General features: G+C 62.0%; 59 protein-coding genes (2 of these 59 only partly in view). 32 read left to right on the plus strand and 27 right to left on the minus strand.

The genetic code is table 11. The features are described 5' to 3' along the window. The 3 genes from ACBG85_RS26235 to ACBG85_RS26245 all read left to right on the plus strand — a co-directional run. Positions 1 to 347 carry the 3' portion of a QsdR family transcriptional regulator gene (locus tag ACBG85_RS26235; RefSeq protein WP_003943195.1) on the plus strand. 214 nt of this gene lie to the left of the window's left edge, so 347 of the gene's 561 nt are visible here — the last part of the coding sequence; the start codon falls outside the window, past its left edge; it ends in the stop codon at positions 345 to 347. A gap of 102 nt (positions 348 to 449) precedes the next feature. After that, complete coding sequence (locus ACBG85_RS26240) at positions 450 to 1,154, plus strand: FadR/GntR family transcriptional regulator (protein ID WP_003943086.1); 705 nt, start codon at positions 450 to 452, stop codon at positions 1,152 to 1,154. Between the two features lie 15 nt (positions 1,155 to 1,169). Further along, positions 1,170 to 1,976: an ABC transporter ATP-binding protein gene (locus ACBG85_RS26245; RefSeq protein WP_003943111.1), complete on the plus strand. Its 807-nt coding sequence runs from the start codon at positions 1,170 to 1,172 to the stop codon at positions 1,974 to 1,976. A gap of 12 nt (positions 1,977 to 1,988) precedes the next feature. Here ACBG85_RS26245 and soxR read toward each other — a convergent pair whose 3' ends face one another. Further along, complete coding sequence (gene soxR / locus ACBG85_RS26250; RefSeq protein ID WP_003943238.1) at positions 1,989 to 2,429, minus strand: redox-sensitive transcriptional activator SoxR; 441 nt, start codon at positions 2,427 to 2,429, stop codon at positions 1,989 to 1,991. A gap of 63 nt (positions 2,430 to 2,492) precedes the next feature. On the opposite strand from soxR, the gene ACBG85_RS26255 reads away from it, so the two are divergent. Continuing rightward, positions 2,493 to 3,923: an MFS transporter gene (locus ACBG85_RS26255; protein ID WP_050656772.1), complete on the plus strand. Its 1,431-nt coding sequence runs from the start codon at positions 2,493 to 2,495 to the stop codon at positions 3,921 to 3,923. Between the two features lie 32 nt (positions 3,924 to 3,955). Then, on the plus strand, positions 3,956 to 4,168 hold the full coding sequence (locus ACBG85_RS26260; RefSeq protein WP_007730800.1) for a hypothetical protein: 213 nt from the start codon (positions 3,956 to 3,958) through the stop codon (positions 4,166 to 4,168). 9 nt (positions 4,169 to 4,177) lie between these two features. Here the strand turns inward: ACBG85_RS26260 and ACBG85_RS26265 are convergent, their stop codons facing one another. The 3 genes from ACBG85_RS26265 to ACBG85_RS26275 form a co-directional block, all read right to left on the minus strand. After that, entirely contained in the window at positions 4,178 to 5,272 is a 1,095-nt protein-coding gene (locus ACBG85_RS26265; protein ID WP_083056378.1) for a GGDEF domain-containing protein, read from the minus strand. 147 nt (positions 5,273 to 5,419) lie between these two features. Next, entirely contained in the window at positions 5,420 to 6,559 is a 1,140-nt protein-coding gene (locus ACBG85_RS26270) for a serine hydrolase domain-containing protein (protein WP_372025410.1), read from the minus strand. 104 nt (positions 6,560 to 6,663) lie between these two features. Then, positions 6,664 to 7,533 carry an oxygenase MpaB family protein gene (locus ACBG85_RS26275; protein WP_047269413.1) on the minus strand — a complete coding sequence of 290 codons (870 nt, stop codon included), beginning with the start codon at positions 7,531 to 7,533 and terminating at the stop codon, positions 6,664 to 6,666. A gap of 116 nt (positions 7,534 to 7,649) precedes the next feature. Between ACBG85_RS26275 and ACBG85_RS26280 the strand changes: the two genes are divergently transcribed. Continuing rightward, positions 7,650 to 8,270 (plus strand): TetR/AcrR family transcriptional regulator, encoded by a 621-nt coding sequence (locus tag ACBG85_RS26280; RefSeq protein ID WP_007730794.1) that lies wholly within the window; start codon positions 7,650 to 7,652, stop codon positions 8,268 to 8,270. A gap of 9 nt (positions 8,271 to 8,279) precedes the next feature. On the opposite strand, the gene ACBG85_RS26285 is transcribed toward ACBG85_RS26280, so the two are convergent. Next, the gene (locus ACBG85_RS26285) at positions 8,280 to 8,972 is read right to left on the minus strand and encodes a GntR family transcriptional regulator (RefSeq protein WP_003942905.1); all 693 of its coding nucleotides are present in this window, start codon (positions 8,970 to 8,972) and stop codon (positions 8,280 to 8,282) included. A gap of 9 nt (positions 8,973 to 8,981) precedes the next feature. After that, positions 8,982 to 10,124, minus strand: a complete 1,143-nt coding sequence (locus ACBG85_RS26290; RefSeq protein ID WP_007730792.1) for an acyl-CoA dehydrogenase family protein — start codon at positions 10,122 to 10,124, stop codon at positions 8,982 to 8,984. Between the two features lie 127 nt (positions 10,125 to 10,251). On the opposite strand from ACBG85_RS26290, the gene ACBG85_RS26295 reads away from it, so the two are divergent. Then, positions 10,252 to 11,778: an aldehyde dehydrogenase family protein gene (locus tag ACBG85_RS26295; RefSeq protein ID WP_372025412.1), complete on the plus strand. Its 1,527-nt coding sequence runs from the start codon at positions 10,252 to 10,254 to the stop codon at positions 11,776 to 11,778. 12 nt (positions 11,779 to 11,790) lie between these two features. Here ACBG85_RS26295 and sfnG read toward each other — a convergent pair whose 3' ends face one another. Further along, positions 11,791 to 12,915, minus strand: a complete 1,125-nt coding sequence (sfnG, locus tag ACBG85_RS26300; RefSeq protein ID WP_007730790.1) for a dimethylsulfone monooxygenase SfnG — start codon at positions 12,913 to 12,915, stop codon at positions 11,791 to 11,793. A gap of 98 nt (positions 12,916 to 13,013) precedes the next feature. Here sfnG and ACBG85_RS26305 point away from each other — a divergent pair, with 98 nt between their 5' ends. Beyond that, positions 13,014 to 14,234, plus strand: a complete 1,221-nt coding sequence (locus tag ACBG85_RS26305) for an SfnB family sulfur acquisition oxidoreductase (protein ID WP_372025414.1) — start codon at positions 13,014 to 13,016, stop codon at positions 14,232 to 14,234. 6 nt (positions 14,235 to 14,240) lie between these two features. On the opposite strand, the gene ACBG85_RS26310 is transcribed toward ACBG85_RS26305, so the two are convergent. After that, the gene (locus ACBG85_RS26310; protein ID WP_372025416.1) at positions 14,241 to 14,903 is read right to left on the minus strand and encodes a TetR/AcrR family transcriptional regulator; all 663 of its coding nucleotides are present in this window, start codon (positions 14,901 to 14,903) and stop codon (positions 14,241 to 14,243) included. A gap of 119 nt (positions 14,904 to 15,022) precedes the next feature. Between ACBG85_RS26310 and ACBG85_RS26315 the strand changes: the two genes are divergently transcribed. Beyond that, positions 15,023 to 16,417: an MFS transporter gene (locus ACBG85_RS26315; RefSeq protein WP_372025417.1), complete on the plus strand. Its 1,395-nt coding sequence runs from the start codon at positions 15,023 to 15,025 to the stop codon at positions 16,415 to 16,417. A gap of 6 nt (positions 16,418 to 16,423) precedes the next feature. Further along, on the plus strand, positions 16,424 to 17,419 hold the full coding sequence (locus ACBG85_RS26320) for an ABC transporter substrate-binding protein (protein ID WP_007730787.1): 996 nt from the start codon (positions 16,424 to 16,426) through the stop codon (positions 17,417 to 17,419). Here ACBG85_RS26320 and ACBG85_RS26325 read toward each other — a convergent pair. Next, on the minus strand, positions 17,406 to 18,233 hold the full coding sequence (locus ACBG85_RS26325; protein ID WP_030536057.1) for an AraC family transcriptional regulator: 828 nt from the start codon (positions 18,231 to 18,233) through the stop codon (positions 17,406 to 17,408). The two genes, ACBG85_RS26320 and ACBG85_RS26325, sit on opposite strands and share 14 nt — an antisense overlap. A 140-nt stretch (positions 18,234 to 18,373) precedes the next feature. On the opposite strand from ACBG85_RS26325, the gene ACBG85_RS26330 reads away from it, so the two are divergent. Both ACBG85_RS26330 and ACBG85_RS26335 read left to right on the plus strand, forming a co-directional pair. Next, positions 18,374 to 19,042: a DsbA family protein gene (locus tag ACBG85_RS26330; RefSeq protein ID WP_083056376.1), complete on the plus strand. Its 669-nt coding sequence runs from the start codon at positions 18,374 to 18,376 to the stop codon at positions 19,040 to 19,042. Positions 19,043 to 19,188: 146 nt separating this feature from the next. Continuing rightward, positions 19,189 to 19,620 carry a MarR family winged helix-turn-helix transcriptional regulator gene (locus ACBG85_RS26335; protein ID WP_003942924.1) on the plus strand — a complete coding sequence of 144 codons (432 nt, stop codon included), beginning with the start codon at positions 19,189 to 19,191 and terminating at the stop codon, positions 19,618 to 19,620. 54 nt (positions 19,621 to 19,674) lie between these two features. Here the strand turns inward: ACBG85_RS26335 and ACBG85_RS26340 are convergent, their stop codons facing one another. Continuing rightward, positions 19,675 to 20,367 (minus strand): alpha/beta hydrolase, encoded by a 693-nt coding sequence (locus ACBG85_RS26340; RefSeq protein WP_083056374.1) that lies wholly within the window; start codon positions 20,365 to 20,367, stop codon positions 19,675 to 19,677. A 175-nt stretch (positions 20,368 to 20,542) separates the two neighbouring features. On the opposite strand from ACBG85_RS26340, the gene ACBG85_RS26345 reads away from it, so the two are divergent. After that, a complete protein-coding gene (locus ACBG85_RS26345) occupies positions 20,543 to 21,451 on the plus strand; it encodes an AraC family transcriptional regulator (RefSeq protein WP_065351532.1) in 909 nt (302 codons plus the stop codon). 2 nt (positions 21,452 to 21,453) lie between these two features. Here the strand turns inward: ACBG85_RS26345 and ACBG85_RS26350 are convergent, their stop codons facing one another. From ACBG85_RS26350 to ACBG85_RS26360, 3 genes are read right to left on the minus strand one after another with little or no spacing between them, the layout of a single operon-like run. Beyond that, positions 21,454 to 22,182, minus strand: a complete 729-nt coding sequence (locus ACBG85_RS26350; protein WP_083056372.1) for a YdcF family protein — start codon at positions 22,180 to 22,182, stop codon at positions 21,454 to 21,456. A gap of 55 nt (positions 22,183 to 22,237) precedes the next feature. Then, positions 22,238 to 22,765, minus strand: a complete 528-nt coding sequence (locus ACBG85_RS26355) for a hypothetical protein (protein WP_372025421.1) — start codon at positions 22,763 to 22,765, stop codon at positions 22,238 to 22,240. Positions 22,766 to 22,825: 60 nt separating this feature from the next. Beyond that, a complete protein-coding gene (locus ACBG85_RS26360; protein WP_003943177.1) occupies positions 22,826 to 24,109 on the minus strand; it encodes a CdaR family transcriptional regulator in 1,284 nt (427 codons plus the stop codon). Between the two features lie 136 nt (positions 24,110 to 24,245). On the opposite strand from ACBG85_RS26360, the gene ACBG85_RS26365 reads away from it, so the two are divergent. Beyond that, positions 24,246 to 25,121: an SGNH/GDSL hydrolase family protein gene (locus tag ACBG85_RS26365; protein ID WP_042446375.1), complete on the plus strand. Its 876-nt coding sequence runs from the start codon at positions 24,246 to 24,248 to the stop codon at positions 25,119 to 25,121. 52 nt (positions 25,122 to 25,173) lie between these two features. Continuing rightward, a complete protein-coding gene (locus ACBG85_RS26370; protein ID WP_217017976.1) occupies positions 25,174 to 26,550 on the plus strand; it encodes an MFS transporter in 1,377 nt (458 codons plus the stop codon). 52 nt (positions 26,551 to 26,602) lie between these two features. Here the strand turns inward: ACBG85_RS26370 and ACBG85_RS26375 are convergent, their stop codons facing one another. Then, entirely contained in the window at positions 26,603 to 27,859 is a 1,257-nt protein-coding gene (locus ACBG85_RS26375) for a Tat pathway signal protein (protein WP_030536061.1), read from the minus strand. Then, positions 27,856 to 29,184, minus strand: coding sequence for a lipase family protein (locus tag ACBG85_RS26380; protein WP_372025424.1), 1,329 nt, complete (start codon positions 29,182 to 29,184; stop codon positions 27,856 to 27,858). Before ACBG85_RS26380 ends, ACBG85_RS26375 begins: the two co-directional genes overlap by 4 nt. 156 nt (positions 29,185 to 29,340) lie before the next feature. Here ACBG85_RS26380 and ACBG85_RS26385 point away from each other — a divergent pair, with 156 nt between their 5' ends. The 3 genes from ACBG85_RS26385 to ACBG85_RS26395 are packed head-to-tail and all read left to right on the plus strand — an operon-like array spanning position 29,341 to position 32,789. Next, positions 29,341 to 30,090, plus strand: coding sequence for a succinate dehydrogenase cytochrome b subunit (locus tag ACBG85_RS26385; protein WP_166502754.1), 750 nt, complete (start codon positions 29,341 to 29,343; stop codon positions 30,088 to 30,090). Continuing rightward, positions 30,091 to 32,043: a fumarate reductase/succinate dehydrogenase flavoprotein subunit gene (locus ACBG85_RS26390; protein WP_007730764.1), complete on the plus strand. Its 1,953-nt coding sequence runs from the start codon at positions 30,091 to 30,093 to the stop codon at positions 32,041 to 32,043. Next, entirely contained in the window at positions 32,040 to 32,789 is a 750-nt protein-coding gene (locus ACBG85_RS26395) for a succinate dehydrogenase/fumarate reductase iron-sulfur subunit (protein ID WP_372025426.1), read from the plus strand. The genes ACBG85_RS26390 and ACBG85_RS26395 overlap by 4 nt, the downstream gene beginning before the upstream one ends. Positions 32,790 to 32,792: 3 nt before the next feature. Here ACBG85_RS26395 and ACBG85_RS26400 read toward each other — a convergent pair whose 3' ends face one another. Continuing rightward, complete coding sequence (locus ACBG85_RS26400) at positions 32,793 to 34,274, minus strand: anion permease (RefSeq protein ID WP_042446385.1); 1,482 nt, start codon at positions 34,272 to 34,274, stop codon at positions 32,793 to 32,795. Positions 34,275 to 34,699: 425 nt separating this feature from the next. Between ACBG85_RS26400 and lepB the strand changes: the two genes are divergently transcribed. The 10 genes from lepB to ACBG85_RS26450 all read left to right on the plus strand — a co-directional run bounded on the left by lepB (position 34,700) and on the right by ACBG85_RS26450 (position 42,974). Beyond that, positions 34,700 to 35,443 (plus strand): signal peptidase I, encoded by a 744-nt coding sequence (lepB, locus tag ACBG85_RS26405; RefSeq protein WP_372025428.1) that lies wholly within the window; start codon positions 34,700 to 34,702, stop codon positions 35,441 to 35,443. Positions 35,444 to 35,549: 106 nt separating this feature from the next. Continuing rightward, entirely contained in the window at positions 35,550 to 35,903 is a 354-nt protein-coding gene (locus ACBG85_RS26410; protein WP_042446391.1) for a glyoxalase superfamily protein, read from the plus strand. Positions 35,904 to 35,958: 55 nt separating this feature from the next. Continuing rightward, positions 35,959 to 37,008: a saccharopine dehydrogenase family protein gene (locus ACBG85_RS26415; protein ID WP_372025430.1), complete on the plus strand. Its 1,050-nt coding sequence runs from the start codon at positions 35,959 to 35,961 to the stop codon at positions 37,006 to 37,008. Continuing rightward, positions 37,005 to 37,589, plus strand: a complete 585-nt coding sequence (locus tag ACBG85_RS26420; protein WP_003943180.1) for a TetR/AcrR family transcriptional regulator — start codon at positions 37,005 to 37,007, stop codon at positions 37,587 to 37,589. Before ACBG85_RS26415 ends, ACBG85_RS26420 begins: the two co-directional genes overlap by 4 nt. 21 nt (positions 37,590 to 37,610) lie before the next feature. Further along, complete coding sequence (locus ACBG85_RS26425; RefSeq protein WP_054187516.1) at positions 37,611 to 38,237, plus strand: SMI1/KNR4 family protein; 627 nt, start codon at positions 37,611 to 37,613, stop codon at positions 38,235 to 38,237. After that, positions 38,234 to 39,334: a galactose-1-phosphate uridylyltransferase gene (galT, locus tag ACBG85_RS26430; protein WP_158170387.1), complete on the plus strand. Its 1,101-nt coding sequence runs from the start codon at positions 38,234 to 38,236 to the stop codon at positions 39,332 to 39,334. The genes ACBG85_RS26425 and galT overlap by 4 nt, the downstream gene beginning before the upstream one ends. Continuing rightward, on the plus strand, positions 39,334 to 40,464 hold the full coding sequence (gene galK / locus ACBG85_RS26435; RefSeq protein WP_372025431.1) for a galactokinase: 1,131 nt from the start codon (positions 39,334 to 39,336) through the stop codon (positions 40,462 to 40,464). The genes galT and galK overlap by 1 nt, the downstream gene beginning before the upstream one ends. A 119-nt stretch (positions 40,465 to 40,583) precedes the next feature. After that, positions 40,584 to 41,033, plus strand: coding sequence for an Rrf2 family transcriptional regulator (locus ACBG85_RS26440; protein WP_054781011.1), 450 nt, complete (start codon positions 40,584 to 40,586; stop codon positions 41,031 to 41,033). Between the two features lie 31 nt (positions 41,034 to 41,064). Further along, positions 41,065 to 42,258: a globin domain-containing protein gene (locus ACBG85_RS26445; RefSeq protein ID WP_372025432.1), complete on the plus strand. Its 1,194-nt coding sequence runs from the start codon at positions 41,065 to 41,067 to the stop codon at positions 42,256 to 42,258. 92 nt (positions 42,259 to 42,350) lie between these two features. Next, the gene (locus ACBG85_RS26450) at positions 42,351 to 42,974 is read left to right on the plus strand and encodes a LysE family translocator (RefSeq protein ID WP_007730629.1); all 624 of its coding nucleotides are present in this window, start codon (positions 42,351 to 42,353) and stop codon (positions 42,972 to 42,974) included. Positions 42,975 to 42,976: 2 nt separating this feature from the next. On the opposite strand, the gene paaK is transcribed toward ACBG85_RS26450, so the two are convergent. The 9 genes from paaK to ACBG85_RS26495 form a co-directional block, all read right to left on the minus strand. After that, positions 42,977 to 44,278, minus strand: coding sequence for a phenylacetate--CoA ligase PaaK (paaK, locus tag ACBG85_RS26455; RefSeq protein ID WP_372025434.1), 1,302 nt, complete (start codon positions 44,276 to 44,278; stop codon positions 42,977 to 42,979). A gap of 41 nt (positions 44,279 to 44,319) precedes the next feature. Then, entirely contained in the window at positions 44,320 to 45,399 is a 1,080-nt protein-coding gene (paaE, locus tag ACBG85_RS26460; protein WP_064687859.1) for a 1,2-phenylacetyl-CoA epoxidase subunit PaaE, read from the minus strand. Between the two features lie 4 nt (positions 45,400 to 45,403). Continuing rightward, positions 45,404 to 45,910 carry a 1,2-phenylacetyl-CoA epoxidase subunit PaaD gene (gene paaD, locus ACBG85_RS26465; protein WP_217018930.1) on the minus strand — a complete coding sequence of 169 codons (507 nt, stop codon included), beginning with the start codon at positions 45,908 to 45,910 and terminating at the stop codon, positions 45,404 to 45,406. A 2-nt stretch (positions 45,911 to 45,912) separates the two neighbouring features. Then, positions 45,913 to 46,830 carry a 1,2-phenylacetyl-CoA epoxidase subunit PaaC gene (gene paaC / locus ACBG85_RS26470; protein WP_217017981.1) on the minus strand — a complete coding sequence of 306 codons (918 nt, stop codon included), beginning with the start codon at positions 46,828 to 46,830 and terminating at the stop codon, positions 45,913 to 45,915. A gap of 28 nt (positions 46,831 to 46,858) precedes the next feature. Continuing rightward, entirely contained in the window at positions 46,859 to 47,176 is a 318-nt protein-coding gene (gene paaB / locus ACBG85_RS26475; RefSeq protein ID WP_020909477.1) for a 1,2-phenylacetyl-CoA epoxidase subunit PaaB, read from the minus strand. Next, a complete protein-coding gene (gene paaA / locus ACBG85_RS26480) occupies positions 47,173 to 48,141 on the minus strand; it encodes a 1,2-phenylacetyl-CoA epoxidase subunit PaaA (protein WP_007730621.1) in 969 nt (322 codons plus the stop codon). Before paaA ends, paaB begins: the two co-directional genes overlap by 4 nt. A 92-nt stretch (positions 48,142 to 48,233) precedes the next feature. Continuing rightward, on the minus strand, positions 48,234 to 49,019 hold the full coding sequence (locus ACBG85_RS26485; RefSeq protein WP_029256503.1) for an enoyl-CoA hydratase-related protein: 786 nt from the start codon (positions 49,017 to 49,019) through the stop codon (positions 48,234 to 48,236). A gap of 27 nt (positions 49,020 to 49,046) precedes the next feature. After that, positions 49,047 to 49,904: a 3-hydroxyacyl-CoA dehydrogenase family protein gene (locus tag ACBG85_RS26490; protein ID WP_007730617.1), complete on the minus strand. Its 858-nt coding sequence runs from the start codon at positions 49,902 to 49,904 to the stop codon at positions 49,047 to 49,049. Further along, positions 49,901 to 50,629 carry an enoyl-CoA hydratase/isomerase family protein gene (locus tag ACBG85_RS26495; RefSeq protein WP_217017985.1) on the minus strand — a complete coding sequence of 243 codons (729 nt, stop codon included), beginning with the start codon at positions 50,627 to 50,629 and terminating at the stop codon, positions 49,901 to 49,903. The genes ACBG85_RS26490 and ACBG85_RS26495 overlap by 4 nt, the downstream gene beginning before the upstream one ends. A gap of 107 nt (positions 50,630 to 50,736) precedes the next feature. Between ACBG85_RS26495 and ACBG85_RS26500 the strand changes: the two genes are divergently transcribed. The 4 genes from ACBG85_RS26500 to paaI all read left to right on the plus strand — a co-directional run bounded on the left by ACBG85_RS26500 (position 50,737) and on the right by paaI (position 54,232). Then, positions 50,737 to 51,348 (plus strand): TetR/AcrR family transcriptional regulator, encoded by a 612-nt coding sequence (locus ACBG85_RS26500; protein WP_007730612.1) that lies wholly within the window; start codon positions 50,737 to 50,739, stop codon positions 51,346 to 51,348. Positions 51,349 to 51,436: 88 nt separating this feature from the next. Further along, positions 51,437 to 53,479, plus strand: coding sequence for a phenylacetic acid degradation bifunctional protein PaaZ (paaZ, locus tag ACBG85_RS26505; RefSeq protein WP_075834677.1), 2,043 nt, complete (start codon positions 51,437 to 51,439; stop codon positions 53,477 to 53,479). A 6-nt stretch (positions 53,480 to 53,485) separates the two neighbouring features. Continuing rightward, positions 53,486 to 53,797 (plus strand): EthD family reductase, encoded by a 312-nt coding sequence (locus ACBG85_RS26510; protein WP_058038343.1) that lies wholly within the window; start codon positions 53,486 to 53,488, stop codon positions 53,795 to 53,797. 66 nt (positions 53,798 to 53,863) lie between these two features. Then, positions 53,864 to 54,232: a hydroxyphenylacetyl-CoA thioesterase PaaI gene (paaI, locus tag ACBG85_RS26515; protein ID WP_047269444.1), complete on the plus strand. Its 369-nt coding sequence runs from the start codon at positions 53,864 to 53,866 to the stop codon at positions 54,230 to 54,232. A gap of 33 nt (positions 54,233 to 54,265) precedes the next feature. On the opposite strand, the gene ACBG85_RS26520 is transcribed toward paaI, so the two are convergent. Both ACBG85_RS26520 and ACBG85_RS26525 read right to left on the minus strand, forming a co-directional pair. After that, positions 54,266 to 56,056, minus strand: a complete 1,791-nt coding sequence (locus ACBG85_RS26520; RefSeq protein WP_372025438.1) for a CocE/NonD family hydrolase — start codon at positions 56,054 to 56,056, stop codon at positions 54,266 to 54,268. 81 nt (positions 56,057 to 56,137) lie between these two features. Continuing rightward, on the minus strand, positions 56,138 to 56,570 hold the 3' portion of the coding sequence (locus tag ACBG85_RS26525; protein ID WP_054187525.1) for a cupredoxin domain-containing protein. Its footprint extends 14 nt past the window's final position; only the last 433 of its 447 coding nucleotides appear in the window; its start codon lies off the right edge, out of view; the stop codon is at positions 56,138 to 56,140.

Here is a 56,570-nt window from a genome sequence, read left to right on the forward strand (position 1 = left end):
GGCAAGGTCCGGAGTACATTCTCGACGTCTTCGGCCGCGTTATGCGATCGGTGGAATCGTCGACAGAACTGCGCGCGCTGACCAAACGCGAACCGATGGTGTTCATCAAACTCGCGATGATGCCCGGCTCCATCGAATCGATCTCCGCCTCCATCACCGCCGAAATCTTGCAGTCCCAGGTCGACGCCGGCCAACTGACGATCACGCTCTCGCCGCAAGTGCTGGGCGAAGCCCTCGTTCGCATCTGCGACGTACACCTCTACGCCCCCCTGCTCGGCCGAGAAAAGGCCGAGATCGAGACGGCTCTCGACCTGATCGCACTGCTCCTCGGCGTCACCCGCAACTGACACGCTTCGACCGCGTGAACACTACGGCGACACACCGGCCACCCGAGTCCTCAGACGTCTGATGAGTTGTTACTCTTTCGGTACCCACCCGAGAGGCAAGCCGTGTCCGACGACCACACAGGATTCACACTTCGCAGTGGTCCGCTGGTACCGCAACTCGAACAGTTGCTGCGCGGGCGAATCATGCATGGAACGTGGGCGCCGTCCGAGCGCATACCGAGCGAGGCGGCCCTCGCCGTCGAACTCGGCGTCGGGCGTTCCTCGATTCGCGAGGCAATCCGCCTCCTCGCTCGCGACGGACTACTCGAAGTCCGACACGGCGTCGGAACCTTCGTGGCTGCCGCGTCCGAACTCGAGCACGTCGACGAATTCACCAAACTTCTTCGACGCTCGAGGATCCTCGAGGTCTTCGAAGTCCGTCGCGCACTCGAGATCGAGGCCGCCAGACTGGCCGCGGAGCGGGTACAACCTGAGGACCTCGACGGCCTGCGGCGTCGACTGACCATGCGACACAGTCATTTCGAGGGTGATGTCGAGAAGTTCGTCGACGTCGACCTCGACTTCCACACCGAAGTCGTTCGACTGTCAGGAAACGCAGTTCTGCTCTCGCTTTTCACGTCGGTGCGTCCACTCCTTCGTGAATCCCTCGTCGAGATGATGGCCCACGAGGCCGGCGTCCCCGACACCTCACATGCCCATGATCAGTTGGTCGAGGCCCTTCAAGACGCCGACCCAGAAGCCGCGGTAGCGGCAACTCGAGCAAACATCGACACCGTCCTACGACGACTGCGTGTGCTCGACGCCTAAGAGAGGTTAGTTCTCGTGCAACACCCCACCGGCACAGTTCTGTCGACCGAACACGTGGATCTCGTCCGCGACGGCCGATACTTGTTGAAAGACATCAACATTTCGATCGAACCCGGACAACACTGGGTCCTCCTCGGCGCGAACGGCGCGGGCAAGAGCACGCTTCTGAGCCTGCTCGGAGCAACCGCCCACCCGACTCGCGGTTCCGTTTACGTCCTCGGCCACAAGTTGGGCCGCGTCGACATGAGGGAACTGCGGATGGACATCGGGCACGTGAACCCTCGTCACACGATCGGAATTCCGATCACCGTCCGCAACGTCGTGATCACCGGCCTCACCAACACCACCGAGGTGATGCCGCGCTGGTCACCGACGCCGGAGCAAGAGGCTCACGCCGACGCACTGATCGATCTACTCGGAATGAGTCCGCGTTCGGACGCGCTGTGGCCCAACTTGTCCCAAGGCGAACGGGGACGAGCCCTGATCGCCCGCGCACTCATGGTCGAACCGCGCCTGCTTCTGCTCGACGAACCGGCGACCGGGCTCGATCTTGCTGCACGCGAACAACTCTTGACGGCACTGGACGACCTCCGCAATCAGAACCCGTCACTTGCCAGCATCCTCGTGACGCACCACATCGAGGAGATCCCCAGCACCACCACACATGCTCTTCTGATCAAGGACGGCGTCGTGACCGCCAGCGGCCTCGCCGAGGATGTGATCACCACCCAGAACATCAGCGAGTGCTTCTCGCATCCCATCGAGATCGAGCGTCGTGGTGGTCGGTGGAATGCTCAGTCGCGGCCACGCGAAAGAGTGTGACCGACAGTAGTTTCAGAGACGTCTGGCGCCGGGTCCCTCCCGGCCCAGTTCGTCTCCAGGGTTGAGCAGGTTGCATGTTTTCAGTGACAGACACCCGCAGCCGATACAGCCCGTCAGTTCGTCCTGCATCCGGTTGATGGCCTGCTTGCGATCCTCGAGGCGCTGATTCCACTCCGTGGAAATCTTGCGCCAGTCCTTCTTCGTCGGAGTTCGCCCCTGCGGCAACGATCCGAATACTTCGGCAACTTCGGCCAGGGGTATCCCGAATCTGACTGCCAACTGGATCAGCGACACCCGCCGGATCGAATGCCGCGGGAACTTCCTCATATTTCCTGCCGTCCGCTCCGCAGGAACCAGACCGAGTGTTTCGTAGTAGCGCACAGCCGACACGGCGACGCCAGTGCGCTCCGATACCTCGCCGATCGAGAGAAGTTCGTCACTCTTACGGATCATTCTGCCTCCCAATGGCTGCGCGACATTGACCTGAAGCGCACTTGAGATTCTACCTTCGACAACATGCACTCCCCCACCGATGCTCCCACCGGAACCTGGCGGCAGCTCCTGAGCGGTCGATACCTCGGCACCGCTACCGTCCTCGCAGGCGGCGTTGCGCTGTACGCGACCAACGTCTACCTGACGACCAGCCTGCTTCCGACTGCCATCGACGACATCGGCGGTCAGCAGTACTACGCCTGGACCGCGACGGTCTTCCTCATTGCTTCCGTCATCTCTTCGATGTTGGTCACCAACGTCCTCGCTGCCAGGGGACCGCGCGGGGCCTACCTGATCGGCCTCGCGATCTTCGCGCTCGGCACCGTTGTCTGTGCGGTCAGCCCGACGATGGAATTGCTGTTGGTCGGCCGCACGATCCAGGGTTCGGGCGGTGGCCTGCTGGCCGGTCTCGGTTACGCCGTCATCAATGCCGCGCTCCCCAGACATCTGTGGACTCGCGGGGCCGCGCTGGTTTCGGCGATGTGGGGAGTCGGCACCTTCGCCGGCCCTGCAATCGGCGGTGTCTTTGCTCAGTTCGGAGCCTGGCGATGGGCTTTCGGCGTCCTGGTCATCGCGACGATCGCAGTCGCCGCTCTCGTCCCCAGCGCGCTACCGGCACATGAACCGGGCAGCACCACCAGTAGCCCGGTGCCGGTCCTCTCGCTGGCATTGCTGACTGCGGCAGCTTTGCTGGTCAGCGTTGCCGGAATTCTGTCCAACCTCGCCGTGACCGCCGCAATGGTTCTCGCCGCTGTGCTGCTACTGATCGCTTTTGTCGCCGCTGACCGTCGCTCGCGCCACGGCGTACTACCGCCGTCGACGTTCAACGCGTCGTCCCTCAAATGGGTGTACCTGACCATCGTCGTCCTCGCTGTCGCGTCGACCGTCGAGACGTTCATTCCACTCTTCGGGCAACGACTTGCCGGCCTGGCGCCGCTCGCGGCCGGATTCCTCGGGGCCGCACTCGCTCTCGGCTGGACTCTCGGCGAAATCCCGAGCGCCTCGGCAACAGCCCCTCGTATCGTGCGACGAATCGTTGTCAGCGGTCCGATCCTCGTCGCGATCGGGTTGGGCATCATGGCAGCATTTCTCACCGAACACGCCGGCGCCGGTGCGGTGGTCGCGTGGGTGATCGGACTGCTGTTCGCCGGCGTCGGAATCGGCATCGCCTGGCCTCATCTTGCAGTCGGGGCGATGACCTCGGTCACCGATCCCGGAGAAGGTGCGCGTGCCTCCGCTGCCATCAACACCGTTCAGCTGATCGCCAATGCCTTCGGTGCAGCCCTGGCCGGAGTGCTGGTCAACATCGGCGAACCGTCGACGCTTCGTTCTGCGCAATTGCTTCTCTTCACCTTCGCCGCTGTCTCGATCATCGGCATTGCCGTGGCAGCTCGCGCACTTCCGCGAACGCCCGACAAAATCGGCAGCCCCGAAATCGTTCACGACGCTCGCTAAACTGTGAGAAACCCACACGGAGGAGTTGGCCAGTGACAGAACCGGATCCGGGCACAGTGGAAACCGACTTCCCGAAGACGGGAGCTCCCGCACAGCGCGCGCTGATCGCAGCGGGTTACACCCATCTCGCGCAGCTGACGTCCGTGTCCGAGAAGGAACTCGGCGCTTTGCACGGGATGGGACCGAAGGCCTTGAGGATTCTGCGCGAAGCACTCGCCGAACGTGGTCTGAGCTTCGCCGACTGAGCTCTCACATCAGACCAGGCTCGCCCGCACCTGGTTGCCACCTTCGCGCTTCGCTTCGTACATCACCGAGTCCGCGACGCGGAAGAGTTCGGCAAAAGCAGCGTCGACGGACTCACCCGGATTCCGGGGCGCGGTGCGGATCGCCATTCCGATGCTCGCGCTCGTCGGAGGGTCATCGTTCGCTCCGTCCATCGCGGAGCGGATCTGTCCTTCCAGCCTGGAGATCACGCTGACCGGTACCCGTTCGACCACGACGAACTCGTCACCGCCCATACGAGCAGTCAAGGCGGACTGGGTTGTCCACAAACGGATGCGCAGTGCAGTTCGCATGATCGTGCTGTCTCCTACGTCATGGCCGTGAACGTCGTTGATCGTCTTGAAGCGATCGAGGTCGATCACCACTACGAGCAGTGCATCCGCTTCGGTGACCGGAGCGCCCATCAAGTCGTTCACCCGACGCGCCAATCCGCGACGGTTGAGCAGTCCGGTCAACGGGTCGATGTCGGAGGTAGTGGCATCCGAACCCAGGACCGCCAGAACAATCTGTGACACAACAGGAATCACGATGATCGTAGCCAGCACAACCGAGATCTTCGCCAGTCCCAAGCCGACGTCCGCTGCTGGCCCGAACAACAAAGTCCACCCCGAAAGCACCGTGACGGTCGAGGCGAAGACCAAGTGACCGACTTGGAGTTTCGGATTGTGGAAGAACGCGATGTAGCCGCCGATCGACGCGAAAACGACGCACGCGATGAGTCGTCCCAGCGGTTCCGAGTCGGTTGCGGCCGCCGCCGCAATCGCGACGTCGGAACCCACGACAAAGGTGTACGACCACAGCGGCGTAGGCGGAAACAGCCACCAGATCAGGGCCGCGCCGAGGCACAGCGCGATGACCGCCAGATTGACCGCTCGCCAGAACGTACCTTGCGGACCGACGTCACTGAATCGCGCCGACAGCAACACCAGCCCCATCCAGAATGCTGTTCCGCCGACCAGCGCCCGGCAGGAAGTCAAGAACCCGCGGTCCTGGAGGTACCTGCTGAAACTGTGGAACTGGTCCGGCAACTGCCACCAGCGCATGACGACGTCGACCAAACCGTTCATCGCCGATCAGCCGATGCAGCTCCGCAACTTTTGGGCGTACTTCGACGAAACGGACTCGCTGATTTCCCCCCGGAGCACACTGGCATATCCGGCAGCATAGTCAGCGGCGACAGACAAAAACCGTTCTGCCGGATTTGAATCGGTCGATCAACTCAAAGCGTCGTAGGCCGCCGATACGTACTGCGCCGATCTCTCGGAACCGAGCAGACCCGGCCCCATCTTGTTCATCACGTACGAGAACGTCATGCGCTTCTCGGTGTCGATGATGATCTGCGAGCCACCCCAACCTCCCCAGAAGCAGATTCGCCCCTCCGGAATGAACGGGACGGACTCGGGCGTCGGCAATCCGAGTCCGACGCCGAAGCGGACCGGCACGCCGAGGACGAGGTCGACCCCGTACGACTGCTCCTCGAAGATCTTGTCGATCGTTTCCTCCGACAGCAAGCGAACGTCACCGACCTTGCCACCGCACGCGATCACCGATTGGATCCTTGCGAGTGCCCTCGCATTCGAATGACCGTTGGCCGCACCGATCTCGGCGGCGCGCCACCCGTCGGTCCACGAACCTGTAGCGTCAGCGGGCGGCGCGGTGAATGTCTTCACCATGATGTTGTCCATCCCGAGTGCCGCGATGTCGATCGGCAACGGCGGTGGCGCAATCACATTCGAGACTCGCCCGTATTCCGACTTCGGCAAGCCCAGGCGGAAATCAGCATCGAGTGGGCCGGCGATTTCCTCGTCGATGAAGCGGCCGAGGGTTCGTCCGTCGATGCGCCTGACGACCTCGCCGATCAGGTGGCCGTAGTTGAGGGCGTGGTATCCGGATGCCGTACCCGGTTCCCACCACGGAGCCTGCGTCGCCAACCGGGCGGTGGCATATTCGTCGTCGCAAATGTTCTCGAGGGTGAACGGTTGATCCCACCCCGACACACCCGAGGTGTGCGACAACAGTTGCCGGACCCGAATTCGGTCCTTGCCCGCTGCTGCGAATTCCGGCCAGTACTGCGCGACCGGGGCGTCGAGATCAAGCAACCCGCGGTCGACGAGCATGAGCGCGGCCAGTGCGGTCACGGTCTTGCTGCAGGACCAGACATTGGTAACGGTGTCGCGAGACCAAGGAGCAGTGTGCTCGACGTCGACCCAACCGCCCCACATGTCGACGACGGATTCGCCGTCGATCGTCAGTGCGATCGCTGCCCCGACGTCCTCGCCGGAATCGAGATTGCGTGCCAGCGCCTCCTTCAAGCCAGAGAATCGCTGGTCACATACGCCTTCGATGTTCGCCACTGACAGCCTCCACAGGAATGATGAAACTTGACGTCAACTTCAACTATGTCGAGTATGTGTCCGATTCACCTGTGGTGTCAATCACTTCAAGTGCCAGAGTCGGCTCAGACCAACGGGATTCCCTTGGCGATGCGCCGACGCAGATCCCAGAGATAGAAGTTGTAGGGAAACATCCGCAGAATCTTCGGACTGAACCGATTGACCAGCGCGGCGACGCGCATGGATCGGTCGAAGTTACGCTGCTGACGCACTGACCACGGGAGCCGCATTTCGTCACGAAAGGCTTGGGGCAGGAACCCGGTGGTGACAAATCGGTTGAGCGGACCGACCACGGGATGCAACAACTTCGGAGTGAAGGTCGCCGACGCGATCCCGTAGAGATGCTCACGAATCGTCTCGTCGATCGCCACCTTGTCGAGGTTCTCGTTCCAGTAGACCTCGAACGCATCCCGGTCCGCCGGCCACATGTCGCGTCGCATCTGAAGGGTTGTACCGAACGTGGCGCTGCGCTGATAGAACGCATCCCGGGTGACCGGATCGAGATCCCCGTACAAGATTTTGTAGACGTCCTCGAAGCCTCGGTACAGGCAGGCGGCTACCCACAACTGCAGTTCGGGATCGAACGCGTTGTATTCGACCGCGCTGTTCTCATCGGAGCGAACGTGCTTGTGAGAGCCGTTGACTGCGCGTCGGTACAGCTTCTTTTCTTCGTCCGTCGCCAGGCTTGCGACGGCGAGATACGTCAGCGTCGTCCGGGTTCGCTTCACCGGATGCCGATCCAACCGACCCGTCTCGACCTTGCTCTCATACACGCCGTACCCCACCGCCGGGCGCGCCAACTGCATGATGACGTTGGCGCCTGCAGCCAACAGTCCGAGCCCGGACATCGCCTTTTCAACCTCGGCGTCGATGTCGACCGCCTGGACGCCGACCGCTCCGATGCCGCCTGCCACCGCTTCCTCGCGCCCGTCCATCGAATCCCTACTCACCGTCACGGCAGAACCCCTTCGAGTCGATATCTGCGAACGCATGTTCTCAGATGAGTGAAACGCCGAAATGCCGAGATGTCAAGCAATCTCTGGATGCAAAGATGGTCTTCATGAATGACCAACCGCGTTCGTACGGTGGCGTCGACGGCGCGCTCCGCGTAGCCCAACGACGGGAGGCGCTGATCGAGGCCGGTCTGGAACTCATGGGCTCCGCCGAGCCCGAACTGACGGTCCGCGGAGTGTGCAAGAAGGCCGGTGTCGCGGCGCGGTACTTCTACGAGAGCTTCACCGATCGTGATGCTCTGATGTCGGCCGTCTACGACACCGTCATCACGGACATCGCCGTTTCAACCCAGGCTGCAGTGGACGCCGCCGAGACCGAACGCGGCAAGGCGCTCGCTGGAATCGCGAACATCGTCCGCACTATCGCGAACGATCCCCGTCGCGGACGTCTACTGTTCTCCAGCGCCCTGACGAGCCCTGTCCTGGCCGAGAAACGCCAAGCGTCGACGACGATATTCATCGGTCTCCTGGCCGCCAACGCGAAGACCTTCTACCGATTGAACGACAGCGGTCATCTGACCCTGACCGCCACGTTCCTGGTCGGCGGCCTGGCGCAGACCCTCAGTGCATGGCTCGACGGGTACATCGACGTGACGGAAGAAGAACTGGTCGCCGAATGTGCGGCGATCCTGCTCGCACCCGCCCTGCCGCCGTCTTGAGCTCCTGATTCAGTCCCAGATCCCGATGTTGTCGAGGTGAGCGAGAAGTCGAGCAGCGCCGTCGGAGAACTGCAGACTCATCTGCGCGTCCACCTGTTCTCGATCGTGCTTCTCGAACGCCGCGATCAAAGCATCGTGGCTCGATACCGCAAGCTCACCCCAGCCTGGATCCGTCGCGTAGAGACGAGCAGGGGTGTACCGAATCGCGCCGAACAGGAACCATGCCAACTTCGCACCACCCGCAGCGCGATTGATCAGGCGATGGAACTCGAATTCGCACTGCTCGATCGCAGCTGCATCCGAAGCGTCGACCGCCGCTCGCAAATCGGCATTGAGTTCCGTGAGTTCCGCGAGTTGATCAGCGGTGATGCTGTCCATCGCCCGCAACGCCAGCTTGACCGCGATCTGCCCCTGCAACCAGAAGATGTCTTCGATGTCCTGGCGACTGAGGGGCGAGACGAGATAGCCGCGATGCGGAACCAACTCGACCATCCCCTCGCCGCGTAATGCGACGAGGGCTTCTCGCACCGGCGTGACGCTGACCCCGAGGTCGGCCGCGGTTTCGTCCAGCCTGACGAACTCGCCCGGACGGACCGAGCCGGACATGATCAGGTTGCGAACGTGGTTGGCCACGTCCTCCGACAACTGTGGCCGTCTCCTCAGCTCAGATGTCGCTCTCCGAGTGCGTGCAGACGTTGCCACAACCGATCCTCACAGTCCGTACGTTTTGCCGATGATGTCTCGCTGAATCTCGTTGGTACCACCATAAATGGAGGACACAAGAGTCTTTCGCACATGGTGCTCCATGTCGAACTCAGTCGCGTAACCGTACCCACCCATCATCTGCATCCCCTCGAGCGCGACCTTCTTGGCGGTCTCGGTCAGCTTGAGCTTGGCCATCGACGCTTCCCGCGGGAACATCTTGGTCGGGTTGGCGTCGACCATCCTGGCCACGCTGTAGACCAGCAGACGGCCGCATTCGATCTCCGTGGCGAGATCCGCGATCCGATGGCGAAGCGCCTGAAACGATCCGACCGGACGGCCGAACTGCTTACGCGTGGTGACGAATTCGAGGGTGTCGTCGAAAGCGCGCTGCGCGGTCCCGAGCATCATCGCCGCGAGGATGAGGCGTTCGATGTTGAGTCCGGCCATGAGTTGACGCCAGCCGTTGCCGACTTCCCCAACCACCGCGTCCTCGGGCAGGAATGTGTCGGTGAAGTAGAGATCGTTGACCTCCTTGCCGCCCATGGTGTCGATTCCACTGATCTTCAATCCGGAGATGTCGGCCGGGACATGGAACATCGTCAGGCCCTCATGCTTGCCTTCACCTCGGGATGTGCGAGCCACCAGAAGGATGTTCTCGGCGAAGTGCGCGTTGGAGCACCACGTCTTCTGGCCGTTGATCAGCCACCCACCGTCGACCTTCTCGGCGCGGCAACTCAGATTTCCCACGTCGGAGCCCGCTTCGGGTTCGGACATCGAGATCGACTGAGACGCGCCACGGACGATCCCGCCGAGCACTGCCTCCTTCTGGGCCGGACTGCCGAACTTCTCGTATGCAGCCCCGGTGATGACGGTCGGGCCCAGTCCACCGATCGGCGCCATACCCTTGGCGGCTTCCTCCAGGAAGATGCACAGGTCGACCGTGCTTCCGGCGGATCCGCCGTATTCCTCCGGGACAGTCAGCCCGAGCCATCCCAATTCCGCCATCTTCTCGTAGAACGCCTGGTTGTGGTTATGGGCGCCATGATCGGTCAGCAGGTCTCGCTGCTCACGGGTACCACTTTCCTTCTTGCAGAACGACGCTACCGACTTGGCGAAATCAGACTGCTCCTGCGTGAAATCCATGTACATCGAAAACTCCCGAGTGAGATGAGGCTGGAGGCTTGTCGGAGCTCGGTCCGACGCATACTGTGACTACCAGCACAGTAAATCACATCACATATATGTGATGCACCGACATGTGGAGGATCTGAAGAACATGACAGAACAGCTCGGCCGCCAGAGCACGTCCACGTCGACAGATCCGAGATCGGACGATCACACTTTCGCGAGCCTCGACCCTCGCAACGATTCCGTGGTCGCGCAGCACCCCATTGCAGACCAGCGAGAGATCGAGAAAGCGGTCGCCGCAGCACGCACGGCGTCGAAGTGGTGGGATCAACTCGGATTCCAAGGCCGCCGGAAGGTGCTCGGCAATTTCCGCGCCGCGATCGCCACTCACGCCGAATCGATGGCGGCGATCATTTCCGCCGAGACCGGAAAACCCAGCGACGACGCACTACTCGAAGTCATGCTGGCCGTCGAACATCTCGACTGGGCGGCACGCAACGCACAGAAAGTGTTGCGCCGCAGACGCGTCGGTGCAGGACTGATCAGCGCCAACCAGTCTGCATCCGTTGGCTACCGGCCGATGGGCGTCGTCGGCGTGATCGGCCCCTGGAACTATCCGCTGTACACACCGATGGGGTCGATCGGCTACGCACTGGCCGCCGGTAACGCCGTCGTGTTCAAACCGAGCGAACTCTCACCAGGCGTCGGCGTCGAATTGGCCCGGCTGTGGGACATCGCGGCACCCGGACACCCTGTCCTGCAGACCATTACCGGCGACGGCAAAACCGGAGCACTTCTGTGTTCGTCCGGCGTCGACAAGATCGCATTCACCGGTTCGACCGCTACCGCAAAGCGCGTAATGGCCGCCTGTGCGGACACCCTCACTCCCCTGGTCGCCGAATGCGGCGGCAAGGACGCCATGCTGGTGGACTCCGATGCCAACCTCGATGCGGCCGTGAGCTTCGCGGCATTCGGGGCAGTGGGCAACGGCGGACAAACCTGTGCCGGCGTCGAACGAATCTACGTCGCAGCGCCCGTGTACGACGCCTTCCTGTCCAAGCTCACCGCCGCGCTACGAGACGCCCACGCCGGCGCCACCGACAGCTCGACCTACGGGCCGATGACGCTGGGAAAGCAGACTGGGATAGTCCGGGGCCAGATCGAAGACGCTCTCAGTCGCGGCGCGAAAGCTGTACTCGGCGGACTTGATTCGTTCAACGGTCCGTTCATCGATCCGATCATCCTGACGGATGTTCCGGAGGATTCCACGGCGATCACCGAGGAGACGTTCGGCCCGAGCGTCGTGGTGAACAAGGTCGCCGACATGAACGAGGGGATCGAACGCGCCAATGCGTCGAAGTACGGCTTGGGCGCCTCGGTGTTCACCAAGAGTTCGTCGAAGGGCCGAGCAATTGCCGAGAAGCTCGACTGCGGTGTCGTCACGGTCAATTCGGTTCTCGGTTTCGCCGGAATCGCCGCCCTGCCGTTCGGCGGGGTCGGCGATTCCGGATTCGGCCGTATCCACGGAGCCGATGGGCTGCGTGAGTTCAGCAGTGTGAAATCACTGGCCGTTCAGAAGTTCAGCGCTCCACTGGACCTGCTGACCATCGAGCGAAAAGCCAGGGACATGAAGATCTCACGTTGGATGCTGGCGAAACGCCACGCGAAGTCCTGAGAGATCAGGCGATCAGCCGGCGGTGACGAGCACCTGCTCGTCGCTGTCGGCTGCTTCGAGTTCACGAACCAGCGGAAGCACCTTGGCCCCGAAGTATTCGATCTCCTCCTGGAAATGCAGGAATCCGCCGAGAATCAGATCGACACCGCGACGGCGATATTCGACGATCCGATGCGCGATTTGTTCCGGCGTGCCGATCAGTTGTGAGCGGAAACCGTCGTTGTACTGAACCAAGTCCTCGAACGTCGAATCCGCCCACATCCCGTCCTTGGACGCGGTCGATGCGCCGGCCTGTTGGACTGCATTCTTGAATCCCTCGACCGCAGGGCGGTTGGCCTTGGCGATGATCTCGCGCAGTGTGTCCTTTGCTTCCGCCTCGGTGTCGCGGGCGATGATGAATCCGTTGAGCCCGAACTTGACCTCCCGATCGTTCTCACGAGCAACACGGCGAACGTCGACCAACTGTTCGGTGACGCCGTCGTAGTCCTTGCCGTTACTGAAGTACCAATCCGAATACCGGCCCGCGTTCTCACGGGCTGCCGCCGAGTTACCACCTTGGAACAGTTCGGGATTGGGGCGCTCCGGAGTGTTGAGAGGCTTCGGCTTCAACGTGAAGTCGTGGATGCGGTAGAAGTCGCCGCGGAAATCGACGTCGTCCTCCGTCCAGATCTTCCGAAGAACCTGAAGGAACTCGGCGCTACGCCGATAACGCTCGTCGTGCTCGAGCCACGGCTCGCCTAGATGTGTGAACTCATCCTTGAACCAACCACTGACGACGTTGACGGCAAAACGACCGTTCGACAAGTGATCGGCGGTAGCGCCCAGTTTCGCCAACACGGCCGGCTGCCAGAGTCCCGGATGCACCGCGGCGATCACCTTGAGCTTCTCGGTGGCCAGGAGAAGCGCAAGGCTGAAGCTCGTGGATTCGTGCTGGAATTCGGCCCCGTAGCTCGCCTCGTAACGTACCTGGCTCAGGGCGTACTCGAAGCCGTTGTTCTCGGCGGTCTGTGCCAGCTTCTTGTTGTACTCGTAGTCCCAGCTGGTCCGCTGCTCGATGTCGGAGGTGACCAGACCACCACTGACATTGGGCACCCAGTAGGCGAACTTGATCTCGTCGGCGATACGTTCAGTAGACATGAAACCCAGCAAACATGCAGTTCCCAGTGGTTTCCAGGGTAGCGATCACACAGGTTGTAAGTGTTGGGTGGGTGCTGCGACTGTGAAACGGTGGCAGCATGACTGCTGTGAACATTCAGGAGATCGCGCACCGCATCACCAGCGAGGACGAGGCGCTCTCGGTGGCGTCACAGCTGTCCGACGAGTTCGCGGCAGGTGCCGGAGTCCGCGATGCGCAGCGCCTCCTTCCCCACGACGAGGTTCGCACCCTGGCGCGGTCCGGCTTGCTCGGACTCTCGGTGCCGAAGGAGTTCGGTGGCATCGACGCAAGCACCGAGACGTTGGCCGAGGTCTTCCGCCTACTCGCCGAGGGCGATCCCAGCATCGCGCAGATTCCGCACAGCCACTTCACTTTCCTGGAAGCGCTCCGGTACCAGGGGTCTAACGAGCAGAAGCAGTTCTTCTACGCCGAAGCATTGTCGGGCAAGCAGTTCGCCAACGCCCAGAGCGAGCGCGGCAACCAGACCATCGACATCGACGGCACCACTCTCACCCCCGACGGGGAAGACTTTGTGCTCGAAGGTCGAAAATTCTATTGCACCGGAGCGCTTTTCGCAGATTGGATCGTGGTGCGTGCCGCCAATGCAGATCAATTCACCGAGACCGGCGCACAGGTGAAATCCGCGGTCTACCTACCCCGGAATACTCCCGGACTGTCGATCGTCGACGACTGGGACGGCATGGGACAGAAGACAACTGCAAGCGGAACCGTGACCCTGGAATCCGTTTCGGTACCGCAGTTCAATGTCGTACCCTTCACGTCGCTCTTCACTCACCCGACCACCTACGGAGCACAGGCCCAGATCCTGCACGCCGCGATCGACACCGGCATCGCGTCGGCTGCACTGCGTGAATCCGTGAAACTCGCGGCAAAGGCGCGTCCCTTCTTCGAGGCGAAAGTCGATACAGCGGTGGAGGATCCACTGCTCGTTCAACTCGCCGGCGAAGCGGCAATCGAGGTTCGCGCTGCCAGATCCCTCTTGGCGGAAGCAGCGCGATCGATCGACGTGGCGCGTCGTGATCCCACCGAGGACTCCACGGCCCGAGCATCCATCGACGCTGCAACTGCCAAAGTGGTCGGCGCCAGGGCGTCATTGGCGGCCACGAGCACGCTGTTCGAGATCGGTGGCACCAGAAGCGCAGGCGAATCGGCGAACCTCTCGCGGTTCTGGCGTGACGCGCGCACGCACACCCTGCACGATCCGACGAGGTGGAAGGTCCAGCACATCGGCCGGTGGACACTGTCCGGGACAATCCCACCGCGGCACGGGCTGCTGTGAACACACTCAGTCGGAGTTCATATATCCGCTGATCAAGACTTCCAGTCCTTCCAAGTAGCTCTCAGTCGTCGTCCCTCCCGGCCAGTCCTCGAGCACCTCACTGAGCACCGGCAGTTTCTCGGGCCCGATTTCTCGGATCTTGACCGCGAGAGGTGACACGCTGCCTTCCGGTCGCGTAGTGGTGTCGTAGATGTTGAGCAATGCGCCGAGTGTGTAGTTCCACAGCGCTCGATAGACCAACAGTGCGCGACGAGGTGACATACCGAGTTCGACACACGCGGCCATCGCCCGATCGACCAAGACCACAGCGCCGCTCCCACCACGGCCACCGCGCTGAAGCAACTCGATGATCCAGCGCTCCGACGCCAGCGTTTCGAAGATCGCGGTGAAGATCGTGCGAAGCCGTTCGACCTGATCCTGCGGCAGGACCAGCGCGCCGAGATCTTGTGAGTACACATCGAGCACCGCGCTGATCAGCTGTTCCTTGTCGCCCACGTGCCGGTACAGCGCCATCGGCGTGGTGCCGAGCGACTTCGCCAACGCTCGCATGCTCAACGCGTCGGCGCCGCCGGTCTGTAGCTGCCGTTTCGCCTCGTCGACTATCTGCTCCGACGTGATCGTCGGGGGACGTCCGAGCCGCGGTGATCTCGGTTCCATCTTTTCGGCCATCCGTCGATTGTGCGCGCCCCTGCTACGACGCTCTCGCCCGGGGAACCCCTTGCATCCCAGTCGCCAGCAAGGTAAACCTAACTACTTATGAGAACGCGTATACAAATTAGGTACCTGCAATGACAACAACAACTCGAGCGGTAGCCGCACCGGCTCTGGTCCTTACAGCCGCCGCGGCAGCGCAGTTCCTGGTGGCCTTCGGCATGTCGGTCATCAACGTCGCACTGCCCGACATTCAGGAATCGCTGAACTTTTCCGACGCCGGGTTGTCCTGGGTCGTCAACGCGTACGCCCTCGCCTTCGGCGGACTGCTGCTTCTCGGCGGTCGTCTGTGCGACGTGATGGGCACTCGTCGAGTTCTGGTTTCCGGGCTTCTGCTGTTCGCCCTCGTCAGCATCGTCGGCACCTTCTCCGTGTCCGCCGAAATGCTTGTCGGAGCTCGGGCGCTTCAAGGCGTCGGCGCTGCACTGATCGCGCCGGCCGGGCTCGCCGCCCTCAGTCAGGCCTTTCCCACCGGACGCGCCAGGGCCAAGGCATTCGGCATCGGCGCAATGTCGTCAGCACTGGGCGGCGCACTCGGTGTCGTCCTGAGCGGCATTTTGACCGAAGGGCTCAGTTGGCGATGGGTGATGTTCGCCGGCGCACCAGTGGCCCTGATCGCCGCAGTTGCCGGTGCCCGCGGCCTGCCGGCCGGCCAAGCCGCCAGAGGCGGCTCTCTCGATCTCCCCGGAGCCATCTTGGCGACGGCCGGAATCACCGCCCTTGTCGGCACAGTGATCGCCACGGAATCACATTCCTGGACTTCGGGTTACGTGCTGGGTGGATTCGCGCTCACGATCGCGCTGCTCACTGCTTTCGTTGTGGTCGAAAGCCGCTGCGCCACACCACTGGTACGACTGTCCACCCTGCTTCGACCCCGAATCGGACTGGCCAACGCCATCATGTGCCTGGTGTGCGCGGCACAGTTCAGCGCGTTCTTCTTCGTCTCACTCTTCCTGCAACGCGGGCTGGGCTATTCACCGACCACCACCGGTCTGGCTTTCCTGCCCTTCTGCTTCGGCCTGGTGATCGGCATCCTCGCGTCCACCAAACTCCTTCCGCGCTACGGAGTTCGACCGCTGCTCGTAGTCGGGACAGCAGTCGCCGCAATCGGAACTTTCATGTTTTCGACCATGAACCTCGACAGTCCCTTCTGGGCCGTCATCCTGGTGCCTTCGCTTCTGGCGAGCATCGGCATCGGTCTGTCGTTCATGCCGCTCAGTAACGTCGCCACCGCCGACGCTCCCCCCGAAGAAGTCGGCATGGCATCCGGGCTACTGAGTACATCGCGTCAGATCGGCGGTTCACTCGGACTAGCCGTTCTCGTGAGCGTCGCCGCTTCCTCGACGGCACGTTCGGACAGCGCGCCGACCGAAGCACTGGTTTCCGGATACTCCCAGGCCCTCTTCGTCTGCTCCGGCCTACTGCTGGCCGGTACCCTCCTGTCCTTCTTCTTCCCACGAATGGATCGTTGACCTCAGATGTTCACCACCCGAACCGCATTCGGCATCGTCTCGGCGCTTCTCCTGACCGTCGCCGGCGCAAGCGCGTGCAGCAGCTCCGCCGAGTCCGACACCGCCTCTGCAACTCGCTCCGTCACCCACGAACTCGGCACCGTCGAAGTTCCGGCCTCACCGCAGCGCATTCTCGCGCTCGACGAGTACGCGGGGTTGAGTGCACTCGCACTCGGCGTGAAGCCCACCGTCGTCTACAGCACCCTGCGATCGGACGTCGCCAAGTCGATTCTGCGCGAGCAGGGCGTCGAAGTTCTCGACAAGCCGACTTTCTTCGCCAACCCCGCCGTCGAGGAGATCGCGTCCGTCGAACCCGACGAGATCTTGATGAGCAATGCCGGTCCACTACCGAGCCTGTTCGCGCAGATCAATTCCGTGGCGCCAACCTTGGTCCTCCCGTACTCGGCGCCGTGGCGTGATGTGCTCGAACACGCTGGGGCACAGCTCGATCGAGGCAGCGAAGCTACCGCCATGATCGGAAAGCTGGAATCCGGCCTCGAAGGCGTCAAGTCCGCGGCTGCCGGCCAGAGCCTTGCGATCCTTCTCGGCTACAGCGGAAACCTGTTCACCGTGCCACCGACCACTCCCATCTCCACACTGGTCACCGAGGCCGGATTCACCAGGCCGGCATCGGAAGTCAACGCGACCAACAATCAAGACACCGGCACGATTTCCCCCGTCTCGCCGGAACTCCTACCCGAGCATGCGGCGCAGACCGTCGCCGTACTTTCCGGGCAGCAGTACGACGCATCCATCGTGCGAAACACTCCACTGTTCGACAACCTGACACCCGATCCGGCGCACGCTCTGGACGTCAGCGGTGATCTCTGGTTCGGCAGCCATCCTTTTGCCATCTACTGGATCATCCAGGATCTGGACGGCATCGCACATGGCAAGGGGCAGAACAGTATCGGAACCCTCGACAGCGCCGACGCGCGATGGGCGGCATTCAGCGCGCTCTGACGTCCTGACGGAAGGTCAGCGGAGAAACACCCACCCGGGTGGCGAAGAACTTCGTGAAGTTCGCAGAATCGTCGAACCCCAACTTCGACGCCACCTGGGTGACCGTGTCCGTGCCGAAAGACAGCAGACGTTTCGCTTCGAGAACCACACGCTGATCGATGTACTGCTTTGCCGTCATCCCGGCAGCGGCTCGGGTGGCCCGCAGCACAGTCTTCTCGGAGTACCCGATCTTGTTGGCGTACTCCGAAACCGAACGGACCGTGGCGAAGTCACGTTCGACAACGGCATGAAACCTTTCGAACACGTCATTGTGCGCCAGCACGGAACTCTGTTCCTGTCCACCGAGATGGGTCAGTTTCAACAGAATTGCTGTCAGCGTGTGCCGCAGAATGGCCGCGCGAACGACCGGCGCGGAAGTATCCGGGCAGCCGTAGTTCAGGTTCAGGTGTTTCATACCCGTGCTGATGGTCTCGAGGTTCTCGCCGGACAACTGCCACGCTGCCTGCCGACTGCGAGCGTTCCCGTCCAACAACTGCTGGCTGACGGCATCGAGCGACGAGGGTGTGAACAGAACAACCGTCGCCTCGAAGTCCTGGATTCGCCCCCACTGTTGCACCTGCCCCGGTCTGACCCAGAACACGGTCCCCGGGCTCACCGCGTAGTTCACGAAGTCGATGGTGTGTAGCGCCGAGCCCTCGGTCACCAGCGCGAGCAAGTGAAATTGCGGACGTTGGGGGCCGACGAACTCTGCGCTTCCCCCGTTGATGCGAATGGTGTCCAGGCTGAGTACTTCGATCTCGGTCGCGTCAGCCACCGACGATGCGTACCCGACGTCCCGGACGGGTACTTGTCTGTTTTTCACTAGTCCGGGACTCATCTTCACCGTGACCGAATACCCGAATGCGACATACCGTCAGGGTATCAATCAGTTCACGCTCGGATAGGAATCTTCCAGTGCAGACATCACGCTCGGAAACAGCAGGCAAGACGCAACTCACCTACGTCTTCGACGCCTATTGCGGGTGGTGTTTCGGCTTCGGCCCTGCGTTGACGGAGTTCGTCCGTCAAAATGCCGATTCCGTCGACTTGTCCGTGGTCAGCGGCGGACTGTTCACCGGTGAGCGCGTCGCGCCCATGTCTTCGGCTCCGTACCTGAAATCAGCCAACGCCACCATCGCCGCCCAGACCGGCGCTGTCTTCGGTGACGGATATTCACAACTGGTGACTGATGGGCGGTTCGTCATGGATTCGACGGATGCAGCGATCGGACTCGCCGCACTGCGCGCGCAAGATCCGACACGCGCCCTCGACATCGCGGAGGCCATGCAGATCGCGTTCTACCGAGACGGGCGCAGCCTTTCCGATCCCGAGACGTACCGATCCATCGCGGAATCCCTCCAACTCGACCCATCTGCCGCGGTGTCTTCCCTGTTCACCGACGCCTCGAAGGATGCCGCCCGCGCTGATTTCGTCCGAGCACGCAGGCTCGGCGCCACTTCGTTTCCGACGCTGTTGTTCCACGGGAGCGACGGGTCCGTCGTGAAATTCGGTTCTCCGACCAGTACCGCGGCCGATCTCACCCGCGACCTGAACACGTGCGTGCGGGCGTATGCGGTGGCTTGACCCACCCACCTTGCGAGCGAAAGGTACGCCCGGCGCCTTCAGTACGCCGAACATACCTTTCGCTCAGCGTGACTTCACCCAAATCACTTCGGCCCCCCTTCTGGTTTGATGAACACCGAACGAATCGCACCAAAGGGGAAACGACAGTGGTTTCAGATCCGATCACGGGCCTGGAGATGGAACTTGCCGACATGTGGCAACGAGGACGCGCCCAGGCGCGCACCTATGCGCGCGCAATTCATCCCAAACTCGATCCGGCGCTCTACCCGGTTCTGGTCATCCTGAACCGTTCGGATGCGGTGCGGATGTCCGACCTGATCTGCACCCTCGATATCGAGAAGTCCACCTTGACCAGGCAAATCGACGCCGCAGCTCGACTCGGCCTGGTGGAACGAATCCCCGATCCCGACGACGCTCGCGCCAAGTTGGTAGCTCTGACCCCTGAGGCGCGAACGAAGCTCACGACCATCCGCAATCACCAGATAGATCGCTGGCGCGCCCGACTCGCGAAATGGGATACGGACGACATCACCACGCTGACAGCGCTGCTTCACCGACTGGGCAGTTCCGAGGACTGACGACAAATTAGTCGTGATGGGCAGCCCACTCGAACAGCCGGACGATTTACGCCGTCACGACAAATCTGCAGCAGCACGCAGGATCAACTGGGTGACCTCGTGCGGGTGGGACGCCAAGGATGCATGGCCTGCGTCGAGTTCCTCGATCTCGCGGGCACCGATACGCTCTGCCATCCATCGCTCGGTTTCCGGCGGAATCATTCGGTCCTGCCCTGAAACCTGATACCAACTGGGCTTCCCACGCCATGCCGGCGGCCCTGACGGGTCCGAGAAGCACTGACCCGCAATGGGTTTCTGCGTCAGCGCCATGACCAATGCTTCCGTGTCGTCGAGATCCTGACTGAAACTCTCCTGAAACTTGTCCGGGGCGATCCACAAGAAGCCCTCGGCGTCCGGCGCGATGTTCGCCGCGCCCGCCGGCTGATCCGTGCGGGCGAAGATACTTCCCAGGCTGTCACCCTCGTCCGGCGCGAAGGCAGCGATATATACCAGTCCCACAATGTTTTCCGCATGACCCGCGCCTGTGATCACCGCGCCGCCGTACGAGTGTCCGACCAGCAGGGTCGGGCCGTCCATCGATTCGGCCAACTTCCTGGTCCGGTCCACGTCGTCGGCGAGCGAAGTAAGTGGATTCTGGACCGCAACCACTCGATGCCCGGCGTTGTGCAGGGTGGGTATGACGTGACGCCAATGAGAACCGTCTCCCCAGGCTCCATGCACCAGAACGATGTTTACCTTCTCTGCCATGACCAACTCCTCCAGATACGCAGTGCGACGAATAATCCGACGATCGGCAAGCCTTCGAAACCCAGACCTTGCCTGTTACCCACGTTAAGGGGATCCTGGATCAATAACCATGACCAGATTGCCAAGTTTTTGTGCAGAAACGCCGAATGCGCGAGACCATCGGAGTGATCGATCCATGAGGACAACATCATCACAGCGGTACGTACCCACCACCGACGAGACTCGAACCCGGGACACCCTCTCGCACGTTCTCGAAGTCGTCCACCTTCGCGGTGATCAGATTCATCGCTGCGTCCACGGCGAGAACTTCACCGTGGAGGTACCCACGGGGGTGCGAGCACTTCACATTGCCGAGCACGGTGACATCGTGATCAGAACGCAGGGCAAAGCCCCGATCGAACTCGGCCCCGGGGAACTCGTACTGTTACCCCATGGGCATGCTCATACGATCGAGAATGCGATGCCGATGCACCCGAAAAACGAAACATGTTGGCTTTTCGGTACTTTCACACTCGACGACGTCGCAGCGCAGCGACTGCTGTCCGTTCTGCCGGACTTCGTCGAACTGCGCGCGACACAAGGGACCCCGGTCGAGTGGCTCGAGGTGAGCAGCCGACTGTTGGGCGCCGAGGTGGACGATCCGAAACCTGGTTCCTCCGTGATGGTTTCCCGGATTCTCGACCTTCTCTTCGTCCAGATCCTCAGAGCGTGGGCTCGAGCGGACGGATCGAACGGCGGATGGTTGACCGCAGCAATGGATCCACGAATCGGGCAGGCCCTCGAGGCCGTCCACAACGACCCGTCACGCAACTGGACCATCGACGAACTGGCGACGCTGTCCACCCTGTCGAGATCGTCTTTTGCGGAGCGCTTCTCGCGACTGGTCGGCCAGACGCCCGGCGCTTACATCACCGAGCGCCGACTCGACCGTGCCGCCGAACTACTCGTGCAAACCACCGAGCCGGTCGGAACCATTGCGATAACTGTCGGCTACGAATCCGATGCCGCGTTCAGCCGCGCCTTCCGTCGACGATTCGACGCCTCGCCGTTGAACTGGCGAAAGTCCAACTCCCACAATCACTGACGTCAGGTTGCAGCGATTACGCCTGCGACCGGGATCCGGCCGAGAACTGCAACGCGGAAGTCCACCATCGCGCGCTCCACGTGATTGGCGCTCGAGACCACAACCACGCCGGTCGCGCCTCGATCGGCGAGAATCCGCGCAGAGTTGATCGCATTCTCGACTGTCGACCACGAAGTTCCCTCTTCGGTGATCCGGCCCGGGTTGACGCCGTTGGCAACGAGCCATTCGCGCATCGCCCTGGCTTCCGTTACTCCGGCCTTCGGAGCCCCACCGCTTGTGATGATCGGAGACTGCGGGTACTGACGGGCCAGCTGGAGCGCCGCCTGAAGCCGGTCGACCAACATCGGACGCATCGTGCCGTCGTCGAAGAGGCCGGCACCCAAGACGACGATGTTCGTGCCCACGGGGTTGAGGTCGAGCAGCACGGGCGACTGGCGTGTCAGCGTCTCAGCACTCGTGCACGTAAGAATGAGAGACCGCACCGGTGTTTGGCAGCCGCCCACCGTCGACAGGATGCCGTTGACGACCGTCGTCGGAGTGATGTCGGCACTCGCTGTCGCCGGCGACAATCCCACTCCGGCTGCGGCGATTACCGAAGCAGCAATCAATCCCTTCGTCAGAGACCTACGAACATTTGCCATGTAGCCGAACCCCCAGATTGTCGATTGTCCAGCCCACGGTAACGAACATTTCGTCGCGATTGCATCATTTGACTCAAATTTACTGTTCACTGACCGTCACACAGATTAAACATAAATATTGGGCAACAATTCGGGTTCGAAACCGTCATCTACCAGCATCTCGAATCGACGCGCCTGCCGCGTTACCGATCTGAGCTGCAGCATCCCCGAGCAGGTCGGCGACACTGAACGGCAACAATTCGTTGTTGCAGATCACGATGTTGCATCCGGGTGTTCCTGCTCGCCCCGTCCCGACCATCGTGTCGAAGATCAATTCGGGGTTCGCGAAGCCGACGAGCTGTGACGGATCGTCGATGAGCGGACCACCCGACCCATGCACGGGAGGCCCGACGTACGGCGCCGGTGGAACGTCCACGATCGAAGCGACGACGAGCCGCAAGAACTCCTGGAGATAGAGATCCCGAGGCGCGTTCTGCCACACCGGATGCGAAACATACTTGCTCACCGGCGCATTCACGGAGTAGAAGTCCTCGCCCGCGTTCACCCAGGTCAAGAAGCCGTACCCCCCATTGGACGGAGAGGGCGCGGACAACTCGTCGAGGTAGGCGGAGTCGATCAACGTCTGATCACGCCACGCGCCTCGTTGCACCATCAGCTGACCCAGTCTGGCCATGTCTCCCGGCCGGATTGCCAATCCGAGAATCAGACACGTTCACAGAGAACCACAGACGCATCACGTTTGGGAAGAGTCCGCCTCCATTCCGAGCGCGCGACGCGCTCCCAGCGCCATGGTGACCTGTACAAGATCTTTCGGTGACGACAGGTCAAGTCCCGTCAGGGAACTCGCTTTACGCAGGCGGTACACGACCGTGTTCGGGTGTACGTGCAACTGCCGAGCGGTGGTAGCTCGATCGAATCCGGAGTCGATGAAAGATTCGAGCGTCTCGAGCACGGCAGGATCGGACTCCAACCGCGACAACACATCTGCGAGGATCGGCAGCGCAGCGCTCGGGCGGGTCAGTTGATACTCGACTGCAAGATCCTCGAGACGCACGACCCCACTTGTACGGCCGTACTTTCGGGCAACGTTCAGCACCTCGCGCGCCTGCGACACCGCTGCGGGAATTGCCGGCGGTGCCGCGACATGTACGGCGGCAACCGTCGATGCACCGATGACCTTCTCGAGATCACCCAATCGTCGACACAATGAAAGATACTGCGGACTCGACGCCCAGTTCCCCTCAGCGGGTTCCGATTCCACAATAGGAATCAGTACGGCTCCGCCACTGCTCCCGAGCACCCCGAGCGCTTTGTCACGCCCCACCTGATCAAGCTCTCGTTGCAGGTGGCGCACCTTTCTCCGCTCGGCGACGGCAGTGTCCACCTCGGTCGAGGACTCGTCGTCATTCCGTTCGACGTGCAGCGCCACCACCCAGTACAGGCGCGCCAACCTGATGCCCACATCGTCGGAGACCCGATCAACATCGACACCCGTCGAAAGTGCTACGAACAATGACCTTCGCGCAGAATCCTCGTCCGTCTGGGTGGCGTGGTCGGAACCGTAGCCGGCAAGAACCGCCGACGCGGAGGCCGCGGTGTATGCATTCAAGAGTCGTCCGGTGCGGGCAAGTGCGACACCGTCTTCCGGGACCGCCCATTCGCTGATGGTCTCCCACCACAGCCCGGCAGCCAGGTGATATGCCCGCAGCACCTCACCGAGCGGAACCAATTCCTGAGCCCGTTGGCGAGCCGATTCGCTGATGTCGGCGAGCAACTCGGGCGCCAGATCGGCGCCGGTCCGCAGCATCGAAATGAACAGCTCCAGATTGCGCCTCACGATGGTGGTGACGTCGTTACGCAATGCCTCGTCAGGGAGCAACCGGTAGAAGGTGACGTCGCGGTGGACCAGATCGACTGTCTCAATGACCAGTGGATGGGTGCGTTGCGCCAGTCGGTCGGCCAGAGATCTGCCACCAACCAGGATCGGCTCGAACGGCAGATCTTTGTTTCCTGACACAAAACCCTCCACAGAATTGAATTGCCACCACAAGGCCGACCTGCCTTTTTCCTATCACTATGTAACCCACGCCACTCACGAATTCACAATCAGCGGCGTAACTGGAAGTCCCACCTTCGACCAAGAGGAGCCTCGAGTGACGTGGAAAACGCGCAGCGCAGCCATTCTGGCAGGCGTCGTGGCTGCCGGTTCGATCGCGGCTCTCGGGACCGGTGTGTCGAGTGCCGAGACACCGGTCAGCACTATCCAGTACGTCGCGCTCGGCGATTCCGCGGCGGCCGGCCCACTGGTCACCGCGCAGGACTCGTCGTCACCGGGCTGTCTACGATCACTCGACAACTACCCGTCCGTGGTGGCGCGAGAACTCGGCGCTCAACTCACGGATATGACCTGCTCGTCGGCGCGATCCGCCAACGTCACGGACACCGCACAATCGACGTTCTCCGGTCAAGTATCACCGCAGGCAACAGCATTGGGGCCTGATACCGACCTCGTCACCATCACCATCGGTGCCAACGACATCTCGTTGTTCCCGACAGTTCTGAGTTGCGTCAATCCACTCCCCGAACCCGCCGGAACGTCCTGCCGTGACAAGTTCACCTCCGGTGGCGTCGATCAACAGCGACAAATGATCGAAAATGCGTCCACAGGTTGGAGTTCCATGATCGAAGTCGCGCAGGATCGAGCACCTTCGGCGCGCATCGTCGTGGTCGGATACGGAACATACATCCGTGGTGGCGGCTGCCCCGGCACTCAGCCGTTCTGGCCGCGCGACGCCGACTATCTCCAGAGTGTGATCGACTACGGCAACACGGTCATGGCAGCAACTGCGGCCCGTCACGGCGTCGAGTACATCGACATCACCGAAACCACTGCCGGGCATGACATCTGCACGGACCCTGCCACTGCTTACTACACGGGAATCGTCCCTACCCAGCCGGCGGTTCCACTGCATCCCACTGCGGCCGGGATGCAGGCGATCGGGAAAACGGTCGCCGACGCTCTGTCCTGAGCTTCTCCCCCAGCACAATTCATTCAGCACTCGCGAAAAGGGTGGAACAATCATGTCAATTCAACGAGACGCTCCGCCGCTGCCGTCCGTCGACGGCGCCCCTGTCGGAACACGTGACAAACTTCTCGGCGGCACACTCGTCGCCCTGTTTCTCGCGAACATGCTCAACTTCTTCGACCGGGCGATCCCCTCGGTCGTTGCCGAGCCGATCAAGAACGAGTTTTCGCTCAGTGACTTGCAATTGGGATTGATCACCTCTGCATTCACCCTCGTCTACGCAGTCGCAGGACTGCCTCTGGGCCGGTTGGCCGACACGAAGAACCGTCCCAAGATCATCGGGATCGGACTCCTGGTGTGGAGCGGACTGACGGCAGCAACCGGTGCCGCCGGCAGCTACGTGCTGTTCATCCTCGCGCGTCTCGGCGTCGGTGTGGGCGAAGCGACCTTCACACCCGCAGCAAACTCGATGATCGGCGATATCTACCCGGCGGAACGACGCTCACGCGCACTTGGTGTCTTCATGCTCGGTTTGCCAGTTGGCCTCATGCTCGCCTACTTCACCGTCGGCAAGATCGCCGAGGCATTCGACAGCTGGCGTGCACCGTTCTTCCTCGCGGCGATTCCCGGTGTCCTGCTGGCAGTCGTGCTCTACCGCATGGCAGATCCGGTTCGTGGTGGTTCCGAAAGTCCGGAGGCCCGCGCAGCCGCTGTTTCACAGGCACCGATCACCCGCCCGATCCGTCGTCTGCTCGCAATTCCCACGCTTCGTTGGCTCATCCTTGCCGGGCTGACGTTCAACTTCGCCGCCTACGCAGTGAATTCGTTTGTCGTCCCACTGCTCATGCGCCAGTACCACCTGAAGCTGACTGCGGCGGCATCGGTCACGGGCATCATCGTCGGAATCACGGGCCTGATCGGATTGCTTCTCGGCGCTCGCTACGCGGACAAGGCCAGCGCACGCTCACCGCGCGCACGGTTGATGATCGGTGTCGGAACCTCGGCATTGGCGGCACCTTTGACGGCGCTGGCACTGTTGCAACACGGCGGAAACGTCGTGATGTTCACGCTCTTGTTCTCGGCCGGGTGGCTTCTGGCCTACGGCTTCTACATCAGCGTCTACCCTGCCATTCACGACGTCGTGGTTCCCAGGCTCCGCGGCACTGCGACTGCGTTGTTCTTCGCTGCCATGTACCTTCTCGGCGGATTCTCCGGACCGGTTGCCGTTGGAGCGATCTCGGACTGGTTCGCCAAGCGTGCGCTTGCAGATGCCGGTACCGGGAAGTTGGCTCAGTACGCCGGCGACGGGTTGAACTCGGCCATGTATCTCGTGCCGATCATGTTGGCACTCACCGCGGTATTCATCTACCTGGCTACCCGCACTGTCGGCAAGGACTCCGCGCGCATGCAAGCGGAGCTGAGCCAGGCCTGACCGACAAGTTCACGGGCGGTGGCGGGACCCTGAGGCCCCGCCACCGCCGAGTTCAGTTGACCGTAATCGCCAGAGTCGACAACATGGACCGCAACATGTCCGGCAAGCGAGCGATCATTCGCTGCTCGGTTATCCGAACGGAGACGGGCGCGGCCAGCGTCGCTCGCCACAGTTCCGGTTGATTCTTCATCAGGTTGTTGTAGACCGGGAGCAACTGATCGTTGATGTAGGTCCAACGACCATCCCGGTCCGCCCAGTTGAAGTCCGGAAGCGGCGTTTGCACAACAGCATTGCCCACCTCGAACGAGAGCGGGTTCGACTCGCGTGGCGGCACGACGCCAGGCATCGACGGTGATGCGGCGAAGGTGGTCAGGTAAGTCAACGAGCGACCAACGCTACCGCGGTAGGCCTTCGCCTCGTCCCACTGATCACCCACCGACTGGTACTGCTCCCTTCGCAGCAGACGCACATTGCCGTCGAAGACCGATTCCGGTGTCCCCGAGGCAATGTTGTTCCACGCGATACGGGCGTTCTCGTCGAGCAGCCCTGCGCGATCGAGTTCGGCGATGCCGTCGACACCGTCGTGAACCCACGCCATGTGCATGGGAATCAGGTCCGAGAAGATGTGTTTGCTCATTGCAATCACTTTCCCCTGGAACCACATCACGTCCTCGGGGCGAATCTCGTGGCCGACCTGGAGAAGTGCCGCAATGTCCTCGGGCGCTCCCATCGACGATGCAACCGGCGCCCCGATGCGGTCGATCTCTCGCCACACCAGTGCCATCGCCTCGCTGATCGCTTGGACTTCCAGCACAACCCGCCCGTAGTCCAAGTCGAGGAGTCCACCGGCGAAAGCGGGCCCGACCATTCCTCCCATACCTGCCCACTGCAGCTCTCGATGCTCGAGCTGGAGTCGCTCGTAGAATTGGAAAGTGTTGGTGAGGTTTCCGAGATTCGCGTGCACACCGTCGAACGGAGTCCACGAAGCGAGATCGATACCTGCCGACTCCGTCCCGACCGCGAGCCAGTACTGCTTGAGCAGTGTCTGATAGCGATGCGGATCCACTCCCGAGGCTCGGGCGGTATCCACCAAAGACCGCAGCGTCGCGGAATCCGATGGCAGAGAAGGATGCAGACCGCCCGTGGCTTCGGCGTTTGCGTTCACTGCTTCGAGGTCGAGGTACCTGTCGAGCTCACCAGTACCCGCGGACGCCCTGCCTCCCAGTACGACGGCACCGCCGATACCTGCCGAAGCAACGAGAACCGTGCGCGCAAAATCCCTGCGCGTCAGAGACTTCCGCAAGCTCATCGTCCCTCGGCTTCGTCGAACGTCTTTGCCAGCCAGGCGATGTCCTGCATACCCAGCTGATCGGTCACCGTCTTGTACAGGTTGGTCACGTAATCGAGCGGCCCGCACTGCGACGGGAGCAGGTCCACGTTGCCGCCGTCTGCTCGATATGTCTGCGCCAATTGCTCTGCCTCACTGAAGGGAACGAGAAAGTCGTCCTCACAGGAAGAAATCAGAAGCTTGGAAGCCGGCGCCTGCTTTCCCAACGTGTTGTCCGCGTACGCCGCGGCCAGCGCAGGGATCGTTCGGGGCGAAGGGTTGGTGAGTAGGACGTCGAACGGAACGAATGGGAGTCCGAGGTAGAGCGCCTGGCAGGACGCGCGGAAGGCTGCGGCGACGTTGTGACCGATCGGAGTCAGATGATCGTCGAGCCGAACGTCGGGGTAGCCCGCGTCGAATCCGAGAATGCTCGAGAAGACGAATCCGGAACCGATCCCACCGGCCGCTGTTTCCTCGAACGTTGCCGGGTCGATCATCATCGCCTGAATGGCACTGGCCTGGACGTTCAGTTCCGGCGCATAATCATGGGCCTGTTCCGCGGCAAAGCCCGCTGCGACACCGCCTCCGGCGACACCGTAGATGCCGACAGGGGTGTCTGATTCGAGGCCGCCTTCCGGAAGCGCGAGTGCTGCCCGAACGCCGTCGAGCGTTGCCTTCCCTGAGAACTGTCCGATCGAGAACGGATGGGGAGCAGTGTCGCCGTCGTTGCCGACGTCGCTCATCATCACTGCCCAGCCGTGGCCGAACATCTGAGCCACCGGGCCGAGCGCCGAGAACATCGCCGGGTCGCTCTGATTGCCGCCGGTCCACTGGTGACTTGGTGCGCAGTTCGCGCCGAGGCTGTCGTTCGCCTCGGCGTATCCGATGATCTTGCGATCACCTGGCACAGTTCCGTCCTCGGGAATCATCAGAATTCCGGTGCTGATCACCTGCCGACCGAAGTGATCAGTGGTGGTGTACATGAGTTGGTGAGCCGAGACCACGTCGGGGCGGACCTGGTAGACCTGCACGCTGACCGGACGCGCTTTGAGAAGTGTGCCGGGGGCGGTACCCGGCTCGATTTCGGGTTCGTCGAACCACGGATCATCGGACGAGAGCCCGAGTGGAGTCAATTCGGTGGAAATGTCAGCGCCTTGGAGTGCCTTCACGACCAACGGGTTGAACACGTCGGCCAGGTCGACGGTCTCCTGCGCACCAGCCGGCGACCCCACCGCAAACAAGGCCACTGCCAGGGCCGATGCCGTTCCGGCGCGCCATGACCACCGTCGCCACGTCGAGTCAAACATCGTTCACGAGTTCCTTACTTTCGGGTAATGAGCACCCCTACACTCCCATTCACCTGCATTAACAGACAAGTCGGGCACCCATCCGTTGGCCGAAAACCTCGATCGGGCTTAGGCTGACGGCACCTGTCCGGCAAGTCTGGCGTGGGAGGTTTGTCTGTGAGTGCTCCGACCCGTGTATCGCGAGCTACCGGCGATTCACTCCAAGCTCGACCGCGGCCGTCCAACATCACGTGCAAGATTCTGATGGCCGTGACAGGACTGATCTTCGCCGCTTTCGTTCTCGTCCACATGATCGGAAACCTGAAGGTCTACACCGGTGCCGATCACTTCGACGACTACGCACACTGGCTACGAACGGTGTTCGAACCCTTCCTGCCCTACGAGGGACTTCTGTGGATTCTTCGCATCGTCTTGCTCGCGTCATTGGTCGCACACGTCTGGTGTGCCTGGCTGCTCACCGTCCGCGGACGCCGAGCTCGAGGAAAATTTCGACGTAAAGGTCTGGGAATCAAGTCCTTTACAGCGCGCACGATGCCCGTCACCGGAGCTGTGCTGCTGCTGTTCGTCTTTTTCCACATACTCGACCTCACGACCGGAACCCGACCCATCGGCAGCAGCGAGTACGAAGCGGCCACGCGCACACAGAGTTACGCATACGACAATCTGATTGCCAGCTTCGAGCGTCCGCTGGTGGCAGCGTTCTACATCGTCGCGATGGCTCTGCTGGCAATGCACCTCGCGCACGGGCTCTGGAGCGCGGTCAACGATCTCGGCGTGACCGGCCAACGACTGCGCCAGATTGGCGTTGCACTCTCCGGAATCTTTGCGCTCGTCGTGATGGTCGGAAACATGTCGATCCCCATCGCGGTCATGACCGGCGCCATCTCGAAGACAGGAGCGTCATAAGTGAACAGCTTCGAACTCGACGATCTGCGCAGCATCGGGACACCGGTGGACGGTAAGGTCCCGGCCGGCGATCCGGCGACGGCCTGGCCCACTCGCAAACTCGACTACAAGCTCGTCAGCCCACTCAACCGGCGCAAGTTCACGGTCATCGTCGTCGGTACCGGCCTCGCCGGCGCGGCCTGCGCCGCCTCCCTCGGTGAACTGGGCTACCACGTCGAGTCCTTCACCTTCCACGATGCACCCCGCCGTGCACACAGTGTCGCCGCGCAAGGAGGCATCAACGCTGCTCGCGCTCGAAAAGTGGACAACGACAGTCTCGCCCGCTTCGTGAAGGACACCGTCAAGGGCGGTGATTTCCGGGGCCGTGAGGCCGACTGTTTCCGTCTCGCCGAAGAATCCGTACGCGTCATCGATCACATGAATGCCATCGGGGCACCGTTTGCTCGCGAGTACGGCGGCACTCTGGCCACCCGATCCTTCGGCGGCGTTCAGGTGTCGCGCACGTACTACACGCGCGGGCAGACAGGCCAGCAGTTGCAGATAGCGTCGTCGCAGGCACTGCAACGTCAGATCGCAGCCGGAACGGTCAACCTACACACCCGAACCGAGATGCTCGATCTCATCGTTTCGGACGGGCGAGCACAAGGGATAGTCACACGCGATCTCGTGACCGGTGAGATCGGCGCCACCACAGGCCATGCCGTCGTACTGGCATCCGGCGGCTACGGAACCGTATTCCACAAGTCCACACTTGCGAAGAATTCCAACGCCACGGCCGCCTGGCGAGCGCACCGACGCGGTGCGTTGATGGCTTCACCCTCGTTCATCCAATTCCATCCGACGGCACTTCCCGTCAACTCCGAGTGGCAGTCGAAAACCATTCTGATGAGCGAATCCCTGCGCAACGACGGCCGGATCTGGGTACCGGCCAAGCCCGGAGACGATCGTGAGCCCGGCGACATTCCCGAAAACGAACGCGACTACTACCTCGAGCGCAAATATCCGGCGTTCGGGAACCTCTCTCCCCGCGACGTCTCTTCACGGGCCGCCCGCGAGCAAATCGACTCCGGTCACGGCGTCGGCCCTCTGAAAAACAGTGTGTACCTGGATTTCCGCGATGCGTTGGCACGGCTCGGCCGCAAGACCATCGAGGAGCGATACGGAAATCTGTTCTCGATGTATCGCGACGCCACCAGCGAAGACCCCTATACGGTGCCGATGCGCATCGCCCCCGGAGCCCACTTCACCATGGGAGGACTGTGGAACGACTACGACCAGATGACCTCCATCCCCGGCTTGTTCGTCGGTGGTGAGGCAGGCTGGGGATACCACGGGGCCAACCGCCTCGGCGCCAATTCGTTGCTCTCGGCATGCGTCGACGGCTGGTTCACCCTCCCGTACGCGATTCCGAATTATCTTGCACCGCTACTCGGATCCACTCCACTCGAACTGTCCGATCCCGCTGTGACGTCGACGCTCACTGACGTGAGGGGTCGGGTGGACCTGCTGCTCTCGGTCGGCGGAACACACGGCCCCGACAGGTTCCATCGACAACTGGGCGAGATCCTCTATGCGGGTTGCGGTGTCACCCGAACGGCCGAGGGCTTGACCAAGGCGATCGCCGAAATCCGCGCACTGCGAACCGATTTCTGGTCGAACCTGCGAGTTGCCGGCAGCGGAAACCAGTTCAACCAGGAGTTGGAAAGGGCCGGCAGGGTAGCCGATTTCCTCGAGCTCGCCGAACTGATGTGCGTCGATGCTCTCGATCGTGACGAGTCCTGTGGAGCGCACTTTCGTGCCGAACATCAGACTCCCGACGGCGAAGCGCAGCGAAACGATCAGGACTGGTGCTTCGTCTCCGCGTGGGAAACCGCCCAGGACGGCAGACACGTTCGACACGACGAGCCGTTGTCCTTCACCGCTGTTCCACTGCAGACGAGGAACTACGTATGAAAATCACCGTGGACGTGTGGCGCCAATCCGGACCTGAGTCGTCCGGCGCATTCGACACCTACCAAATAGACGACGCGACGGAGGAGATGTCGCTGCTGGAGCTCCTCGACCGACTCAACGACCAACTCGTGGAGAGCGGCAACGAACCCATCGCCTTCGATTCCGACTGCCGAGAAGGGATCTGCGGGTCCTGCGGCATCACGGTCGACAATGTTCCCCATGGACCGGTTGCGAACACTCCCACGTGCCGTCAGCACCTGCGTAGCTTCTCCGACGGTGACCGAATCAAACTGGAGCCGTTCCGCTCCGCAGCCTTTCCAGTGGTCCGCGACCTCGTCGTCGATCGCTCTGCGCTCGACCGGGTGCTCGAAGCCGGTGGATACGTTTCGGTCAATGCAGGAACCGCGCCGGACGCAGACAGTCAGCCGCTCTCGCATCAAAGTGCCGAAGCTGCACTGGACTTCGCCGCGTGCATCGGCTGCGGCGCTTGCGTGGCAGCCTGCCCGAACGGTGCCGCGCACCTCTTCACCGGGTCCAAACTGACCCACCTGTCTCTCGTCACGCAGGGCCGCAACGAACGTGGCAAGCGGGCCCGAGCGATGTCGCACCAGATGGAGGCCGATTTCGGGCCGTGCTCGACCTACGGTGAATGTGCGCAGGTGTGTCCCGCGGAGATACCGCTGACCGCGATTGCCGCTGTCAACAAGGAATCGATGCGATTCGGATTGCGGCGCAAGGACAACTGATCGTCACCAGGCGCCGATCAGCTTCATCCACGCGCCGCCGATGATCGTCCAGATCAGGATGATCACGACGCTCATCACGAAACCGATTCGGAACCACTCCGAGGTCTTGATGTATCCGGAACCGTAGATCACTCCGGCCGGACCGGACGCGTAGTGCGAGATACCGCCGAACAGGCTGCCGATGAAGCCGAACACCAGGGCCGAGAACAGCGGCGGCGCACCGGTTGCCACCGCCGCGCCGAGAAACACCGCGTACATCGCGACGATCTGCGCGGTGTTCGACGCAAACAGATAGTGCGCGTAGAAGTACACCAAGGTCAGGATCGCAAAAGCCCAGATCCACGGCAAACCGTCGACGCTCGAGGAGACCTGGGTTCCGATCCACGAGATCACGCCGAGTTCTTCGAGATGGCTTGCCATACCGACCAGAACGGCAAAGAACACGAGCGTCTGCCACGCCCCGGTGTCGTGGACCAGGTTGTTCCACGTCAGCACCTTGGTCACCAACAGGATGCCGATTCCGACGAATGCTGTTGTAGTGGCATTGACGTTGAGCTGCGAGCCCAGGCACCAGAGCACCAGCAGCAGAACGAAGGTGGCGGCCATGATCTTCTCGTTGCGGCTGATCGGACCTGCCTTGCGCAGTTCCTCCCTGGCTTGCTCGGGTGCTTTCGGAGTCTTCAACATCGTGGGCGGGAAGATCTTCGACATCACCCACGGGATCGCGATGAGACTCGCAATTCCCGGAACCGATGCTGCCAGCGCCCATTTGCCCCACGAGATGTCGATGCCGATCTTGGCAGCCGCATCGACGGCGACGGGGTTACCCGCCATGGCGGTGATGAACATCGCGGAGGTCACGACGTTGACTTGCAGCGACGTGAGCAGCAGATATGCTCCGAGCTTCTTGCGAGAGTCCTCGGGCTCGGGATTGGAGTCCTCCAACTTGCTCAGTGAGACGATGATCGGATAGACGACGCCACCAGCGCGGGCGGTGTTCGACGGTGTCGCCGGAGCAAGTATCAAGTCCGTCAACGCCATTCCGTAGGACAATCCGAGACTCGACTTGCCGAGTTTGGTCACGAACATGAGCGCAACCCGTTTGCCGAGTCCAGTGACCAGAAAGCCCTCGGCAATGAAGAACGATGCGACAATCAGCCAGATCGTGGTGTTACTGAAGCCGGACAACGCTTCCGTCGGCGTCTCGGTCTGGGTGATCATGGCGATCGACAGGCCTACCAGCGCCACAGAACCCGTCGGCAGAGGCTGCAAGATCAACGCCACGATGGTGCCGACGAAGATTCCGAGCATGTGCATGCCCTTGGGATCCACACCGTCCGGAACAGGCATGAAATAGATGATCAAGCCGAGGACGACGGGCACCGCAGCCGGGTAGTACCGCCTGAGCACCGATTGTTTCGACGGCTCCGCCGGCGGTGTCGTCTCAGAAAAAGACTCAGTGCTTTCGGATTTGGCCTCGGACATTTGCATCTCCTCGACTTGTCGCCCCAGGTGATCGCCCCAGATGATTGTCCCCCAAACATCAGGTTTTCGTGCGGTCAATCCAAGTTCGAGAGAAAATGCCCGGAAGTACAGTCGTCCTCACGAGGCGCTGTCTCGCACCGACGCTTCAGTGGGAGAATGCCCATCTCGCAAAAGATTGTGCCAATCGATCAACAGAGGCGCGGGCGTGCTGCACGCTTGAATCTCGGAGAGTTGTTCAACCTGATTCTTCGAAAGGTATTCGTCGGCACGATGTTTGGGTCAGGACTGCGCGGATTGCCGACCTCGACCGGATCTTCGCGCGTGATGTGATCCAATTCCGAAGCATGTCAGCCGACAGACAGACCCACGAACCGAGAAGATTCGTATCGGGCCGACGAGTGGTTGCGCCATCTATTGTCGGGAGTGTGACGGAATCCGACGCCCACGAGGACTCGACCGACTCCACTGAATCGGCAGTGGCCGATCACCCGAGAAAACGTCCACTGTGGCGTGAGATTCTGATCCTCGTTGTCGTCGCACTTGTCCTGAGTGTTGTCATTCAGAACTTCGTCGGACGCATCTTTCTGATCCCGTCGGAGTCCATGGAACCGACACTTCACGGATGCACCGGCTGCACGGGAGACAAGATCCTCGTCGACAGAATCAGCTATCGATTCGGGGATCCGCAACCTGGGGATGTGGTCGTGTTCAAGGGACCCGAGTCCTGGAACGACGAGTACAAATCCATTCGATCCGACAATTCGATTGTTCGCACGTTTCAGGGACTCGGGTCCATCGTCGGCTTGGTCCCGCCGGACGAAAACGACCTCGTGAAGCGGGTAGTCGCGGTCGGTGGCCAAACCGTACAGTGCCTGTCCGAGGAAGAGGGGCTTCGGGTGAACGGCAAGCCGCTGACCGAGCCGTACATCGACAAGCGCATTCCGGGCAACGATACCTCTTGTCAAGGAAGGTATTTCGGGCCGGTCACGGTTCCCGACGGGAACCTGTGGGTGATGGGCGACAACCGCGCCCATTCGAAGGATTCACGTTTCCATCTCGATGACGAACACAGTGGAACGGTGCCGATCGACAATGTCATCGGCAAGGTTCAATTGATCGTCCTTCCCTTCTCACGGTGGGGAACTGTGAGCTCGTTCGATCCGCAGTGACAGATCGAATCAACCAGGCGGCCTGCATCTTCGGACGGCACAGTCGACATGGATCCGCTTTCGGACGATCATCGAGCGCATCTGTTGCCGAAGGTAGGAGAACCACATGCGCGCTCGACGCATCACCGCCAATCTCAAAGTCGCCGATGTCGGAACCGCCAAGAGCTTCTACTCCGACTTTCTCGGCCTGAGCACCGAAGAGTTCAACATGGGGTGGGTCGCTCGCTACACCTCTCCCGACACCGGCGCGAACGTACAGCTCGTCACGCACGACGCCACTGCGGCCGAGGACTCGGTCATCTCAGTCCACACGGATGACATCGACGGCGCCTACGAAGAGGCCCGCAGGCTCGGCTACGAAATCGTGCACCCCATAACGACCGAAGAGTGGGGTGTTCGCCGATTCCTCGTCCGGGCACCCGATGGCAACGTCGTCAACATCGTGCGACACCGGGACTGAGCAGCGGAAAGAACCCCATTCGACGTTTTAGGTCATTTGACCTAGAGTTAGGTGCATGACCGATTCATTGCAGTATTCAGCCGACGGCCCGATCCTCGTGGCCGGCGGATACGGAACCGTGGGCAGCGCCCTGACTGCGTTGCTCGCCCCCGACTTCCCACTACTCCTCACCGGACGCACCCCCGAGCGAGGCGACGAACTGGCCGGCCGTCACGGCGCTTCCGTCCGCCGCTGGGACCTCCTCGACCCGACACCCTTCGACGCGTCCGTACGCGCGGTCGTGTCGACGGTCAACGATCCCCACGATCGTGTCCTGTCCGCCGCCGTCGAGGCCGGCATTCCGTACGTGGACATCACCCGCTGGACAACCCGCGTCGCTCGCGCCGCCACTCTGGCGGGTCAGAAGTCGCCGAGCGCACCGGTGTACCTGTCGTCCGGATGGATGGGCGGAGTCACCAATATCGTCGCCGCAGCGCTGGCCGAGGAACTGGGTGGCGCGAGCACGATCGACGTCTCGATTCGCTACGACGTCAACGACATTGCCGGGCTGGACTCCGTCGACTTCATCGATCGGCTCGGGCAGGATTTCGAGGTGATGCAGCAAGGAAACCCGATCACCGTCAGCCCGTTGACGGATACGCGCTGGGTCGACTTCCCCGGATCGCGCACCAAGGTCGGAAGAATCGACACTCCGGAACAATTCACGTTCCCCATGACCTTGGGCGCCGAAACTGCCAGCACTCGAATAGGTTTCAGTTCGAATGCATCCACAACTGCGCTGCTCGCCGCCAAGAAGGTGGGTCTGTTCCGTTGGGGTCGCGGCGACCGCTTCACACCGCTACGACGCGGACTCCTGTACTCGCCGGGCAAGGGCGGGAGCGCGCAAGTACGCATCGATGTCACGGGCCCGAGCGGCACGACAAGCGCGACAATCGTCGACCGGCAGGGCCAGGCTCACCTCACCGCGGTGGGCGGCGCGCTGGCCGTCAGACGAGCCTTGGCCGACGATGCCCGGCCTGGAGTCACTTTCCCCGAATCGCTTCCGAACCCTCGCCGCACCGTCTCCGAGTTGGAGGGCTTCGGGGTGGCAGTATTGCGACCATGACCCTCTCCAAGGGCGCCGCCCGTGCGGCAGCACTTCTCGACGCAGCAGAACAGGTCCTCACTACTCAGGGCAATGCCAACTCGGCAATGCGCGATTTCGCAGCCGCGGCCGGAGTGCGGGTAGGACATCTGCAGCACTACTACCCCACCCGTGCAGATCTGATACGCGCAGTGATGTCACGTGCATTGACCCGCTCACTGGATCGCCTTGCCGTCGTCCCCGATACGGATCAGAGCCTCTCCCGCGAGGAATCCGAACACTTCATCGGAGTCCTGCTCGGAGAACAGGACGACCAGGCCACGGTGCGTCTGTACGTCGAAGTATGGGCCATTGCAGCGGCGGACCAAGAAGTCGCGGTCGTGCTTCGAGACTTCTACGCCCAGTACATCGCACACGTAGAGCGCGCAGTCGCGTGTGCACAACCGGAGCTGGATGCGGCGGAACTTGGCGCGACAGCGCAGACCATCGTGAGCCTGCTCGAGGGTTCCGCAATTCTCCGATCGGGAATCACCGGCCGAAAGTCCGAGGCTTCGGACCGAAAGCTCGTGGACACACTGCAGTACCTGATTCACGGGTCCTGACTCGGACGTATCGTAAAGCCCATGAGCGTTGCAAACGAATGGAGCCGAATCGAAGCGTGGTGCCGTACAAACGCACCGGTGACGGCTGCAGCGTTTCAACCAGGACTCGGTGACGCCGTTATCGAGGAATTCGAAGCCTCGACCGGCGTCACGTGGCCCCAGGAACTTCGCGACCTGTATCGGGTCCACAACGGCAGCCTGACCCACGACGACCGGACCGGCCTCTTTCTCGGCAGCGTGCTCCCGGACAAGTTCTTCTACCCCATAGACGTCGCAACCGAAGTTCGTCTCACTCTGCTCGAAACGTGGGACGAGACGATCTACGAGAATCCAGACCTCTACGCCGAGGACGAGATGGATCGACACGATCAACGCGACGCAGGCACTGCCGCAACCATGTTCATCCCCTCGTTCGTTCCCTTTGCCGGACTGGACGAGTACCACTACTTCGTGGACACCCGTAGCGGCGCACTCCACCATTGTGTGACCGAGTATGCCTCGGACGCCACTGACAACGGCGGTCCGATCTGGGCGTCCATCTCGGTAATGCTGGCCGCCCATGCCGTAGCGCTGGAAACAGGATCAACGATCGGAGTGTGGAAACCCGTTGTCAGCAAGGGTGTTCTGGAATGGGAAGTCGACGCATGACACCCAAGCAGGATCCGACCCGTCGCACCCTCGCCGACGGGCGTCAGATCTTCTACTTCGACGATGCCGGCAGTGCCCGCGCCCACTCTGCGCGAGATTCCCGCGAATTGCCGGCTCTCGACCACTCGTCTCGGATGAGATTCGACGTTCTCACCGGGGAGTGGATCACCATGGCTTCGCATCGCATGACACGGACACATCTCCCCTCCGCCGCCGAATGTCCATTGTGCCCGACCGACGAAACACGCACGCCCACAGAGATACCCGATGGAGACTACGACGTCGCGGTGTTCGAGAATCGGTTTCCGAGCTTTGCCGCGGCGCCTGAGGAAGCCATTGACAGTCCCGGAGACGGTGCGGGCGATCGCCCAGCGGCCGGTCATTGCGAAGTGATGTGCTTCTCGAGCGATCACACGGTGTCCGTCGCCGAGCTTCCACTCGAACGCATGCGGACGATTGTGAGTGCCTGGATTTCTCGGACCGAAGAGTTGTCGGCGGATCCGCTTGTGGAACAAGTGTTCTGCTTCGAGAACCGCGGCGAAGAAATCGGGGTGACACTCACCCATCCACACGGACAGATCTACGCATACCCGTATGTCACGCCACGCACCCGATCGATGCTGACGCAGGCGCACAAACACTTCGAGCGCACCGGTCGCTCACTACTCGCCGATGTTCTGGCGTTCGAGCGCGAGGACAAGGCCCGGTTGATCTACGACGGCGATCACTGGAGCGCCTACGTCCCGACCGCCGCACGATGGCCCATCGAGATTCACCTGGCACCGCACCGAGACGTCCCGGACCTTCCCTCGCTGAACGACCAAGAGCGCGAAGAGCTTGCGGTCGTCTACCAAGATCTCCTACGCCGTATCGATCGCTTCTATCCGGGCGTCGACCGGGTACCGTACATCGCGGCTTGGCACCAAGCTCCCGTCCGCATCAACCGACCTCTGGGCCGACTGCATCTTCAGCTGTTCTCGATCTTGCGCGCACCGGGCAAACTCAAATACCTCGCCGGGTCCGAGTCCGCCATGGGCGCCTGGGTGAACGACACCGTTCCCGAGGCAGTCGCGGCCCGCCTACGGGAGTTGAAATAGTGGATACGGTCTCGAACAATTCTGTGCTCCAACAGTTTCACGCCACCTACGGCTATCCGGCAACCGGAGTGTGGGTGGCACCCGGTCGAGTCAACCTGATCGGTGAACACACGGACTACAACGGTGGATTGTGCCTACCGGTCGCTCTCGAGCAGCGAACACTGGTTGCCGTCGCACTGCGCAGCGACGGGGTCGTCCGCGTGCACAGTCGGCAATCCGCCGAGACGTACACCGGGCCCGTCGACGACATCGCCACAGGGTGGGCCGCCTACCCCACAGCCGTTCTGTGGTCTCTTGCGCGCAGAGGCCTCCCGATCGGAGGAATCGATCTTGCCGTCGACTCGTCGGTACCGGTCGGGGCCGGACTGTCGAGTTCCGCTGCCCTCACCTGTTCGGTTGCGTTGGCCGTCAATGAACTTCATGATTCACCCTTCCCCCGCGATGAGCTGGTACAGGTGTGCATCCAGGCGGAGAACGACGGCGTCGGCGCACCGACCGGAGGAATGGATCAAACCATTGCCCTCTTTGCTCAGCCCTCGACTGCGCTCCTGCTGGACTGCCTGGACGGATCCACCGAACCCATACCTTTCGAACTCCACGGTGCAGGGTACGAACTGATCGTCATCGACACCCGGGTCAAACACTCGCTCGCAGACGGACAGTACGGAATGCGGCGCTCTCAATGCGTCGCTGCAGCAGCAGCTCTCGGCGTCGGCAGCTTGCGAGAGGCTACAGCAGACCAGGCCGAGACAGTGCGAGACCCGATCCTCCGGGCGCGGGCACGGCACGTCGTGACCGAGATCGAGAGGACGCGGAAGACCGCAGAACTTCTGCGCAGCAGCAGATTCAGTGACGTCGGCGAGCTGTTCGACAACTCGCACGCCTCGTTGCGCGACGACTTCGAGGTCTCGTGCGATGAACTCGACGTCGCCGTTGCCGCAGCACGACGCGGCGGCGCGATCGGTGCGCGGATGACCGGCGGCGGATTCGGAGGCTCAGCCATCGCGCTGGTTCCGGAAGGAAGCGGAGTGGAGGTCATCGCGTCGGTGAGCCGCGACTTTGCGGCGCGAGGTTGGCGAGCACCACACTTTCTCGGCGTCGTTGCCGGGGGTTCGGCCGCCCGTCTCTGAGCGAACGGCACGTTCAGCGCACTGGAGGCGCCGAACGTACCGTTCGCCCTGGTTGGGGCACCTCGAGATCCCCCTCACATAAATAGTCATCTCAGATGCGAATTATGTAGGTTCAGATCATGCAACTGACGCAGTTCACCGATCTGGGATTGCGCGTCGTCATGCGGTTGGCCGTACTCGACGCGGATGCCTCCCCCAGCACTCGGGATGTTGCGCAGCAGCTCAACGTGTCGTATTCCCATGCCACCAAGGTGGTTACACGGCTCGGTGAGCTCGGCATCGTGACAACCAGGCGCGGCCGCGGCGGTGGGCTTTCCATCACCGAACTCGGCCGCACCGCCACCATCGGCTGGCTGGCCAGACGCCTCGAAGGCCCGGGTGAAGTCGTCGACTGCGAAGGCGACAAACCGTGCCCATTGCGCGGAGGTTGCCTCCTTCGAAGTGCGTTGCGCGACGCTCAGGAAGCGTTTTTCGTCTCACTCGACGCGGTCACGATCGAAGACGTCATCCGTCAGCCGTCCAACACTGTTCTGCTTCGCCTCACCACCCGGAGCGACGAAGCAGGCTGATCAACCGAATTTCGACCGAACGGAGCAGCTCATGCTTTCCCCACAGTCAACCGAGGTCATTCGCGCCACCCTTCCCGTGGTCGGCGCTGCCATCGGCGATATCACAACCCTGTTCTACCGCAGGATGTTCGACGCGCATCCTGAACTCGAACGCGATTTGTTCAATCGCGGCAATCAGAAGCAGGGCGAACAGCAGAAGGCTCTCGCCGGCGCCATCGCGGCATTCGCGACGCTTCAGCTCGAGCCGGACAGCGCCAAGGTCGATCTCATACTTTCACGTATCGCCCACAAGCATGCGTCGCTGGGAATCACGCCCGACCAGTACACAATCGTGCACGAACACCTCTTTGCCGCGATCGTCGAAATACTCGGCGATGCAGTCACTCCCGATGTCGCAGCAGCCTGGGACGAGGTCTACTGGCTGATGGCGGAAACCCTCATCACGATGGAGCGTGGCCTCTACCAACTCGCCGGCGTGGACGCCGGTGACGTCTGGCGCACAGTCAGGATCAGTGAACGAGTTCTTCAGTCCGCCGACACCGTCTCACTGACACTCACGTCGCTCGACGGTAGCGCACTCCCCACCTTCGCTCCCGGACAGTACCTTTCGGTCGGGGTTACACTGCCCGACGGCGCCCGCCAGATCCGCCAATACAGCCTGTGTTCGATACCGAGCAGCGCAGACTGGCGGATCAGCGTCAAGCGAATCTCCGGAACTCCCGATGGCGAAGTGTCGAACTTCCTCTACAACAACGTATTCGAAGGTCAAGAACTCTCCGTCACCACACCTTTCGGCGATCTCACCATGCCGGACGACAACTCACCGCTCCTGCTCGCGTCGGCCGGAATCGGTTGCACACCGATGATCGGGATGCTCAATCATCTCGTGGACACCGGCGCTGACCGTTCGGTATCTGTCATCCATGCGGATCGATCCATTGCGGATCACGCGCACCGCGCAGAACTCAGCACACTCGTCGACCAGATTCCCGCCGCAACCCTGCACCGTTGGTACGAGGATCTCGGCACGCACGTTGCGTTCGGATCGGTTCACGAAGGACGGGCGGATTTGCAAGGTATTGCAGTGGAGCCCGATACCCAAGCCTTCCTTTGCGGGCCGATGCCCTTCATGTTGGCGATGCGCGCATCGTTGCTCGAAAGGGACGTCCCGGCACAGAATATCCACTACGAGGTCTTCGGGCCCGACAGCTGGGCCAACACCTGAGCGGACCACTGCCTGCGAACTGGACCTTGGCGCGCGACTGCAAACCCTTGTGTACTCGACGAAACATACGCATCGAGTAGTGGGAGACCGACATGATCACGTCAGCGTCGATGACGGGAGTCGCGCTGATCGCCCTGGCGATGGTTCTGACACCGGGCCCCAACATGATCTATCTGGTGTCCCGCAGCATCAGCCAGGGCCGCCGGGCGGGTTTGATCTCGCTCGGCGGAGTCGCAACCGGTTTCCTGGTCTACCTCACCGCCACGTGTGCAGGGCTGACGGCGGTTCTCTTCGCCGTACCAACGGTGTTCACCGCGGTGAAAATCGGTGGTGCCCTGTACCTGGCCTATCTCGCCTGGTCGACACTCCGACCAGGTGGGAAGTCCGCCTTCGAGGTGGGCGAGGTCGACCGCCACGGTAGCGGCCGTCTGTTCGGGATGGGGTTGACCACCAATCTGCTCAATCCCAAGATTGCGCTGATGTACGCGGCCCTGATCCCCCAGTTCGTCGATCCCACTGCGGGTCCGGTCTGGCAACAGGCACTCGTACTCGGCGGCGTGCAGATCCTGGTCGCAGTCACCGTCAACGCGTTGATCGTGTGCTGTGCGGCAGCCGTGTCGACCTTCCTCATGGCGCGTCCGGTGTGGATGCGGGCTCAGAAATGGCTAGCTGGTGGCATTCTCGGAATCTTCGCCACCCGCATGGCCCTGGAGTAGTTTCAGTCCTTCGGACGTTGGTCGATCAGACGACGCGCTTTGCCGATCGAGCGTTCGAGTCCGCCGGGTTCGAGAACGCTCACCTCGACCGTGACACCGATCTTGTTCTTCACCAGCTTCTGCAACGCCGAAGACGCTGCCGCATGATCGGAAATTGCCGCGTCAGGGCGAGCCTCGACGCGCACTGTCAGAGTATCCATCCGGTCCGGACGCTCCAGCACACACTGGAATTGGGGTGCCAGGGCGGGGACGGTCAAGATCAGCTCTTCGATCTGTGTGGGGAACAGATTGACCCCACGCAGGATGATCATGTCGTCGGTCCGGCCGGTGACCTTCTGCATCCGACGCATCGAGCGCGCCGTACCCGGCAACAGTCGGGTCAGGTCCCTGGTTCGGTAGCGAATGATGGGCAGCGCTTCCTTGGTGAGAGAGGTGAAAACCAGCTCACCTTCTTCACCGTCCGGCAGCACTTCGCCCGTGACCGGATCGATGATCTCCGGGTAGAAGTGGTCTTCCCAGATATGCAGCCCGTCTTTGGTTTCCACACATTCCATTGCCACACCCGGGCCCATGATCTCGGAGAGTCCGTAGATGTCGACCGCATGCATGTCGAGTTGCTGTTCCAGCTCGGTACGCATCTGTTCGGTCCACGGCTCCGCTCCGAAAACTCCCACCCTCAGTGAGGTCTTCGCGGGATCGATGCCTTTCTTGATCATCGCATCCACGATGGTCAACATGTACGACGGAGTCACCATGATGGCGTCGGGCTCGAAGTCCTCGATCAGTTGAATCTGCCGCTCGGTCATGCCACCGGACATGGGAATGACCGTGCAGCCCAAGCGCTCCGCACCGTAGTGTGCTCCCAACCCACCGGTGAACAGACCGTACCCGTAAGCCACGTGAACCTTGTCCGAAGACCGCACGCCGCCGGCCGAGAGACTGCGCGCGATGAGATCGGCCCAGTTGTTCAGGTCGTTGCTCGTGTACCCCACCACCGTCGGGCGACCGGTGGTCCCCGAAGACGCGTGAATTCGCGAGACCCGGTCCTGGGGCACCGCAAACATCTTGAACGGATAGTTCTCACGTAGATCCGCTTTGGTGGTGAAGGGAAACTTCGCGAGATCGCTCAGATCCTTCAAGTCGCTCGGGTGGACGCCGGCGTCGTCGAGAGCTTTGCGGTAGTGCGGAACATTGGTGTACGCGTGCATCAGGGACCATTGCATCCGCTCGAGTTGGAGCGTCGAAATGCGGTCCCGACTGGCAAATTCGATTTCTTGCGAAGTAGCAGTGACGAGTTCGGTCATGATTGTCTCCGGTGGGCTCAGTGAGGGCGCTGTGCGGGCGGTCAGGCGTCGAAATCGACTGTTATCTGTTCACCGACAGGGAAGGTCTGGCAGGTCAGTACAAAACCCGCGTCGACTTCGTAGTCTTCGAGTGCGTAGTTCCTGCGCATCTCGACGTCACCGCAGGTGACCTTGGCGCGACACGTTCCACAGACCCCGCCCTTGCACGCGAAGGGCAGATCCGATCGGTACTGTTCCGCTGCATCGAGAATCGACTGGTCTCGCGGAAGTGTCGCGGTGGTCGATCGACCGTCGAGAGTAATAGTCACCTCGCTGCTCGGTCCGACAATTCCGCGCTCACGATGCACTGCAACCGGCGGAGCGACGTCGTCGACGTAGAACAGCTCGTGATGGATGCGATCCTTGGCAATTCCCAAGCCGGCCAGTACTTCCTGGGCGTCGTTGACCATCCCGAACGGACCACACAACCAGAAGCCGTCGACCTGGTCGCACGGAACGAGAGAGGTGAAGATCTCGCGCAACCGGTCGGCGTCGAGACGGCCCGAGAACAACTCGACCTCGCGCGGCTCGCGAGAGAGAACATGAATAACGTCCAGGCGTGCACCGTACCGGTCCTTCAGGTCGGCGATTTCTTCGGCGAACATGACCGAACGGGTGCGCCTGTTCCCGTACAGCAGGGTGACATCGGCCTCGGGGTTCACCAGCAGTGTTGCAGCGATGGACAACATGGGCGTGATTCCGGAGCCCGCCGCGATCAGAACGTGCCGTCCACCCAATGCCGGATCGGCGACAAAATTGCCAGATGGGCCCTGGACGTCGATTCGATCCCCGGCCTTGACGTCTCGCACCAACCAGGAGGAGAAGAGTCCGTCTGCCACTTCGCGAACCCCCACCCGTGGAGACGCCCCTACCGGTGCACAGATCGAGTAGGAGCGACGGTGTTCGACGCCGTCGATCATCCGCCGCAGTGTCAGTGACTGCCCGGCGCCGAAGTCGAATTGATCGGCGATATCGGCAGGCACGTCGAAGGTGACGGCAACTGCGTCGTCGCACAGTGATTCGACACCGGCGACCGTCAACGGGTGAAATGGTTTGTTCCGGTTCGTCGTTGCGGTACTCATCTGTTCAGATCTCCTTCACGTGATCGAACGGCTCGAGGCAGTCGAGGCAGCGATAGAGCGCTTTGCACAGGGTCGGACCGAATTCCGAACTCAGTCTGGTGTTTGCCGAACCGCACTGGGGGCACAGGATGTCGCGCGGCTTGGCCGTCAAGGTCAAGGCGATCGGGCCGGAGGTGCGACGCGGCGCGGCCCCCGGCACCGAGTACCCGGCCGTCCGAAGTTTCGCGAGCCCCTCTTCGCTGATCCAATCCGAACTCCAAGGCGGCGACAGTTGAGTCTTGATCTGGACGCTGCCGTACCCCGCGTCGGTCAGCTTGTGCTCGATGTCGTCTCGCATCGTCGCCATCGCCGGACACCCGGAATAGGTGGGAGTGATTGTCACACAGACCAAGTTCGCTTCGACGTCGACCGATCGGATGACGCCGAGATCGGCCAAGGTCAACAGTGGCATCTCCGGATCCATCACCGAGGCGACGATCTCCTGCGCGGAAGAGACGGTAGCTGCAGTCACGGTCACCACACCCCTTCCGGATGCTCCCGAGCGACGCTCTGCATTTCGGCGAGAAGTAGCCCCAGTGCCCCGGTGTGCAGTCCGGCACGCCCGCCGCGGCCGCCGACGAAACCGGAGAAACGCGAAGGGGGCTCTTCCATTTCGGCTGCATGGAGGACCTGGGCAAGAACAGCGTCGAACTCCGGCCGAACAGTACGCGGATCCACTCCGACGCCAACTTCTGCCAAAACGAGTTCGTCCTGGGTGGGAACAAAGAGTTCGTCCACGAACGGGAAGATCTCGAGCAGGGCCTCGGCAGTCCGACGCTTGGATTCTGCCGTGCCGGCGCCCAACGTGACGACCCATCTTGCCGCGTAGTCGCGGTGGTAGGTCAGTTCTTTGACGCCCTTGTTCGCCACAGCTGCGAGAACCGGATCGCGCGACATGCGCAGCCGATCGAACAGCGCCAGCCGCCAGGTCGAGAACACGAGTAGCCGAACGACCGTGTGCGCGAAGTCGCCGTTGGCGAGCTCCACCAGTCTCACGTTGCGGAAACCGAACTGATCACGAAAGAAGGCGAGCGCATCTTCGGCCGGCACCGGTGACGTATCGGAGATGAACGGAACCACAGTGGAATCGGCTGCTGCCGCGCGAGCCAGCAGCAGCCTGGCCTGCCCGATCAGATCCAGACCGACATTCGCGAGAGCTACCTCTTCTTCGAGTTCCGGTGCCCGCGTCGACCATTCGGCGAGGCGCTGCGAACTGACGAGCGCGTCGTCGCCGAGCATGAGGCAGTAGCGCGCCAGCGCACCGAGATCGACGTCATCCGGCACCGTGGTGTCGACTCCGGCGAGGGGGTCGTCGAAGCTGGTTCCGAACGCCCACTGACCGTGGCCGTCGCCGTCGACCAGGCCGTCGTAGGCACTGTCGTGATCGTTCATCTGTTGGTCCTCGAAGTCGAAGTGATTCTCACATGTGCGGAACGGAGTCCGGGATGTCGTAGAAAGTCGGGTGCCGGTAGACCTTGTCGCCGCTCGGCGCGAAGAACGGATCCTTTTCTGCCGGACTCGAAGCCACGATTTTCGCGGATGGCACGACCCAGATACTCACGCCTTCGTTACGTCTGGTGTAGACGTCGCGCGCGTGGCGTAACGCCATCTGGTCGTCTGCCGCGCGCAGGGATCCGACATGCACGTGGTTCAGTCCGCGCTTTCCCCTCAGAAATACCTCGTACAAAGGCCATTCGCCCCGCACCTGATCGCCCTGTACCTGATCGTTCTCGCTCATGATGTTTCCCCAGTCGTGCGATCGTGCGCGAGTCTCTCGCGCTGTGCAAAGGCGTACGCGGCGTCGCGAACCCAGGCCCCGTTGTCGTGTGCGGCTTTCCGATTGGTGATCCGCTCGACGCTCGCCGCTCCGTTGCCGCGGACCACGTCCATGAATTCGCTCCAGTCCGGCTCGCCGAAATCGTGTGCGCCACGCTCGGGGTTCCAGCGCAGGTCGGGATCAGGGAAGGTCACACCGAGTATCTCGGCCTGCGGTATCGACATGTCCACGAATCGTTGCCGCAGTTCGTCGTTCGTGTGCCGCTTGATGCGCCACTTCATCGACTGCTCGGTGTTCGGCGATTCGTCGTCCGGCGGTCCGAACATCATCAGAGCGGGCCACCACCATCGGTCGACGGCTTCCTGCACCATTGCCCGTTGAGCTTCCGTGCCGCGCATCATCGTCGCCAACAGCTCGAAGCCTTGCCGCTGATGGAACGATTCCTCCTTGCACACACGGATCATCGCGCGCGCATACGGCCCGAAGGAGCTGCGGCACAGCGGAACCTGATTGCAGATGGCAGCTCCGTCGACCAGCCAGCCGATCACACCCACGTCGGCGTATGTCAGCGTCGGATAGTTGAAGATCGAGGAGTACTTCTGCTTTCCCTCGATCAGCTTGGTGGTCAGATCGCCACGATCGGCACCGAGCGTCTCGGCCGCGGAGTAGAGATACAGACCGTGCCCGGCTTCGTCCTGGACCTTCGCCATCAGGATCGCCTTGCGTCGCAACGAAGGCGCACGGGTGAGCCAGTTTCCCTCGGGCTGCATTCCGATGATCTCGGAATGCGCATGCTGGGCGACCTGGCGGATCAGAGTCTTGCGGTAGCCGTCCGGCATCCAGTCGCGAGGCTCGATGCGCTGGTCTGCCGCGATCGTCTCGTCGAACAGGTTCTGCAGGTCTTGTGGAGCTTCCACGTTGGTCATCGTACCTACCTTTTATTACCGAATGATCGGTTGGTAACTAGTATGCACCGAGGTGTCCCAGCACACAAGAGAATCTTTCGCCGCACCAGAAATCAGCGACCCTCGAAAACCGGCTTCTGCTTCGACAGGAAAGCCGTGACTGCGCCTCGATGATCTGCCGTGGAACCCAGCTCCACCTGTGCGTTCGCCTCGGCCGCCAGCGTCTGGGAAAGCCCAGGAGCAACGGCACGGATCAGCGATTTCACGTGGGCGAAGGCCGCGGTGGGTCCGTCGGCAAGCCGACGCGCGAGTACCCGAGCCTCAGCTGCGACGTCCTCGTCGGCCACCACGCGATGAACCAAGCCCCACTCCAGCGCGCTCTGCGCGTCGAACTTGTCGCCGAGCAACATCAGGCCACTGGCGCGGCTAGGTCCGAGCGCGTGCACGAGCGCATGACTGAGCCCGGAGTCACTGGCCAGACCGATGCCGGTGAATGCCGTCGCAAAGCTCGCGCGAGCCCCCACGACACGGATGTCTCCGGCCAACGCGATTCCCAACCCGGCCCCGACGCAGGCTCCGCCGATACCCACCACCACCGGGACAGAGAGCGTCGACAGCGCCGTGACGATGGGGTTGTAGTGCGCCTCGACGGTATCCATCGCGTGCGCCGGATCAGCATCCAACGCTGCGGCGTGCTCGCCCAGATCCTGACCGACGCAGAAGTTCTTGCCTTCGGCGAGAATCAACACCGCTCGAACCTCTGCGTCCGCGTGAACCTGCAGCAACGCTTCGAGCAGCTGAGACTTCATTTCGCCGTTGACGGCATTGGCGGCCTTGGGTCGGTCGAGAGTGATTGTCGCCAAACCTCGCTCGATCTCCAAGCGAATCACGTCAGTCATCGATGTTCCTTTCGCAGGCAGTTCGGTTCAGCTCCATGTGTGAAAACCCTGTCCCGTCTTGCGCCCCAACTCGCCGCGAGCCACCTTCTCTCGCAGCAGTGCTGGAGGTGCAAATCGATCACCGAGCGTGCTCGCGAGGTGTTCGGCGATCGCCAGGCGCACATCCAACCCGACCAGATCTGTCGAACGCAGCGGGCCCATCGGATGCCGATACCCCAATTCCATTGCTCGGTCGATCGATTCCGCGTCCGCCACACCCTCTTCGAGCATGCGGATGGCTTCGAGCCCGAGACCGACACCAAGTCGGCTGGTTGCAAAACCAGGTGAGTCGTTGACGAGCACCTCGGCTTTGCCGAGCATCGACACCCATGCTCGTACCGAGTCGACAACCTCGGGGCGGGTCTGAGGCGCCCGGACGATCTCGACCAACAGCGACGCCGGGACTGGATTGAAGAAGTGCATACCGATGAACCGGCCCGGATCCGTCAGCGCTGCGCCGAGTTCGGCGATCGACATGGAACTGGTGTTGCTGGCGATCACGGTGCTTTCTCCGGCAACGGTTTCCGCAGCGGCGAGCACCTCGACCTTGAGGGCCGCAATTTCCGGGACCGCCTCGACGATCAGGTCGAGCGACGGTGGCAACGAGGTCACTGCGTCCACGGTGCTCACGCGCGCCAGCACCGTCGCGGGGTCCTGGTCGTCGAGTTTCCCTCGCTCGTGAGCTCTGTCGAGGCCGGCGGAAACACGCTGCAACGCGGCCGCGGTGTCGCCACTCTCCGCGATGGTGACCGCCCCGCCGAGACTGGCGAACACCTGGGCGATACCCGCACCCATGCGTCCACCGCCGATGACTCCGACGGTCTTCGGTGCAACTGCTTCAGTCATGATTTCTTCTCCAGGAAGGCCGTCATGCGATCGCGCTTGTCCGAACTCTCGAACAGGACGGCCTGGGCGATGTCGTTGGCAAACGGATGCGATCCCGGCGCATCGACGATGATCTTGGTCAATCGCAGTGCCAGCGGGGACAGTCGGGAAATGCGGTCGAGCAGCCGATGCGCTGCGTCGACGTGGCAGTTCGGTTCGGTTACCTCGACAACCAGGCCCGCTCGTAGCGCCTGCTCGGCGTCGAGGTTCCTGGCACCGAGGAGCACCTGCTTCGCGATCGAGACGCCGACGAGCTTCGGCAGTCGATAGCTGGCGCCGGCGGCTGCCATTATGCCGAGATTGGGCTCCGGATTCCCGAAGACCGCCGTCGTTGTCGCGATGCGAATGTCGCAGGCGTAGGTCAACTCTGCCCCACCGCCGAGCGCGTAGCCGCTCACGGCGGCCACGGTGGGAAGCGGGAGCTTTCCGATTCGGTCGAACAGCGTGCGGTTGATACCCGCGAACGCTTCCTCTCGTCCGCGCTCTCGGAGCTCCGCGATGTCAGCGCCGCCTGCGAAGTGATCGCCGCGCCCCGCAAGCAGGAGCAGCTTCGGATCCCGTTCGAGGCGTCCACAAACCTGATGCAGTTCGTCGATCATTTCCGCGTTGATCGCATTGCGTTGCGCGGGCCTGTCGAGGGTGACCACGACGCGATCCTCGCGCTCGTCCACGTGCAGGGTGTTCACATTCGCTCCTTCTCGCTCTTCTCCATTAGTAACCGAACATTCGGTCGTTTGGCAAGGGTGAGAACGAGGATGGTGCACAGCTTTGCCCGAACTGAGAAGATGGGGACATGACTACGGCACGCCCCACTCGACGCACCGGCCTCCCCGGACGTCCCGGCTACGACCTCGATTCGCTCCTGGCCGTGGCCGTGAAGGTGTTCAACGACAAGGGCTACGACGGCGCCAGCATGGAGGTGCTCGCCAAGAAACTCGGCATCACGAAGTCCTCGATCTACCACCATGTGTCCGGAAAGTCAGAACTTCTCGAACTCGCCCTTTCGCGTGCACTCAACGCCCTGTTTGCGGTCACGACCGAAGAGGGCGCCACCACCGGTCCGTACATCGACCGGCTCGAATACCTGGTCCGGCGCAGCGTAGAGGTGCTGGTCGCAGAGCTTCCATACGTCACCCTGCTCCTGCGCGTCCGCGGCAACACGACGGTCGAGCGCGCCGCGCTAGCTCGTCGACGCGAATTCGACAACTTCGTCGGAGGTCTCGTCGCGTCCGCCGCAGCGGAGGGAGACTTGCGCCCGGACATCGAACCAGCCCTCGCCAGCAAGCTGATGTTCGGCACCGTCAACTCACTGATCGAGTGGTACAAACCCCGAGCGGGTGAGTCCGTCTCCGACATCGCCGACGCGGTCGTCGCCGTCACTTTCGACGGACTTCGCAAGGCCTGACTCCAGGCAGTTCTGCCGAATCCTTGACAACGCGGCGTTACCGGGCGATCGTAATTACCGACCGAACGTACGGTGAGATGGAGTTGTCGTGAGCAGACTGTTGGAAAGCTATGTGGCCGGTCAGTGGTACGCCGCACCGGACGCAGGTACCCCGTTGCCGAGCGCAGTGGACGGATCGGAGGTGGCCCGGATCTCCGCAACCGGCGTCGACCTCGCCGAGATGGTTACGTACGCACGCGAGGTCGGCGGGCCTGCACTGTCCGCGATGACCTTCCACGAACGTGCCGGCGCGCTCAAGGCTCTCGCCCTCACGTTGATGGCAGGAAAAGCCGAGTTCTACACACTCTCCACTGCCACCGGTGCGACGACGCGAGATTCCGGGGTGGACATCGACGGCGGATTCGGGACCCTGCTGAGCTACGCGAGCAAGGCTCGGCGCGAATTGCCCGACAGCACAGTCTTTCTGGACGGAAACGTCGAGCCTCTCGGCAAAGGCGGAACCTTCCTCGGGCAACACATCTATACATCACGTCGCGGCGTCGCCGTGCAGATCAACGCCTTCAATTTCCCGGTGTGGGGGTTCCTGGAGAAGCTGGCACCGGCATTCATCGCGGGGGTGCCGTCCATCGTCAAACCTGCCAGTTCCACGGCATATCTCACCGAACTCGTCTTCCGGCGCATCATCGAATCAGGCTTGCTCCCGGAGGGTTCCGTCCAACTGCTCTCCGGTAGTGCACGGGGCCTCCTCGATCACCTCGGCGGGCAGGACTCAGTGGCATTCACCGGATCCGCCGACACCGCCGCAACGCTGCGTGCTCACCCGAACGTCGTCGGCAAGGGCGTCCATTTCAATGCCGAAGCCGATTCACTCAACGCGTCGATCCTCGGCGAGGACGCCGTACCAGGAACGCCCGAATTCGATTTGTACGTCAAACAACTCGTCACCGAGATGACGGTCAAGGCGGGCCAGAAGTGCACGGCGATCCGGCGCGCCCTGGTCCCGCTCTCGCTGGTCGACGCCGTTGTCGATGCCGCATCCGAGCGACTGAACAAAGTGGTCGTGGGACACCCCGATGCTGATGGCGTCACTATGGGAGCTCTCGCCAGCATCGAACAGCGTGACGAGGTCTTGAAATCCATTCGCGGTCTGACGAAGTCGGCAACTATCGTATTCGGAGACCCGGACAACGTCGACGTGGTCGGTGCCGACGGCCAGTCAGGAGCCTTCCTTTCCCCAGTCCTTCTCCGGGCGGAAGAGAATGCGCACGAGGTACACGAACTGGAGGCCTTCGGACCCGTCAGCACCGTCATCGGATACGACGGCATCGATCATGCGATCGAACTCGCGGCCCATGGCGAGGGAAGCCTCGTCGCCTCGGTGGTCACTGCCGACACCGACATCGCACGTCGACTGGTGCTGGGCCTCGCAGCTTTTCACGGCAGAGTGCTCGTCCTGAACCGCGACGACGCCAAGGAATCCACCGGCCACGGCTCTCCCCTTCCAGTCCTCGTACACGGCGGTCCCGGCCGTGCCGGCGGCGGTGAGGAGCTGGGTGGCATCCGCGGAGTTCTGCACCACATGCAGCGCACCGCCGTACAGGGCACACCCGACGTCCTCACCGCAGTCGGCGAGCGCTGGTTCACCGGATCGCAGCGCACGACCGGATCCGAACATCCATTCCGAAAGAGTCTCGCCGAGTTGAAGATCGGTGACACTGTTGTCGGCGGTCCGCGCCAGGTCACACTCGCAGACATCGATCATTTTGCAGAGTTCACCGGTGACACCTTCTACGCTCACACCGATCCGGTGGCCGCTGCGGCGAATCCACTCTTCGGCGGCATCGTCGCGCACGGCTATCTTGTTGTCTCACTCGCTGCGGGCCTGTTCGTCGACCCGGCTCCCGGCCCGGTTCTCGCGAACTTCGGCGTGGACAGCCTCAGGTTCCTGACTCCGGTCAAAGCCGAAGACAGCCTGACGGTCACCCTCACAGCCAAGACCATCACACCTCGCAGCAGCGCCGACTACGGTGAGGTTCGTTGGGACGCCGTGGTGACGAACCAGGACAACGATCCGGTCGCGACATACGACGTCCTGACTCTGGTAGCCAAGACTCGCCCCGAAGGGAATTGAAAGCACATGACCTATCGAGTAGCAGTGTGTTACGGACGCCCCACCGATCCGGATGCTTTCGACAAGTACTACAACGAGATCCACGTCCCGCTCGCCAGCGCAGTCCCAGGGCTCTCGGACTTCACGTTCAGCAAGTGCTCGACGCTGGACGGCTCCGATCCAGTCTTCTATGCCGTCGCCAACCTCGAGTTTCCCGATCTCGAGACTATGCAGAGCGGCCTGAAGTCCCCGGAGATGGGCGCCGCTGGAAAAGATGTCGCAAACTTTGCCACCGGCACGGTCGACATGTATGTCCAGGAAGTTGTCTCGGTCCTCTAGACCCCTGCAATTTCCCGATCACACAGGAGTTGTCTCGTGAGTACAGGAAGCATCACCGCCAGAGAGATGTTCGACGCGGACCAGGCATCGCAGGCACTCGGTATCGAGATTTCCGAACTGGCGCCCGGTAGCGCAACCGTGACCGTCACCGTGGGCGAAACCATGGTGAACGGTCACGGAATCACACACGGCGGTTATGTTTTCCTGCTCGCGGACACCGCGTTTGCGCTCGCCTGCAACGGCTACGAGGATTCAGCCGTTGCAGCGCGCGCGGACATCAGATTTCTGCGTCCGACCCGTCTGGGCGACACCTTGACCGCGGTCGCCACCGAGAAGGCTCGAGGCGGCCGAAGTGGGATCTACGACGTGACCGTTCGCAATGGCGACGCCGTCGTGGCCGAGTTCCGCGGCGACAGTCGAACCATCACCCGCTGAAATTCAGCCCACGGTGTATCAGCCCACGGTGTATCAGCCCACGACGGGAAGTTCGAGGGGGCCGGACCCGTCGGCGAAGATCGTCACCGGCATGCCCTGCAATCCCCCACGGAAACTGATGTCGCCACCGGTGATTGCCAGACGAACAGAATGCCCCGGCTCGAATCGATGCACTATCGCCGGCATCGTCACCGGCACCGGCTGCGACGGATCACTGATGCGTATGGGCGCGATGAGTCCGTTGATCAGCGAGGAAGTTCCGTCCGGAGCCACGTCGTAGAGTTTCGCGAACACCACCGGCTGTCCGGGCGCCGCAACACGCAGCGTCACAGTGGGAGCTCCCACCACGGCCATCTCCTCGGTCATCGGCGCAGTGGTCCAGAGCGCCTCGGTTCCCGGAATCTGTGCATTCGGAATGTTTCCGGCCGGATTGATATTGAGTGGCTCTACGCCCGTCGGCAGCCCAGCCGGTGCGGTGACGATCGTCTTCGAACCCGGTATCACCGGCGTGCCGTCCGGTAGCAGTCCCCCGTCAGCGGACAGATGGAAGGCGCGAGCGGTCCCGACATCGACGGTGTCGGACGTCGCGTAGGCCGGTGCCGCGTTTCCCTCGTAGTCGATCCAGTTGCGGAAATACGCGAATTCCGGGCCGGTCTCCGTGTTCTCGTCCTTGAGGTAGTGATCGAACCAGTCCATGAAGCGACCGGTCTCGTACTGGGTATCCTCGTCGGGTGCGGAGAAGCTGAACTCGCCCGGCGCAGCGGCCAAGTGGCTGTGCCCCCACGAATGCCAAATCATCTTGGCATCGACGCCACGATCCTTCAGCGCGTCGTAAGTCGCGGTTGCCTCGTTCAGATCGAACAGGGTGTCCTGTTGCCCCTGAGCAAGCAGTACCGGAATGTTGATCCGGTCGACGAACGACGAGACCGACGACGCTCGGAGCTCACTCACTACTTGCGGTCCGATATCGCCGGTCACCACTGCCTCGGCGATCGCGTTGCACATGTAAGGGACGTAGTTCGGGCAGCCGGGTAGCCGTGCGGGATCTGCGATGTAACCGTCCACACCGGGATTCGCGATGCCCGCGCCGAAGAGCAGCGATGCAAAGAGCACCTTCGCTGCTCCCGGCTCCGCAGTCGACACTCCGGAGATGGTCCCGGTGCTGTTGGGCGCCAAGGAATACGCGAGATCGTTCCAGGTGATCATGGGGATGATGGTGTCGATGCGGGGATCGACACTCGCGGCGGCGAATTGAATGCCGCCGCCGTAAGAGCCACCCGTCATTCCGACCCGCGGGTCGTTCGTCGACGGTGCACCGGTGTGATCGACGGAGTCCTGAACGACCGTGGTGAGCGCCGGATAGGGCTGCGTCAGAGCCTGATCCGTGAAGGCAATCCCTTCTTGGCCGCCGAGGAAGCTGACCAACTGGGAAGCGGCGATACCGTCGTATGCGGGAGAGTCGAGTGTGATCTTGCAACTCGTGCCGCCGAAACCCAATCCCGAATACGTCAGTCCGACATACCCGTTCTCGGCGAAGTTCTGCAGGGCCGGAATCTGGTCCTTGTACGAACCGCCGAACCCGTTGGTGGTCAGGATCGCGGGAGCTGGGTTGTCAGCGTCGACACCATCGGGAACAAAGAGTTCACCGACGACGGTGCACGGCGTCGAGAGTTCAGGCCCGACATCGACCGAGAAGTACAGCAGCTGTGACGAATACGAGCCGTTCGGTGAATCCGCGAGCGCCGGCGGCGAAAAGCCGAGGGCGCAAACCACGAGCGTGACGACACTGATCGCAATTCTCCGGCGCACCTGAAAACCGTACACCCGGATCTGTTCTCCACCAGCTCAATCCGGCGCGTGCCGCCAACGTTTTCTCGCGAAAGTCACGCCAGACCGAGCCGACCTCTACTTGACCGTCAAGGTGCCGCGCATGCTCGGATGATAGGTGCAGTGGAACGTGTACGTTCCCGGCTCGTTCGGCACCGTGATGGTTTCCGTCTCGCCGGCCTCGATGTCCTCACTGAACAGTCCTGCCGTATCGGACGTGACCGAGTGTTCGACGGTGTCGTTGTTCTGAATGGTCAGTACCTGACCAGGCATCACCGACTCCGGTGTCGAATACTCGAAGCCGCTGATCACGATTCCCATCGACGACGCTCCCGGCGTCGACATACCCAGAGGCATGCTCGGCATCGACATACTGGTCGGCATGCTGGTCATCGGCATACTGGTCATCGCCATGCCGTCGTGATCGGCCGAATCGTTGTCCGACGAATCGTTGTTGTCACTGCACGCGGTCAGTGCGAACACCGCCAGGATCAGCGCTGCGAGCACTGCG

It is taken from the genome of Rhodococcus sp. NyZ502 (assembly GCF_041464245.1).
Taxonomy (GTDB): Bacteria; Actinomycetota; Actinomycetes; order Mycobacteriales; family Mycobacteriaceae; genus Rhodococcus_F; species Rhodococcus_F qingshengii.

Excerpts from the sequence above, each read along its gene's own strand:
- ACBG85_RS26375 (WP_030536061.1), bottom strand. The coding sequence starts at position 27,859 with ATGAGCTTGCGGAAGTCTCTGACGCGCAGGGATTTTGCGCGCACGGTT.
- ACBG85_RS26450 (WP_007730629.1), top strand. The coding sequence starts at position 42,351 with ATGATCACGTCAGCGTCGATGACGGGAGTCGCGCTGATCGCCCTGGCG.
- ACBG85_RS26265 (WP_083056378.1), bottom strand. The coding sequence starts at position 5,272 with ATGAACGGTTTGGTCGACGTCGTCATGCGCTGGTGGCAGTTGCCGGAC.
- ACBG85_RS26315 (WP_372025417.1), top strand. The coding sequence starts at position 15,023 with ATGACAACAACAACTCGAGCGGTAGCCGCACCGGCTCTGGTCCTTACA.
- ACBG85_RS26400 (WP_042446385.1), bottom strand. The coding sequence starts at position 34,274 with ATGTCCGAGGCCAAATCCGAAAGCACTGAGTCTTTTTCTGAGACGACA.
- ACBG85_RS26410 (WP_042446391.1), top strand. The coding sequence starts at position 35,550 with ATGCGCGCTCGACGCATCACCGCCAATCTCAAAGTCGCCGATGTCGGA.
- ACBG85_RS26425 (WP_054187516.1), top strand. The coding sequence starts at position 37,611 with ATGAGCGTTGCAAACGAATGGAGCCGAATCGAAGCGTGGTGCCGTACA.
- galT (WP_158170387.1), top strand. The coding sequence starts at position 38,234 with ATGACACCCAAGCAGGATCCGACCCGTCGCACCCTCGCCGACGGGCGT.
- ACBG85_RS26340 (WP_083056374.1), bottom strand. The coding sequence starts at position 20,367 with ATGGCAGAGAAGGTAAACATCGTTCTGGTGCATGGAGCCTGGGGAGAC.
- ACBG85_RS26490 (WP_007730617.1), bottom strand. The coding sequence starts at position 49,904 with ATGACTGAAGCAGTTGCACCGAAGACCGTCGGAGTCATCGGCGGTGGA.
- ACBG85_RS26380 (WP_372025424.1), bottom strand. The coding sequence starts at position 29,184 with ATGTTTGACTCGACGTGGCGACGGTGGTCATGGCGCGCCGGAACGGCA.
- ACBG85_RS26445 (WP_372025432.1), top strand. The coding sequence starts at position 41,065 with ATGCTTTCCCCACAGTCAACCGAGGTCATTCGCGCCACCCTTCCCGTG.
- paaI (WP_047269444.1), top strand. The coding sequence starts at position 53,864 with ATGTTCGACGCGGACCAGGCATCGCAGGCACTCGGTATCGAGATTTCC.
- ACBG85_RS26320 (WP_007730787.1), top strand. The coding sequence starts at position 16,424 with ATGTTCACCACCCGAACCGCATTCGGCATCGTCTCGGCGCTTCTCCTG.
- paaE (WP_064687859.1), bottom strand. The coding sequence starts at position 45,399 with ATGAGTACCGCAACGACGAACCGGAACAAACCATTTCACCCGTTGACG.
- ACBG85_RS26290 (WP_007730792.1), bottom strand. The coding sequence starts at position 10,124 with ATGTACATGGATTTCACGCAGGAGCAGTCTGATTTCGCCAAGTCGGTA.
- ACBG85_RS26510 (WP_058038343.1), top strand. The coding sequence starts at position 53,486 with ATGACCTATCGAGTAGCAGTGTGTTACGGACGCCCCACCGATCCGGAT.
- ACBG85_RS26275 (WP_047269413.1), bottom strand. The coding sequence starts at position 7,533 with ATGGACGGGCGCGAGGAAGCGGTGGCAGGCGGCATCGGAGCGGTCGGC.
- ACBG85_RS26295 (WP_372025412.1), top strand. The coding sequence starts at position 10,252 with ATGACAGAACAGCTCGGCCGCCAGAGCACGTCCACGTCGACAGATCCG.
- ACBG85_RS26255 (WP_050656772.1), top strand. The coding sequence starts at position 2,493 with ATGCACTCCCCCACCGATGCTCCCACCGGAACCTGGCGGCAGCTCCTG.
- paaA (WP_007730621.1), bottom strand. The coding sequence starts at position 48,141 with ATGACCAACGTGGAAGCTCCACAAGACCTGCAGAACCTGTTCGACGAG.
- ACBG85_RS26485 (WP_029256503.1), bottom strand. The coding sequence starts at position 49,019 with ATGACTGACGTGATTCGCTTGGAGATCGAGCGAGGTTTGGCGACAATC.
- sfnG (WP_007730790.1), bottom strand. The coding sequence starts at position 12,915 with ATGTCTACTGAACGTATCGCCGACGAGATCAAGTTCGCCTACTGGGTG.
- ACBG85_RS26440 (WP_054781011.1), top strand. The coding sequence starts at position 40,584 with ATGCAACTGACGCAGTTCACCGATCTGGGATTGCGCGTCGTCATGCGG.
- paaK (WP_372025434.1), bottom strand. The coding sequence starts at position 44,278 with ATGACCGAACTCGTCACTGCTACTTCGCAAGAAATCGAATTTGCCAGT.
- ACBG85_RS26415 (WP_372025430.1), top strand. The coding sequence starts at position 35,959 with ATGACCGATTCATTGCAGTATTCAGCCGACGGCCCGATCCTCGTGGCC.
- ACBG85_RS26310 (WP_372025416.1), bottom strand. The coding sequence starts at position 14,903 with ATGGCCGAAAAGATGGAACCGAGATCACCGCGGCTCGGACGTCCCCCG.
- ACBG85_RS26500 (WP_007730612.1), top strand. The coding sequence starts at position 50,737 with ATGACTACGGCACGCCCCACTCGACGCACCGGCCTCCCCGGACGTCCC.
- soxR (WP_003943238.1), bottom strand. The coding sequence starts at position 2,429 with ATGATCCGTAAGAGTGACGAACTTCTCTCGATCGGCGAGGTATCGGAG.
- ACBG85_RS26345 (WP_065351532.1), top strand. The coding sequence starts at position 20,543 with ATGAGGACAACATCATCACAGCGGTACGTACCCACCACCGACGAGACT.
- ACBG85_RS26395 (WP_372025426.1), top strand. The coding sequence starts at position 32,040 with ATGAAAATCACCGTGGACGTGTGGCGCCAATCCGGACCTGAGTCGTCC.
- ACBG85_RS26420 (WP_003943180.1), top strand. The coding sequence starts at position 37,005 with ATGACCCTCTCCAAGGGCGCCGCCCGTGCGGCAGCACTTCTCGACGCA.
- paaC (WP_217017981.1), bottom strand. The coding sequence starts at position 46,830 with ATGAACGATCACGACAGTGCCTACGACGGCCTGGTCGACGGCGACGGC.
- paaB (WP_020909477.1), bottom strand. The coding sequence starts at position 47,176 with ATGAGCGAGAACGATCAGGTACAGGGCGATCAGGTGCGGGGCGAATGG.
- ACBG85_RS26355 (WP_372025421.1), bottom strand. The coding sequence starts at position 22,765 with ATGGCCAGACTGGGTCAGCTGATGGTGCAACGAGGCGCGTGGCGTGAT.
- ACBG85_RS26305 (WP_372025414.1), top strand. The coding sequence starts at position 13,014 with ATGACTGCTGTGAACATTCAGGAGATCGCGCACCGCATCACCAGCGAG.
- ACBG85_RS26370 (WP_217017976.1), top strand. The coding sequence starts at position 25,174 with ATGTCAATTCAACGAGACGCTCCGCCGCTGCCGTCCGTCGACGGCGCC.
- ACBG85_RS26280 (WP_007730794.1), top strand. The coding sequence starts at position 7,650 with ATGGTCTTCATGAATGACCAACCGCGTTCGTACGGTGGCGTCGACGGC.